26 protein-coding genes and 1 pseudogene (2 of these 27 cut by a window edge) are annotated in these 57,671 nt (G+C 72.7%); 17 read left to right on the plus strand and 10 right to left on the minus strand.

Annotated elements, in window-relative coordinates; all coding sequences use genetic code 11:
* On the minus strand, positions 1–1,384 hold the 5' portion of the coding sequence (locus B7R87_RS00360) for an FAD-binding protein (protein WP_006344655.1). Its footprint begins 110 nt before the window's first position; 1,384 of the gene's 1,494 nt are visible here — the first part of the coding sequence; it begins with the start codon at positions 1,382–1,384; its stop codon lies beyond the left edge, outside the window.
* A 171-nt stretch (positions 1,385–1,555) separates the two neighbouring features.
* Entirely contained in the window at positions 1,556–2,497 is a 942-nt protein-coding gene (locus B7R87_RS00365) for an AraC family transcriptional regulator (protein ID WP_006344656.1), read from the minus strand.
* A gap of 82 nt (positions 2,498–2,579) precedes the next feature.
* On the opposite strand from B7R87_RS00365, the gene B7R87_RS00370 reads away from it, so the two are divergent.
* From B7R87_RS00370 to B7R87_RS00410, 9 genes are all read left to right on the plus strand, one after another.
* Complete coding sequence (locus tag B7R87_RS00370; RefSeq protein WP_040912720.1) at positions 2,580–3,413, plus strand: Rossmann-fold NAD(P)-binding domain-containing protein; 834 nt, start codon at positions 2,580–2,582, stop codon at positions 3,411–3,413.
* 94 nt (positions 3,414–3,507) lie between these two features.
* Positions 3,508–4,989 (plus strand): AMP-binding protein, encoded by a 1,482-nt coding sequence (locus B7R87_RS00375; RefSeq protein WP_006344658.1) that lies wholly within the window; start codon positions 3,508–3,510, stop codon positions 4,987–4,989.
* A gap of 49 nt (positions 4,990–5,038) precedes the next feature.
* Positions 5,039–5,299 (plus strand): phosphopantetheine-binding protein, encoded by a 261-nt coding sequence (locus B7R87_RS00380; protein WP_006344659.1) that lies wholly within the window; start codon positions 5,039–5,041, stop codon positions 5,297–5,299.
* Between the two features lie 5 nt (positions 5,300–5,304).
* A complete protein-coding gene (locus B7R87_RS00385; RefSeq protein ID WP_006344660.1) occupies positions 5,305–6,351 on the plus strand; it encodes an anthranilate phosphoribosyltransferase in 1,047 nt (348 codons plus the stop codon).
* A complete protein-coding gene (gene trpA, locus B7R87_RS00390) occupies positions 6,348–7,148 on the plus strand; it encodes a tryptophan synthase subunit alpha (protein ID WP_006344661.1) in 801 nt (266 codons plus the stop codon). The genes B7R87_RS00385 and trpA overlap by 4 nt, the downstream gene beginning before the upstream one ends.
* A 40-nt stretch (positions 7,149–7,188) precedes the next feature.
* The gene (locus tag B7R87_RS00395) at positions 7,189–7,563 is read left to right on the plus strand and encodes an ectoine synthase (protein WP_006344662.1); all 375 of its coding nucleotides are present in this window, start codon (positions 7,189–7,191) and stop codon (positions 7,561–7,563) included.
* Between the two features lie 19 nt (positions 7,564–7,582).
* Positions 7,583–8,722, plus strand: coding sequence for an acyl-CoA dehydrogenase family protein (locus B7R87_RS00400; RefSeq protein WP_006344663.1), 1,140 nt, complete (start codon positions 7,583–7,585; stop codon positions 8,720–8,722).
* A complete protein-coding gene (locus tag B7R87_RS00405; protein WP_006344664.1) occupies positions 8,719–9,429 on the plus strand; it encodes a phosphoribosylanthranilate isomerase in 711 nt (236 codons plus the stop codon). Before B7R87_RS00400 ends, B7R87_RS00405 begins: the two co-directional genes overlap by 4 nt.
* The gene (locus B7R87_RS00410; RefSeq protein WP_006344665.1) at positions 9,429–10,145 is read left to right on the plus strand and encodes a beta/alpha barrel domain-containing protein; all 717 of its coding nucleotides are present in this window, start codon (positions 9,429–9,431) and stop codon (positions 10,143–10,145) included. The genes B7R87_RS00405 and B7R87_RS00410 overlap by 1 nt, the downstream gene beginning before the upstream one ends.
* A 103-nt stretch (positions 10,146–10,248) precedes the next feature.
* Here the strand turns inward: B7R87_RS00410 and B7R87_RS34350 are convergent.
* A pseudogene (locus B7R87_RS34350) lies at positions 10,249–13,071 on the minus strand (BTAD domain-containing putative transcriptional regulator); the annotation flags it as partial.
* 234 nt (positions 13,072–13,305) lie between these two features.
* Positions 13,306–15,282, minus strand: a complete 1,977-nt coding sequence (locus B7R87_RS34020; RefSeq protein WP_006344667.1) for an AAA family ATPase — start codon at positions 15,280–15,282, stop codon at positions 13,306–13,308.
* Positions 15,283–15,668: 386 nt separating this feature from the next.
* Between B7R87_RS34020 and B7R87_RS00425 the strand changes: the two genes are divergently transcribed.
* The 8 genes from B7R87_RS00425 to B7R87_RS00460 all read left to right on the plus strand — a co-directional run bounded on the left by B7R87_RS00425 (position 15,669) and on the right by B7R87_RS00460 (position 23,824).
* Positions 15,669–15,902 carry a phosphopantetheine-binding protein gene (locus B7R87_RS00425; protein WP_233169007.1) on the plus strand — a complete coding sequence of 78 codons (234 nt, stop codon included), beginning with the start codon at positions 15,669–15,671 and terminating at the stop codon, positions 15,900–15,902.
* Complete coding sequence (locus B7R87_RS00430; RefSeq protein ID WP_006344669.1) at positions 15,899–16,918, plus strand: 3-oxoacyl-ACP synthase III family protein; 1,020 nt, start codon at positions 15,899–15,901, stop codon at positions 16,916–16,918. The genes B7R87_RS00425 and B7R87_RS00430 overlap by 4 nt, the downstream gene beginning before the upstream one ends.
* Positions 16,915–17,682 carry a 3-oxoacyl-ACP reductase family protein gene (locus B7R87_RS00435; RefSeq protein WP_006344670.1) on the plus strand — a complete coding sequence of 256 codons (768 nt, stop codon included), beginning with the start codon at positions 16,915–16,917 and terminating at the stop codon, positions 17,680–17,682. Before B7R87_RS00430 ends, B7R87_RS00435 begins: the two co-directional genes overlap by 4 nt.
* Before the next feature lie 37 nt (positions 17,683–17,719).
* On the plus strand, positions 17,720–18,946 hold the full coding sequence (locus tag B7R87_RS00440) for an acyltransferase domain-containing protein (protein WP_130585371.1): 1,227 nt from the start codon (positions 17,720–17,722) through the stop codon (positions 18,944–18,946).
* Between the two features lie 496 nt (positions 18,947–19,442).
* Positions 19,443–21,842: a penicillin acylase family protein gene (locus tag B7R87_RS00445; protein WP_040912730.1), complete on the plus strand. Its 2,400-nt coding sequence runs from the start codon at positions 19,443–19,445 to the stop codon at positions 21,840–21,842.
* Between the two features lie 12 nt (positions 21,843–21,854).
* Positions 21,855–22,196 carry a hypothetical protein gene (locus tag B7R87_RS00450; protein ID WP_006344673.1) on the plus strand — a complete coding sequence of 114 codons (342 nt, stop codon included), beginning with the start codon at positions 21,855–21,857 and terminating at the stop codon, positions 22,194–22,196.
* Between the two features lie 41 nt (positions 22,197–22,237).
* Positions 22,238–23,017, plus strand: a complete 780-nt coding sequence (locus B7R87_RS00455; protein ID WP_391118517.1) for a class II aldolase/adducin family protein — start codon at positions 22,238–22,240, stop codon at positions 23,015–23,017.
* A 165-nt stretch (positions 23,018–23,182) separates the two neighbouring features.
* Entirely contained in the window at positions 23,183–23,824 is a 642-nt protein-coding gene (locus tag B7R87_RS00460) for a response regulator (protein WP_006344675.1), read from the plus strand.
* Between the two features lie 91 nt (positions 23,825–23,915).
* On the opposite strand, the gene B7R87_RS00465 is transcribed toward B7R87_RS00460, so the two are convergent.
* The 6 genes from B7R87_RS00465 to B7R87_RS00490 all read right to left on the minus strand — a co-directional run.
* Positions 23,916–25,010: an HAD-IIIC family phosphatase gene (locus B7R87_RS00465; protein ID WP_006344676.1), complete on the minus strand. Its 1,095-nt coding sequence runs from the start codon at positions 25,008–25,010 to the stop codon at positions 23,916–23,918.
* A 105-nt stretch (positions 25,011–25,115) separates the two neighbouring features.
* On the minus strand, positions 25,116–26,273 hold the full coding sequence (locus B7R87_RS00470; RefSeq protein ID WP_006344677.1) for an acyl-CoA dehydrogenase family protein: 1,158 nt from the start codon (positions 26,271–26,273) through the stop codon (positions 25,116–25,118).
* Complete coding sequence (locus B7R87_RS00475) at positions 26,270–26,545, minus strand: acyl carrier protein (RefSeq protein WP_006344678.1); 276 nt, start codon at positions 26,543–26,545, stop codon at positions 26,270–26,272. The genes B7R87_RS00470 and B7R87_RS00475 overlap by 4 nt, the downstream gene beginning before the upstream one ends.
* The gene (locus tag B7R87_RS00480) at positions 26,542–27,432 is read right to left on the minus strand and encodes a 3-hydroxyacyl-CoA dehydrogenase family protein (protein WP_006344679.1); all 891 of its coding nucleotides are present in this window, start codon (positions 27,430–27,432) and stop codon (positions 26,542–26,544) included. The genes B7R87_RS00475 and B7R87_RS00480 overlap by 4 nt, the downstream gene beginning before the upstream one ends.
* Positions 27,425–37,699: a type I polyketide synthase gene (locus B7R87_RS00485; RefSeq protein WP_130585372.1), complete on the minus strand. Its 10,275-nt coding sequence runs from the start codon at positions 37,697–37,699 to the stop codon at positions 27,425–27,427. Before B7R87_RS00485 ends, B7R87_RS00480 begins: the two co-directional genes overlap by 8 nt.
* Positions 37,700–37,761: 62 nt before the next feature.
* Positions 37,762–57,671, minus strand: the 3' portion of a protein-coding gene (locus tag B7R87_RS00490; protein WP_233168727.1) for a type I polyketide synthase. Its footprint extends 3,052 nt past the window's final position; the window shows 19,910 of its 22,962 coding nt (coding positions 3,053–22,962); the start codon falls outside the window, past its right edge; it ends in the stop codon at positions 37,762–37,764.

Consider the following 57,671-nt stretch of genomic DNA (forward strand, 5'->3'; position numbering starts at 1 on the left):
GGGTCATCGAGGGGACCGCGCCGACGAGGTAGCGCTTGGCCCCCAGGGATACGGCCCGGTCGTAGAAGCGGCGGTTCTGGGCCAGCAGGCCGGGGGTGTCCGGGTGGTTGGGGGCGGGGATCCGGATGAGGCTGACCTCGAAGAACTCGTTCGTCCTGGACTGGGGCAGCATAAAGTTGGGGCGGGTCAGCGAGCGGGTGTCCATCGGTGAGATACGGACCGGGCCCGGGCCCATCTGGGTGGCCGTCAGTTCCCCGAGGACGGTGTCGAGGTAGGCGGGGGTCTGTTCGGCGCCGACGAACATCATCAGCCACGGCTTCTTGCTGCCCCAGAACCCGGCGGCCTTCAGGGCCGCCCAGTTCGGGTCGAAGCGCAGCAGCCAGTTCTGGAACGGCAGGTCGGCGGTGGGGCCGGCGGTCGCCTGGGGCGAGAGGACGGCCTGCAGGGCGGCGATGTCGGGCTGGGCGGGTGCGGAGTAGAACATGCCGAGCGCGAGCCGGTAGGTCCAGCCGCCGCCGGGCTTGGGTTCGGCGTAGCCGTTCTGGTCGTGGACGACACCGGACCGCATGACGGCCATCGAGTCCCGCAGGAAGGCCGCCCGGTCGGTGTAGGTGAATTCCAGGGACCGGGCGGTGGTGTGGGCGGGGATGAGCTTGACGCCGGCGCGGACGATGATCGCGTACTGGCCGCCGCCGATGAGGACGGCTTCGAACAGGGCGCGGTTGCTGGTGCGGGAGCAGGTGACCTTGTCGCCGGTGCCGGTGACGACCTGGAGCCATTCGACGTTGTCGGCCTGTGAGCCGTGGCGCTGGCTGGTGCCGCCGAGGCCGCCGACGCTGAGGGTGCCGCCGATCGACAGATGGGCGAAGTCGTTGTAGACGGGCAGGGTCTGGCCGGATTCGAGTGCCCGCAGGGCCAGTGCGGACCAGGTGACGCCGGCGTCGACGTCGGCGATGCCGGCGGTGATGCTGTGGATCGTGCCGAGCGGTTTGGGGTCGATGGCTATGCCGCCCTCGACCAGGGCCTGCCCGTAGTGCGAGTGCGATTCGCGGTCGTCGGCGCCGGTCCCGCTCTGGCCGTTGACGGCCACGGGGATGGCGTTGTTGCGGGCGTAGCGGACGACCTTCTGGATGTCGTTCACCGACCCCGGAGTGAGGACGGCCCGGGGCTGCCGGGTGAAGAGGTGGCCGAAGTCCTCGGTGAACGCCGACGGGTCGGCGGGGAGGACGAGCGTGCCGTCGAGGGCGGGGATCTGGCGGATGCCGGCCGTCGGACCGGGGGCGGTGGCCCACGCCCGGGCCTGGGGGTCCCACCCCAGGACCGCCGTCCCCGCTCCGACTGCCAGCCCGGACAGGATCTTCCGGCGTGTGAGGTCGGTATGCATGTCTGGTTTTGTACGCCCGGGGGTGCAAGAAAAACGCAAAGCCCGCGGTACGGCCGGGGGCCGCCGGCCGTACCGCGGGCGGGTGCGGCACCGGGGAGCACCACCCCGGCCGCACCGGAGAGCGCCGGTGCGGTGGCCGGGGGGCTGCCGCGGGCGGGGGGGTGTCCGGGGTCAGTGCGCCATCGCGGCGGTGCGGTGTTCCTGCGGGCTGACGCCGTAGACCCGTTTGAACGCGGAGCTGAGGGCGAATCCGCTGCCGTAGCCGACTTGCCGGGCGACGGTGTTCAAGGTGGCGTCGGACTGGCGCAGCAGATCGGCGGCGAGGGCCAGCCGCCATTCGGTGAGGTAGGTCATCGCCGGTGTGCCGACGGCGCTGCGGAAGCAGCCGGCGAGGGTGGCCCGTGACACTCCGATCTCGGAGGCGACCCGTTCCAGGGTCCAGTCGTTCGCGGGGTCTTCGTGGAACAGGCGCAGGGCTTCGCCCGCGACGGGGTGGGTGTGGGCCCGGTACCAGGCGGGGGCTTCGCTGTCGGGCCGGTCCAGCCATTCCCGCAGTACGGAGATGAGGAGCAGGTCGAGGAGGCGGTCCAGGACGACGCCCTGGGCCGGGCCCTGTTTGGTGATTTCGTGGGCCAGGACCGGGATGAGGGTGGAGTCCCAGCTGTCGCCGGAGACGACGAACAGGGGCGGCAGGACGTCGATGAGGCGCTGGCCGACGGCGCCGACTTCCTCGTACACACCGAGGACCATCTGGACGGGGCCGTCGGGGTTGCTGCCCCAGGTGCGTGCTCCCAGGGCCATCCGCTCGCGCAGGGAGACGCCTTCGGGGGTGACGCACTGCTGGCCGGGGTGGACGATGACCTGAGGCGGGGTCGCCGCCTGGTCGCTCATGACATAGGGGTCCGGTCCGCGGACGATGGCGACGTCGCCGGGGCGCAGCCGTACCGGGTCGCCGTGGTCGGGCTGGACGTGTGCTTCGCCGCTGAGCATGACGGCGAGGCAGAGGGGTGATCCGTCCTGGACCCGGATGGACCAGGGGGGGTCCAGGACGATGCGGAGGAGGAAAGCGCCGCTGGCCCGCGGCCCTTCGAGTAATCCGGCGAGTGCATCCATCCACCAGAGTTTAGACGACGGGACATGCATCCCGGCATCTCGACCATGGACCGTCCAGATCTGTGCCCTTCAGACTGCTTGCATGACGACAAACGAGCACACGACATTGGTTCTCGGCGGAACCGGCCGGGTCGGCCGCCGGGTGGCGAAGAGGCTGGTCGAGCGGGGCGTGAACGTCCGGATCGGCTCCCGCAGCGGTACGCCTCCGTTCGATTGGGAGGACCCCTCGACCTGGGCCGACGCCTTCGTCGGCGTCCAGTCCGCGTACCTGATGTACTACCCCGAGGTCGAGTGGCCCGGTGCGGGCGATGCGATCGGCGCGGTGGCCAAGCTGGCCGTGGACGCCGGGGTCCGGCGCCTGGTGCTGCTGTCGGCCCGTAACCAGGAAGAGGCCGTCCGGTGCGAGGAGGGTGTGACGAGCCTTCCGGTGGAGTGGACCATCGTGGCCCCGGCCTCGTTCAACCAGAACTTCGACGAGGGTGTGTTCCTCGAACCGCTGCGCCAGGGCGTGCTGGCCCTGCCCGCCGGGAACAACTCCGACCCGTTCGTCGACGCCGACGACATCGCCGATGTGGCGGTGGCTGCCCTCACCGAGGACGGCCATGTGGGCGAGCGTTACGAGCTGACGGGCCCGCGGCTGTGGACCTTCGCCGAAGGGGTCGAGGAGATCGCCCGGGCGACGGGGCGCACCCTGCGCTACGAGCCGATCACCCGGGACCAGTTCGCCGACGCGATCGTCGAGGACGGTGCCCCGCGTGACTTCGCCGATCCGCTGGCGACGCTGATCTCCGAGTTCTTCGACGGCCGCAACAGTTCGCTGGCGGACGGCGTCGAGCGGGCCCTGAAGCGCAAGCCGCGGGACTTCGCGGACTGGGTCGCCGAGATCGCCCCCACCGGAGTCTGGGACGCCGCCTAGGCGACGGTCCCGGTGATGCCACCGGGCACAGCACAGCGGGCGGCGGGGACGGGCCTTGCGCTGAAGTTGCGGGATCCCCCGCACGATGCGGGGGATGAAACCTACTCAGCTCTGGACCTCGTTCGCCCGGCAGGCCGATGCCCGCCCCGGCGCCACGGCTCTCGTGGCGCAGGGCCGGCACATCTCCTACGGCGAGCTCGCCGGCCTGGTGGCCGAAGCGTCGGCCCGGCTCGGCCTGCTCGACACGGCAGGCGGCGAGCCGATCGCCGTACCGGCCACGAAGACACCCCGGACCATCGCTCTGGTGCTGGCCTGCCTGCGGGCAGGCCTCCCGGTGGTGCTTCCCTCGGCCACACTGCCCGCCGCCACCCTGCAACGCCTCCTGGCCCGGGCCGGGTGCCGTCACCTCGTCAGTGCCGATGACGATGCCGGCCCCGCCCGGGCCGGCGCCGTACCGGCACCCGCCGCTCCCCCGGCTCCCGGCTCCGTGGCCTTTGTGCTCACGACATCGGGTTCGACGGGTCTGCCGAAGCTGGTGCCGCTCACCGCGGGCGCCGTCGAGCGCTTCGCCGACTGGGCCGCGGCACGGTTCGAACTGGGCCCCGGGGCGTCCGTACTGAACTACGCCCCGCTCAACTTCGACCTCTGCTTCCTCGATGTGTGGGCCACGCTCCACCACGGCGGCCGGGTGATCCTGGTCGATCCGGCGGCCTCCACCAACGGGCGCCGTCTCCTCGACGCCGTCGACGACAACGCCGTGACGGTCGTGCAGGCGGTGCCGATGGCCCATCAGCTGCTGGCCGACGCCGCGGACGAGGCGGGCCGGAAGCTCACGTCGGTCCGCCACACCCTGTTCACCGGCGACCATATGCCGGCCCGGTGCCTGGCCCGGCTGCCCGGGGTGTTCCCCCGCAGCCGCTTCTACAACGTCTACGGCTGCACCGAGACGAACGACAGCTTCCTCCACGAGGTCGACCGCGACGCGCTCCCGGCCGATGCCGTCCCGCTCGGCACCCCGCTGCCCGGCGTCGAGGCCCTGGTCGTCGGCGAGGACGGGGCCGCGGTCACCGGTCCGGGGCGGGGCGAGCTGGTCGTCGCCACACCGTTCCAGACCGCCGGCTACCTCGGCGCCGACCCGGCGGTGCCCGGCCCGTTCACGGACCTGCCCGCCCTCCGGCCCGGCGGCGCCACCCGCTTCTACCGCACCGGCGACCTCGTACGCCGCGACGGTGACGGTGTCCTGCATCTGGAAGGGCGCAACGACTTCCAGGTCAAGGTGCGCGGCACCCGGGTGAACACCGCGGCCGTCGAGCAGGTGCTGCTCGACCACGACGAGGTCACCGAAGCCGCGGTCCTCGCCGTCCCCGACCCGGTCGCCGGGCATCTGCTGCACGCGGTCCTGCGCCGGGTGCCGGGAGCGGCCACCGGGACGCTCGGCCTGCGCCGCCACTGCGCCCTGTATCTGCCCACGGCAGCCATCCCCTCAGCCTTCCGCCTGTCCGAGGCCCCCTTGCCCCGAACGTCCACCGGCAAGGTCGACCGCCTCGTGCTCGGGCGGACCCTGCACACCCTGTGACGTCCCCTCGCCCCGAGGCGGACGCCGTCATCAGAAAGGAACCGAACCGATGAACAACGTGACCCTCGTCAAGAACTTCCTGATCCAGGAGTTCATGCCCGACGTCCAGGCGTCGGAGCTCGCCGGCGACTACGACCTGCTCACCAACGGTGTCGTCGACAGCCTCGGGCTGCTCAAGCTGATCGCGTGGATCGAGACCGAGTTCGGGATCACCGTCGACGACGCGGCCCTGGACCCGGACAACTTCCGCACCGTCGACGCCATCGACGGCTTCGTGGCGCGGGCGTCGGTCCCGGCCGGGGCGAGCTGACCGGCGTGCACGACGCATTCGCCGCCCTGCGGGCCGGCCGCCCGGTCTCCACCGCAGTGTGGTCCTCGTTCTGGGACGAGCTGAGCGCCAACGCCCTGGCACCCGGCGAGCCGGCCGCACTCATGGGGGCGCTCCTGGACCCCCGTACGGTCGACCCGCTGACGCTCACCAACCTGGTGCGGTCGCTGCGCGCGCGCCGCACCGGGCCGGTGACCGCCTTCCCGGGGGCGGTCAACGTGGTCGGCACGGGCGGCGGGATACCGACGTTCAACGTCTCCACCGCCGCCGCTTTCACCGCCGCCGCGCTCGGCGCCCGTATCGTGAAGACCGGGTCACGGGCCCATTCCAGCGCCTACGGTTCGGTCGATCTGCTGGACCGGCTCGGCATCGGGCTCACCAAGTCGTACGGCGAGACGGCGGCGGCGCTGGACCGCCACGGCATCGCCTTCGCCGGCTACTTCGTGTATCCGGTCGAACTGACCGTCCTGGCGCGGCGCATCCTGCCGCTGCCGATGCGGACCTTCGGCCGGGTGCTCAATCTGCTGGGCCCGTTCCTTCCCGTACTGCCGGGAACACGGCAGCTCACGGGCCTGCCCGGACCCGAACTCCTGCCGCTGGCCCGCTCGCTGGCGGCAGCCGTGGACGACCGTGACGTGTGGCTGTGCACCAACGACATCGGTGCCGACGAGCTGATCGGCTTTACGGAGAACACCATCCACCGCGGTGACGGCACCGTGCTCCGGCTGAACCCCGGCGACCTGGGAACGGCGGCCGGAACCGTCGGGGACCTGGCACCGGTGACGGAGCCCGGCCGGGTCGTGGAGCACTTCCTGGACGTCGTGTCCGGGCGGGCGGGCGAGGTGGCCACGCAGACCGTGGCCCTCAACGCCGCCGCCCTGACGATCGCGGCCGGGCAGCAGACGCAGTGGCGCCCGGCCGTGGCGGCGGCGCTGGCGGCACTGCGGGACGGCGCGGTACGCGATCTGGTCGGCGCCGTCGGGGCCGGGAGTGCCGGGCCCGTCACCGCCGGCGGGCGAGGGGGCCGGTCATGACCTTCTTCCCCCGCCCGCCGGGACTTGCGGTGTTCCTCAACGCCGGTGACCCGCCGCTGGACGTCCTCGACGACATCGCCGACATGCTCGACGAATGCGGCGTCGACGTCCTGGAATTGGGGGTGCCGTTCCCCGACTCCGTCAGCGACGGGCCGGTGATCCGCCGGTCCGCCGACCGGGCGCTGGCGGCCGGCACCTCACTGGAGGACGCCCTCGGCTTCGTCGAACGCTCCCGGAGCCGGCACCGCCGGCTGCGGGTGGTCGTCCTCGCCGACTGGGCGCACACGGTACGCCCCCGCTCCATGGACCAGGTCGTCACGGCCGTCGCCGGTTCCGGGGCGGCCGGGGTGCTCCTGCACGGCGCACCGCCCCGGGTCCGCCCGGAGCTGTACGACCGGGCCGGGGCCGCCGGGCTGCCGGTGGTCACCACCTGCTACGCGTCCTCGTCGCCGCAGGCCGTGGCCGAGGCGGCGGCCCATGCCTCGGCCTATGTGTACCTGATCACGCACTACGGCCAGAGCGGGGCCGGACCGGCGCCCGACCCGGCGGTGCTGCGGGCCCCCGTCGACGCCCTGCGGGCCCTGACCGGTGCGCCGGTCGCGGCCGGTTTCGGGGTCCGTACGGCGGCCGACGTCGAGCGGGTCCACGCGGCGGGCGCCGACGCCGCCGTGGTCGGCAGCACCGTCGTCGCCTGTGCCGAGGCGGCGCTGACCGGCGGCCGTGATGTCACCGCCGACCTCGCGGCACTGGTCACCGGTCTCCGTCCGCACCACCACCGCTCTGCCCGGTCCCTGTGACCGGTTCCCCCACCATCACCATCCCGAGAGGAGCGATCCGATGATCGTGCGAAACCTGGACGCCGTTACCACCGTCGACTGGGGCAACGGCCTGAGCCGCCGCTTCCTGCTGGAGGCCGACGGCCTCGGCTACTCCGTCACCGACACCACGGTGCGGGCCGGCACGAAGTCGCTGCTGGAGTACCGCCGCCATCTGGAGGCCTGCTACTGCATCGAGGGCTCCGGAGAAGTCGTCGCCCTGGACGGCACGACCCACCGCATCACCCCGGGCACCCTCTACGCGCTCGACCAGCACGACGCCCACTACCTCGTCGCCGACCCGGACAGCGATCTGCGTCTGGTGTGCGTGTTCTCGCCCGCCCTGCGGGGCGACGAGCGGCACAGCCTCGACGCCGCCACCTGCTCCGCCTACTGAGGACCGAAGGACTGAGTCCATGCGTATCTGGGACGAGGAACAGCTCGCACTGCGCGAGGGAATGGAACGGTGGTGCAGCAGTCTCGGCGCCGCCCCCGCACACGACACGGGCGAGACCGGGTTCCCGTTCGATGCGTGGAAACAGGTCGGCTCGTCGGGGGTGATGGGTCTGCCGTTCGACCCCGCCCACGGCGGTGCCGGCGTCGATCTGCCCACCACCATGTTCGTCCTGGAGGCCCTGGGCAGGGGGTGCCGCGACGGAGGGCTGAGCTTCTCCGTCGCCACCACCCTGTGCAGTACGGGGGTTCCCCTCCAGCACTTCGGGACCGGCGCACAGAAGGACCGCTATCTGACCCGGCTGTGCTCGGGCGATCTGATCGGCGCCCACGCCATCAGCGAGCCCGACACCGGGTCGGACGCCCTGAGCATGCGGACGAGCGCCGTCCGCGACGGGGACCACTATGTCCTCAACGGCAGCAAGAGCTTTGTGACCAACGGGCCGATCGCCGACGTGGTCGTCGTCTACGCCCGGACCCGGCCCCAGGGCGGGCCGCTCGGTATCACCGCCTTCCTGGTCGACACGGACACCCCCGGATTCTCCTCGGGCCGGCCGATCAAGAAGATGGGGCTGACGTCCTCGCCGATGAGCGAGCTGTACTTCGACGACTGCCGGGTGCCCGCCGACCGGGTCATCGGCGGCGCCGGGCGGGGATATCTGCTCCTCGAACACGTGATGAAGTGGGAGATCCTCTGCTCCTTCGTCATCAACGCCGGGGAGATGCAGCACCGGTTCGAGCGCTGCCTCGAATACGCCCGTACCCGGACGCAGTTCGGGAAGCCGATCGGCTCGTTCCAGGCGATCGCGCACAAGCTGGTCGATATGCGCATCCGGCTGGAGACGGCGCGCCGCTGGCTGTACGACACGGGCGAGCGGCTCGCGGCGGGTGAGGACGTCACGATGGACGTGGCCATCAGCAAGCTGCTGACCAGTGAGGCGAATGTGGCCTCGGGGCTGGCTGCCGTGCAGATCTTCGGCGGCAACGGCTATACGTCGGAGTACGGTCTGGACCGGGAGCTGGCCAACGCCGTGGGCAGCACGATCTATTCGGGCACGACGGAGATCCAGTACAACCGGATCTCGTCGCTGCTGGGGTTGTGACCGTGCTGCTCAAGGTGTGCGGCGCCACCAGCCGCCGGGACGTCGCCGTGCTGGGGGCCGCTGGCGCCGACCTGATCGGCCTGTGGCACGGGGTGCCCGGCGGCCCGGCGGAGCTGTCCGCGGGCCGTCTGGCCGCCCTGGCGCAGGCGTGCCGCACGCTGGAGGTGACGGCGGCCCGGCCGGCGCCGGAGCCGGTGCTGGTCACGTTCCTGCCGGATCCGGCGGCCGTGCTGGACGCGGCCCGGGCCGCCGGGGTGCGGTGGCTGCAGCTGCACGGCTACCAGCCCCCGGCGGTGGTGGCGGCCCTCAAACGGGGCTGGCCCGAGGTGACCGTGGTCAAGGTCCTCCACATCAGCGGGGACGCCTGTGCCGAACGCCCGCTGCTGGCCTCCTACGAGCGGGCGGGGACCGATGTGTTCCTGTTCGACGCCGTGAGCGAGGCCGGGCGGGTCGGGAGCACCGGTGTCACCCTCGACCCCGGTGTGGTGCTGGACCTGGCGGAGGCGACGACGCAGCCGTTCCTGCTGGCCGGGGGTATTTCGGCCGCCAACCGGCCGCGGTACGAGAAGGTGACGGCCCATCCCCGTTTCGTCGGTGTCGATGTCGACACGGCGGCGCGGGATGCGGCGGGAGCGTTCTGTGCCGACCGTATCGGCGGTATCCGGCGGCAGTGGCGTGCCGTGCCCGAGGTGGAGGAGGTCGCCTGATGGGATCACCGTTCATCGACGCCCTGCTGGGCGCCGCCCGTCCTGTGATCATGGAGCTGAAGCCGCGGTCGGCCGACGGCGAGGACCTGTTCCGGGGCCGGTCGCCGGCCGAGATCACGGCCCGCTACGAGGCCGCCGGTGCCCCGTGTCTTTCGGTGGTCACCGGCCGGTGGTTCGGGGGCGATACGGAGCTGCTGGCCGAGGTCGTCCGGCGTACCTCGCTGCCGGTGCTGCAGAAGGATTTCATCACCAATCTCGGGCAGCTGCGGACGGCCGCGGGTCTGGGGGCGTCCGCGGTGCTGCTCACGGCCGCGGTGCTGCCCGGGGCCGCGCTGGCGCGGCTGGCCGAACAGGCTCTCGCGCTGGGTCTCACCCCTTTCATCGAGGTGGCGAGCCTCGCCGAGGCCGAGGCCCTCCCGCCGTGCGAGGGGTGTGTGGTGGCCGTCAACAACCGGGACATCCGCAACCGCGAACGGGGGGAGGCCGATACGGACCGCAGCCTGCGGCTGCTGCCGGCCGTCCGGGGCACGGGGACGCCGTGTCCGGTCAGTGCCAGCGGTATCGACGATCCGGAGGTGGCTGCCGGGCTGCTCAGCGCCAGTTATGCCGGACTGCTGGTCGGGACCCACCTGCTGCGGGCAGACCGCCTTGAGTCATGGTGCGAGGCGCTGGACCGGCTGCGCGGCGTGCCGCCCGCGCCCTGTCGAGCGGGCTGAGGGAGAGTTCGTCCCATTCGACGGCGTAGGGGACGCCCAGGTCGTTGGCGGCGGCGATGACCCGGGCGGCCAGGTCGTTGGCTTCGAGGTAGCGCTGGCCCGCGACCAGGGCGCGGGCCACCCGCAGGGGCCGCTCCTGGTCGTAGGGGTCGAGTTCCATGGCGGATTCGAGCCGGTCCGTGGCCTCTTCCATGTCGCCTGATTCCAGGGCGGCGGTCAGGACGACGTCGATGAGGCCGAGGACGCGCTGGCAGACGACCTCGCGGCGCTGGGCGATGCGGTCGTCGTAGAGGTCGTCGGGGAGCAGGGGTCCGGTGAAGGCGGTGACGGCGGTACGGGCGCGCAGGATGCGTTCGTCGTCCTGTGCGGCGGCGACGGCGCGGGCCAGGTCCTCGAATCCGTGCAGGTCGACGGTGCAGGAGGACAGGCAGAGCAGTTGTCCTCTGCGGTTGACGAGGGAGCCGTAGGAGGCGCGGGCCCGGGTCAGGACGTTTTTGAGGCGGCGCTGGCCGACCCCTGACATCTCGTCCGGCCAGAGCATCTCGACCATGGTCTCGACGCGGACCGACCCGCCGGCGAGGACGAGGTGTTTCACGAGCTGGCTGGCGCGGCCGGAGCCGTGGAGGACGGTGTGGCCGCGGCGGACCTCGAATCCGCCCAGGACCCGTACTTCGTAGCTGTCGCCGGTGGCCGGGGTGCCGGTGACGATCGCCGGGGGCAGCCGGATGGCGGAGCGCAGGACGCCGGCCACGTGGTGTTCGCGGCGGTCGAGGAGTTCGGGGTGGCCGATGCTGGCGGCCCGGTCGAGGGTGATCTGCAGGCACTGGGCGGCGGCGTCGATATCGCCGCCCGCGTGGCGGGCGTAGCCCGTGAGGAGTTCGGCTTTCCAGCGCAGGCAGGGGGCGATGTCGCCGTTTTCGAGCATGGCCTGCAGGACGTCGGCGGCTTCGGGTTCGCCTCGGCGGGCTCCGATGAAGGCTTCGGTCAGGGCCAGGGTCCGGGGGTCCTGGACGCAGTGTTCGCGGGCGGCGGCGAGGAGCCGGGCCGAGGCCGCGTCGGCTCCGACCACGGCGCAGGCGTCGGCGGCTTCGCAGAGGAACAGCAGTCCGGCGCTGCCGTGGATGAGCATCTGGCCGAGCCGGGCTTCGGCGCGGGCCAGGTTCTCCAGGACGCCGGGCATGTCGTGGTCGTTGGCGGCGACGATCAGGCGGGTCCAGGCGGCGTGGCCGGCCACCCAGTCGATGCGCAGGAGTTCGGCGAGGCGGATGGCGTCGTCGAGGATGGCGAGTGCGCGTTCGGCCTCGCCGCCGAGGGCGAGCAGCCGGGCTTCCATGACGAGGCAGAGCATGCGGTCGAAGCGGGTGTCGCTGGTGGCTCCGATCCGGCTGAGGAGCAGGGCGCCTTCGCCGGTTTTGCCCATGGCGGACAGGACTTGGGCGGCGAGGCCGCGCTGGACCGCGGCGACGCGGGCGGGTTCGCCGAGTTCGCCCCAGATGATGGCGGCCTGGCGCATGGCGTTCTCGGCCCGGCGCAGGCTCGGGCCGTCGGGGCGGTCGGACAGGGCGACGCCCAGGGCTTCCAGGAGGCTGGCCTGGGCGCGGGTGCCTTCGGCGGTTCCTTCGAGGAGGCGTTCGACGCGGGCGAGTACGTCGGCGTCGTGGTGCAGGGCCCGCTGGATCAGCCATTCGCTTTCGACTTCGATGGCGAGGTCGTCGCCGGTGTTGCGGTCGCGCACGATGCGCAGGGCCCGGCCGATGACTTCGCGTTCTTCGGCGAGCTGGCCGAGGTTGCGGTGGGTGCGGGCCAGGTGGAGCAGTACCTGGGGGGCGGCCTGGGCGGCGGGGCCGAGGCGGGCCATCAGGTGGATGAATTCGACGGGGTCGAGCTGGTTGATGCGTGAGGTGGGGAGTTTGGCGACGAGCCGGGCGGCCTGTTCGGGGTCGCCGCTGTCGACCAGGATGCCGGCGGCGGCCAGTTCGGCGCCCTGGGAGGTGAGCAGGGGGGCGGCTTCGCGGGCGATGGCGGGGTCGAGGGGGGCGAGGGCGGCGAGGGTCTGCCGTGATTCGACGCACAGCCGTGACCAGCCGTCGGCGCCGACGGCGAAGGGGATACCGGCCCGGATGAGGCGGCGCAGCAGTCCGGGCCGGCCCAGTCCTGCGACGAGGATGTCGTTGACGAGCGGGAATGCGGCCAGCTGGATCAGCATATGGCGGTCGGCCGGGTCGAGGGCGTCGGCGTAGTGGTCCATGAGCTGGCGGATCAGGCCGGGGTGGCGGAGCAGGACGGTGGCGGCGGCCATGCGGTCGGAGGCGCGGGCGAGGCGGCGGAGCATCACGAGGAGCAGGGCCACCCAGCCGCCGGAGAGGTCGTGCAGGGTGGCGGCGAGCCGTTCGCCGTCCTCGTCGCCCAGTTCGGTGCGGGCGAGGGCGGTGGCTTCTTCTTCGGTGAGGCGCAGGTCCTGGGTGTTGAGGCGCTCGGCGGTGCCCTGGAATTCCATGGCGGCGAGCGGGGCCGGTAACAGGCGGCTGCTGACGAGGATGCGCAGGGGCGGCCGGCCGTCCTGGGCGAGGCCGGCGAGCCAGGCCGCGGCGTCGTCGGTGAGGGATTCGGCGTTGTCGACGACCAGGAGGCCGGGTGCGGCCGGGGTGGCGAGGAGTTCACCGATCCGGGCGGCGGTGGCGGCCGGGTACGGCCGGCCGGTGGTGCGGGCGGCGGCGTGGTCGAGGATCGCGGTGGTGAGTTCTTCGACGGTGACCGGGTGGTCGCGGGGTAAGCGGAGGTCGAGGCGGCCCGGGGTGCGGGCGCTGACCTGTTCGATCAGGACGCTCTTGCCGAATCCTCCGCCGGCTTCGATGAGGACGGAGCTGCGTGCGTGGAGGATTTCTTCCACCAGCCGCTGACGTGGGACGAAAGGCACGCGTGCCATACGAGGCGGTCCCCTTCTTGTGCCAGCTGAACCGGCGGCCCCGGGCCTCCCGGCGTCATGCCCGGGTGATCGGGCTGCAACGTAACACGAACTGATGACGATGAGAGGTCCTTTTCTTCCATTATTTTATCCCGGAAACAGTTGCTTGGTCCGGCACGGGTGGCTCCGCTTTTCCGGGGGCGGTGTCGGCGGTGGTACGCGGCCTGCCGGCGGGTCCGGCGGCGGGGGGCGGGGTCACGGGCGTTCGCCTCCGGTGCGGGAGAGCTGGTGGCCGGTGCCGGGCACCCGGTGCTGCAGGGAGGTGACGTGGCGGCGGCGGGCGGCGCTGACCTGTTCACCGACGGCCTGGCGCACGACGTCGTGGCGGAACGCGTAGAGGGCCGGCCGGTCGGGGTGGCGGGAGCCCGCGGCGGTCACTTCGGTGAGGATTCCGGTTCTCAGCAGTGATTCGAGGGCGTCCAGGGCGGCGAGGACGTCGAGGCCGGCGGCGCCCGCCATGGTGTCGAAGGCGACGGAGGGGCCGGTGACGGCGGCGACTTGGAGCAGGCGGCCGGCGTCCTGGCCGATGGCGGCCTGTTTGGCGGCCACCAGCCGGGCGACGGCGGGTGGTACCGCGTCCGGGCCGGCCCGGTGCCGCAGCATTTCCAGGAGCATGAACGGGTTTCCGCCGCTGCGGGTGTGGGCGCGGTGGGCGGAATTGTCGGCGGGGCCGTGGGCGGGGCTGCCGGCCGCGGTGGTGATGCCGAGTTCGTCGACGAGGGCGGTGGTGGCGGCGAGGTCGAGGCCGCCGACGGTGATCTCGGTTGCCTCGCCGACGTGTTCGAAGGGGAGCATCGCCTCGTCCAGGCCGGCCCAGGCCCGCTGCCGGTCCGGTACCGGCAGGTCGTTCCTGGCGGCGATGACGATGCACAGCCGGGTGCCGGCGGTGGTGCGCAGCAGGTGCCGCAGGAGCATCACCGTCTGCGGGTCGGCCCAGTGGGCGTCGTCGATCAGGACGGCGCAGGGCCGTTCGCTCGCCGCGGCCCGCAGCAGCTGGGTCAGGGCCGCGAACAGGATGGGCTGTTCGGGCAGCGCGGCGGGCGGGCAGGGGCCGCCGAGGGAGGGGAGCAGCAGGCGCAGGGGGCCGCGGAAGGCGGGGGTGACGGCGGCGAGGACGTCGTCGGGTGCGGCGGCGACGTAGCCGTCGAGTGCTTCGACGAGGGGCTGGTAGGGGGTGACGGCGTCCTGGTCGCAGCGGCCGACGAGGAGCAGTCCGCCTTCGGCGGCGACGGTGGCGCCGGCTTCTCTGAGCAGGCGGGTCTTGCCGATCCCGGTTTCGCCGGTGACCAGGACGAACTGGCGGCGGCCGCGGGCTGCCCGGGCCCAGGCGCCGGCCAGTGCGGTCATTTCGCGGCGGCGTCCGGTGAAGGGGGCCGGGCGGTGGCGGGCGGCGGGGGTGCGGCCGGGCGGGCCGGAGGGTGAGGAGGGGCCGAGGAGGGCCAGGAAGGCGGCTTCGGTCGCGGGTGAGGGGTCGGTGCCCAGTTCTTCGGCGAGGTAGCGGCGCAGTCGCTGGTAGGCGCGCAGGGCTTCGCCGCGGTTGCCCATGGCTTCGCGGACGGCGATGAGGCAGCGGTGGGCGCTTTCGCGGGCGGGGGCGCGGTCGGTGGCTTCTTCGGCGAGGAGGGCGGCGCGGCGGTGGTCTCCGGCGCCCATCGCGGCCCGGGCGGCGATCTCCAGGGCGGTGACGAGGTGTTCGGAGAGGCGTTCGCGCCATCCGGCGACCCAGTCGCCGTCGTGTTCGGACAGGAACGGGGAGCGCAGCCGGTCCGCGGCGCGGGTGGCGAGGCGGGTGGCGGCGGTCATGTTGCCGGCGTCGAGTGCGTCGTGGGCGGCGGCGACCGCACGGGTGGCGTCCTCGACGTCGACGAGGGTGTCCTGGCCCAGGGCGAGGACGTAGCGGCCGCCTCTTTTGACCACCGGGTTGGCCGATTCGGTCTGCATCGGTGCCAGGAAGGCCCGGAGCCGGCTGACCAGGGTCCGCAGGGCGGAGGCCCAGGTGGGCGGGAGTGCTCCGGGCCATATGACGTCGGCGAGTTCTTCGCGGGTGACTCCTTCGGGGCCGGCGAGGACGAGGCGTGCCAGTGCCACCCGGGCCTGTGCGCTCTGGAGGTGGTACACGGTGCCGGCGCGGCGTACGGCCATGGGTCCCAGGATGTCGATCTCTGTGTCCATAAAACCTCTCCCCCTCAAGGTGCTTGTGTGGTGGACAGGTTCCGGCGCGGTGGTACCAGCCGGGTGCCGGGACCGGGCCACGGCCGGTGGGACCGGGGTGGTACGCCGGGCCGTAGCCTTGCGCGCCCGTTGTGCGCCCCCGTCGCGGGCTCGCGCGGACTGCGGGGCGCAGGCGGCGGGGGCGGCGGCTGGGGTGGGTGGGGTGGCTGAGAAGTGCGGGTCGGGGCGGGGGTCGCGAGGGGGGCGGGTCGAGGGGCGGTGGAGGGGCGGTGGACTTGCGAAGCCCTTGCGCCGGGCTTCGTACGGTGCGGCCCACAGGCCGATCACCCATGGACCAGGAGTGCGCCGTGCACCTTCCCACGCTCGAAGTTTCCGTCGACCGTTTGATGGCTGTGAGCCGGATCAACGTCTTCGACCCCGATACCCCGCTGCAGGCTTCGGGGATCGACTCGCTGGACCTGATGGAGTGGGTCTACGACATGCAGGAGCAGTACCCGGATCTGGGGGTGGACGAGTCGATCGTCGAGAGCATCGACGACACCGTCACGTTCCGGGGGATCCACCAGCAGCTGCTGGCCGTTCACCGTGTTGCGGTCGCCCCGGCGACCGGCGGCGCGTGACCGCGGAGCCGGGGGTGCCGGGGATCGGCATCACCGGGTGGGGCAGGTATCTGCCGGAGGGCCGGCTGACCAATGCGGAGCTGGCCGCGCGGTTCGGTGTGGACGAAGAGTGGATCGTGCAGCGGACCGGGATCCGTGAGCGCCGGGTGGTGGGGCCGGGTGAGACCACCGCGTCGCTGGCGGTCGAGGCCGGCCGGCGGGCGCTGGCGAAGGCCGGGCTGCGGCCCGATCAGATCTCGCATCTCATTCTCGCCTCGGGCACGCCCGAGCAGTTGTCGCCGGCCACGTCGGCGTTTGTGCAGCGGGAGCTGGGCACGGCGGGCGGTGCGCACGATGTGAACGCCGAGTGCGCCGGGTTCGCCTACGGTTTCGTGGTCGCGGCCGGGCTGATGGCGATCGACCCCCGTCCGATCCTGCTGATCGGGACCGATACGCACTCTCTGGTGGTCAACCCGGAGGACCGGGACCTGGGGGTTCTGATCGGTGACGGGGCCGGGGCGGTCGTGCTGGAGCCCCATGACCGGAGCTGGCTGCGGTCGTGGGACATGGGGTGCGACGGCAGCAAGGTCGACAGTCTCAGGATCCCCGCCGGGGGCAGCCGGATGCCGGCGAGTGAGACGACGCTGCGGGAGAAGCTGCACTACGCGCAGATCAAGGGCAACGAGATCTATCTGAACGCGGTCCGTTTCACCGTGGGTTCGGTGAAGCGGACGCTGCGGTCGGCGGGGCTCGCACCGCAGGACATCGACCATCTGCTGCCGCATCAGGCGAATATGCGGATCGTCGACTCGATCCTGGAGCACAGCGGCGTGCCCCGGGAGCGGTTGATCACCAATATCGAGTACTACGGCAATACGGGGGCGGCGTCGATGCCGATCGCGCTGGCCGAGGCGCTCGACGCGGGCCGTATCCAGCGGGGCGACCGGGTGCTGTTCGCGGCGTTCGGCGCCGGCATGGTGTGGCTGACCGCGCTGGTCGAGTGGGGTGCGGGCGAGCCGACGGGGTGGGACTCATGACCGCCCCCGCGCCCGTCCGCCCGGTGGCGGCGCAGCGCCCGGAGAAGCCGGTCGCCCTGGTGACCGGCGCGTCCGGGGGGTTCGGTGCGGCTGTGGCCGTGGAGCTGGACCGGCTCGGTTTCCGGGTCGCCCTGCACTACAACAGCGCCGAGGACGGTGCCCGTGAGGTCGCCGGGCGGCTGGTGAACGATGCGGTCGTCGTCCAGGCCGATGTGGGCAGCTGGGAGTCGGTCGGTGCGATGCACCGGCGGGTCGTCGAGGAGCTGGGCGAGGTCGACGTCCTCGTCAGCAACGCGGCGGTGCGCAAGGACGCGCTGATGATGGGTCAGTCGCCCGAGGTGTGGGGCGAGGTGGTCCGGACGAATCTGATGGGCACCTTCCATGTGTGCCGTGCCGTGCTGCCGTCGATGATGAAGCGGCGGTGGGGGCGGATCGTCAATGTGGTGTCGCCGTCGGCGCTGGTCGCCACGTCCGGGCAGACGGCCTATGCCGCGTCCAAAGCCGGGGTGATCGGGCTGACGCGCACCCTGGCCGTCGAGTGCGGGCGGCGCGGGGTGACGGTGAACGCCGTCTCGCCCGGGTTCATGGAGACCCGGATGACGGCGAACGCCACCGAGAAGTTCCGGCAGAACCTGGCCGCGAACCTGCCGGTGCCCCGGCTGACCACGCCCGAGGAGGTGGCGCCCGCCATCGGGGTCTTCCTGGACAACGACTACGTCACCGGCCAGGTGCTCAGTGTCGACGGCGGTATCTCCCTCACCTGAGATACGGCCCCGCCCGATGGGAGGGAGGGAGAACGGTATGACGGTCACCGGCACGGTGCACGGTACGGCCCGGCTGCTGTGCTGGGCGGGGGCGGACCGGGCGGGGGAACGTGCCGCCCGGGCCTCGGTCGCCGGCGCGCTGCGCGCCGGGACCGCCGTGCCCCCTGCGGTTGCGGGGCCGGTGCGCGGGGCGGTGGTCGTCACGGCGCCGGAGCGGGCCCTTGCGGATCTGGCGGCCGCCCCGGTGCGGCAGGTCGCGGCGGGCGGGCCCCGGCCCCTCGCCCTGCTGCTGCCCGGCCAGGGCTCCCAGCACGAGGGGATGGCGGCCGGGCTGTACCGGGCCGAGCCGGTGTTCCGGGCCGCTGTCGACGAGGTCCTGCAGGAGTGGGGGGCCGAGGGTGAGGCGATCCGCGCGGACTGGCTGGGGACCGGGGCGGGCCGGGGGATCCCGGTCGACGACGGGCGCCGCTCCCAGCCGCTGCTGTTCGCCGTCGGCCACGGGCTGGGCCGGCTGCTGCTGAGCTGGGGCGTGGTACCGGCCGAGGTGCTGGGGCACAGTGCGGGGGAGGTCGCGGCGGCGGCGCTGGCCGGGGTGTTCACCCCCGCGCAGGCCGCCGCGCTGGTACGGGACCGGGTGCGGGCGGCGGCCGCGGTGCCGCCCGGCGGGATGCTGGCCGTGGCCGCGTCCCCGGGTGAGCTCGGCCCGTATCTGTCCGGGCAGGTCGCGGTGGCGGCGGTGAACGCCGCGCGGCGGACCATGCTGGCCGGGCCGCGCGCCGAACTCGCCGCCGTGGCGGCCCGGCTCGCCCGTGACGGGCTGCGGGTGCGGCCGGTCGCGGCCACCCTTCCGTTCCACAGCCCGGCGATGGAGCCGGCCGCCGCGGCGGTCGAGCGGTCGTTCGCCGCCCGGCCCGGGCCGGCCCGGTTCCCCGTCCGGTCCGGCTACACCGGGCGGCTGTTGAGCGCCGCGGAGGCGGGTTCGGCGCGGTTCTGGGCCCGTCAGCTGACGGACCCCGTCCGCTTCGGCCCCGCGCTGGCGGCGCTGCTGGAGGGCGGGGACCGGCTGCTGGTGGAGTGCGGGCCCGGCCGGGTGCTGTCGTCCCTCGCCGCCCGGCAGCCCGCGGTGCAGGGCGGCGGCAGCGCGGTGCTGTCCCTGCTGCCGGGCGACCGGCCCGACCGGGTCGCGGTCCTGGAGGCTGCCGCGGCCCTGTGGCTGGAGGGCCACCATCCGGCACCCGGCCGTCTGCCGGGGGCGGTGGCCTGAGGAAGGGCCGCGGGCCCCGGGCGGGGATCCTCCGCGTGCGGATCGTCTACCGGGGGCGGCGGGAGGGCCGGTCCGGCCCGGAGACCGTTCCGTGCGGACAGGCAGGTCGTGTCCGCAAAGTAGCGCCGTCCGCCCGAAGGGCGGGGCCTGCGGCTCCCCCAGCCCTGCGGCTGGGGGGACCCCCAGGTGCGTGCAATCGCAAGGCGGTGGGGGTCCCCCCGGCGAAGCCAGGGGGCGGTTTCCCTCGTACTGGACGTACTCGGGAAATCCCGACAACGCTGGGGGTACCTCCCGTGCCCGAAGGGCACAGGGGGAGAGTGTGCGTGCCGGGCGTCGCGGGCCAGGCGGGACTTTGCGGACACGGCCTAGGAGTTCTTAGGGGTTCCGTCCCCTTGTGTGCCGGCACGACGATCTCTCCATGTGGAACGGTCGTCCCGGGCTCCGTCCGGCCGCGTCCGTTCCGACGGATCCGGCCGACGACCTCGGAGTCCCTCCCGTGCGCCCCACCACTCGCCAAGTCCTCGCCCTGACCTGTCTCGGCGCTCTGCTGGTCGGCGCCGCCGGGCCTGTTCCCGGCAGCCGGCCGGCCCGGGAGGTCGTGGGCCTGCCGGGCCTGGACCGGCCGGTCCGGGTCACCGTCGACACCTGGGGCGTCTCCCATATCCGGGCCGAGAACAGCGACGACCTGTTCTTCGCGCAGGGCTACACCGCGGCCCGCGACCGGCTCTTCCAGATCGACACCTGGCGGCGCGACGGGCTGGGCGAGCTCAGCGAGGTCCTCGGGTCCGCCTATGTCGCCCAGGACACCGCCTCCCGGCTCTTCCTCTACCGGGGCGATATGCAGAAGGAGTGGGAGAGCTACCCGGCCGGGACCCGGGAGATCGCCACCGAGTTCGCCGCCGGTATCAACGCCTATATCGACTGGCTGGCCGACAACCCCGCCGCGATGCCGCAGGAGTTCCAGAAGCTCGGCTACCGGCCGGCCCGCTGGAAACCCGAGGACCTCGTCCGGATCCGTACCCACGCCCTCGGCGACAACCTCCGCAACGAGCTGGCCCGCGCGCAGATCACCTGCGCGGACGGTATCGGTGGCACCAAGGCCTTCCGCAAGCTCGAACCGGCCCGCACGCCCGAGGTGCCCGCCGGGCTCGCGCCCTGCGACCTTCCCGCGGACGTGCTGGCGACCTACGATCTGGCGACCGCCGGTGTCACCTTCCCCACCGGCACCACCACACCCCCCTCCCCCGCGCCTGCGCCTGCGGCGGATCCGTTCGCCGGTGCCGCGGGCGGCAGCAACGCCTGGGCGCTCGCTCCCGGGCGTACCGCGTCGGGGCGGCCCGTCCTGGCCGCCGACCCGCACCGGGCCAGCTCCGGTGCCCCGGCCAACCGGTATCTGGTCCATCTCTCCGCGCCCGGGATCAACGTCATCGGCGCCGGGGAGCCGTGGAACCCCGGTGTGAGCTTCGGGCACAACGGGCACATCGCGTTCGGTCTCACCAACATGCCGGTCGACCAGAACGATCTGTACGTCTACGAGCTGCACCCCGACGATCCCACCCGCTACCGCTACCGCGACGGCTGGGAGTCGTTCCGCACCGTCCAGGAGGACGTCGCGGTCAAGGGCGCGGCCCCGGCGCGGGCCTCGCTGGGCTTCACCCGCCACGGCCCGGTCGTGAAGGTGGACGAGGCGAAGAAGCGGGCCTATGCGGTGCGTTCGGTGTGGACGGAGCCGGGCACCTCCCCCTATCTCGGCAGTCTCGCCTTCCAGCGGGCGAAGAACTTCTCCGAGTTCACCCGGGGTCTCGCGGCCTGGAAGACGCCCGGTTCGCATCTGGTGTACGCCGATGCCCGGGGCGATATCGGCTGGGTGCCGGTCGGCATGGTCCCGCGCCGTACGGGGGCGGGCTACGACGGTCTGCTGCCGGTGCCGGGTGACGGGCGCTACGAGTGGGACGGTTTCCACAGCCAGGACGAGATGCCCCGCACCCTCAACCCGGAGCAGGGCTACTTCGCCACGGCCAACGAGTACAACTTCCCGCCGGGCCATCCGGTGACCCCGGCCTACGAGTGGCATCCGCGGTTCCGCAAGGAGCGCCTGGACGAGGTCCTCTCGGCCACCCGGAACGCAACCGTGCAGGATTCGCTGAATCTGCAGACCGACCAGAAGTCGCTGTTCGCCACCCGGCTGGTGCCGTATCTGCGCACCCTGGCCTCGGACGATCCCGATACCCGCAAGGCGCTGGACGTGCTGCGCGGTTTCGACGGGGTGATTGCCGAGGGGTCCTCGGGTGCCGCACTGTTCGAGATCTGGAGCATGGCCGTCCTGCGGCCGGCGTGGCTGAAGAAGGTCGCGCCCCGCAGTGCGGGCAATCCGTGGTACTTCGCGGTCCCCGAGGCCGGTCTGATGCTGGAGTCGTTCGCCGATCCGGACCGGTGGTTCGGCCCGGGCGGCGCGGCGGTACGGGACAGGCTGCTGCTGGACACCCTGCCGGCCGCGTTCCGGATCCTGGCCGGCGCCCGCGGACCGGACCCCGCGGCCTGGCGCTGGGGCGATCTGCAGACCCATACCTTCCGCCATCCGCTGGGCGGCACCTTCGGCCCGGTACCGCGCGGCGGGTCGTACCAGACGGTGCAGTACTCCGCGTACAACCTGCTCAACCTCCAGCAGATGGTCGGCCCGGTGTTCCGGATGGCCGTGGACGTGGGCGACTGGGACGCCTCACGTGCCGTGAACGCGCCCGGACAGTCCGGCGATCCCACCAGCCCGCACTACGGCGATCTGCACCGGCTGTGGGCGGGCAACGGGACCTTCCCCCTCGTCTACACCCCAAGCGCAGTCGAGCGGAATGCCAGGAAGCACCTCGTGCTCCTGCCCGCCGGACGCCAACCCACCTAAGGAGCAGCAACCATGGGACACCACTTCTCACTGATCCTGGACCGGGAAGTCACCGAGCAGGAGACGGTCGCTCTCAAGGAGAAGAGCGGCGCGAGCATGTCCTTCGCCACGGTGGCCCTGCCCACGGACGCGGAGGTCGCGGTCACCCGCATCACGTTCGAGGACGATGTCACCGCGACTCTGGCCGAGGCCATCGAGGCCGGTTTCGAGGCGGTCAGGGCGATTCCCGGCATCTCCATTCCGGGCCTCAGTGTTCCCGCCCAGCCCGCAGCCGATGCCGACGACACCGCCGATGCCGCCGATGCCGGTGCGGGTGAGGTGGCCGCCGGGGAGAAGACGGAGGCCGCCTCGTGAGCATCGCCCGCGAAGAGCTCTCCCTCGACGGTCTTCAGCCCATTCCGGACGAGGTGCTGGCCGCCAACTACTCCCCCGAGATCCCGGCCGGTTACGAGGATCCCGCGCAGGAGCGCCGCTACCGCAAGGAGCGTCTGGCCGCTGCCCTGCGGCTGTTCGCCCTGTTCGGTTTCGACGAGGGGGTCGCCGGTCACATCAGCGCCCGCGACCCGGAGTACCCGAACCTGTTCTGGGTCAACCCGTTCCTGATCCCCTTCTCGCAGGTGAAGGTCAGCGATCTGTCGCTGGTGGACGAGCACGGCAACGTCCTCAAGGGCAGGTACCCGATCTCCCGGCCGGCGTTCGTCATCCACGCCTGCATCCACCGCCACCGGCCCGATGTCGTGGGGGCCGCGCACGCCCATTCCATCTACGGCAAGGCGCTGTCCGCGACGGACCAGTTCATCGAGCCCCTCACCCAGGACGCGGCCGTCTTCTACCAGGACCAGGCGTCGTTCGACAACTACAGCGGTGTGCTGGAGGACCTCGACGAGGGCAACCGGCTGGCCGCCGCGCTCGGCGACAAGAAGGCCATCATCCTGCGCAACCACGGGCACCTCACGGTCGGCAAGTCCGTGGACTCCGCCGCCTACTGGTACATCACGATGGAGCGTTCCGCGCAGACGCAGCTGGCGGCCAAGGCGGGCGGCCGGACCCGGGAGATCAGCCCGGAGTACGCCAAGCTGACCTATGACCAGACGGGGATGGACGAGGCGGGCTGGATGCAGTTCCAGCCGCTGTACGAGCACATCGTCCGTCTCCAGCCCGATCTCCTGGACTGACCGGGCCGCCCGTGGTGCGCCCCGGGGGGCGGCCAGGCCCGGGGCGGGCACCGGCTGCCGCCCGCGGGCCTGTTCGCCGTACCCGGACGGCGGGCCCGGCGGGCCGGGGGCCGGGGCCTTCGGGGGGCGAGACCGTCCGGCTGTCTCCCGTACTGTGGGTGGGCCATGAATGACATCACGTTGCTGCTGGTAGACGACCATCCCGTCGTACGGGACGGCTTACGCGGCATTTTCGCCGCCGCACCCGGTTTCACGGTCCTCGGAGAGTCTTCGAGCGGCGTCGAGGCCGTGGACATGACGTTCCGGCTGGATCCGGACGTCGTGCTGATGGACCTGCGGATGCCGGGCGGGAACGGCGTCGACGCGATCGCGGAGCTGACGCGGCGCGGCGCGCGCTCCCGGGTCCTGGTGCTCACCACGTTCGACACGGACACCGACACGCTGCCGGCCATCGAGGCGGGCGCGACGGGTTATCTCCTCAAGGACGCTCCCCGGGACGAGTTGCTGGCCGCGGTGCGGGCGGCTGCGGACGGCCGGGCCGTGCTCTCCCCGGCGGTGGCGTCCCGGCTGCTGAGTGCGGTGCGCGGGCCTGCGGTGCCCGCCGACGGGACGCTGTCGGGCCGGGAGCGGGAGGTGCTGTCCCTGGTGGCCCGCGGCACGTCGAACCGCGAGATCGCGGCGAAGCTGTTCATCAGCGAGGCCACGGTGAAGACCCATCTCACCCATATCTACGGCAAGCTGGGTGTGAAGGACCGGGCCGCTGCGGTCGCGGCGGGCTACGACCGGGGCATCCTCGGCAGCCCCTGACCTTCCCCCACTTCACACGGCCGGGCCCGGGGCGATGCCCCGGGCCCGCTGTTGTGCGCGCGCGTTCTGTTCAGGTGTTCTGTGCGGGTGTTCAGGGGCGGGCGCCGGCCGGGCCGAGGACGGGGGCGGCGATGCGCATGGTGGTGGGGGCGGGGCGGGGTCCGGCGACCAGGTGGCGGAACTCGATGCCGGTGCGGTCGCTGCCGGTGTCCGGGAGGCCGTCGAGGCAGTCGCAGGCGTCGCCGGTGAAGCCGGCGAACCGGTAGGCGATCTCCATCATCCGGTTGCGGTCGGTCTGCCGGAAGTCGGCGGCCAGGTGGACACCGGCGCCGGCGGCCGCGTCGGTGAGCCAGTTCAGCAGGACCGAGCCCGCACCGAAGGAGACCACCCGGCACGAGGTGGCCAGCAGTTTCAGATGCCAGACCGGCTCGTGGTAGCCGAGGAGCAGCACGCCGACGGCGCCGTGCGGGCCGAAGCGGTCGGTGAGGGTGACGGTGAGGACGTCGTGCCCGGGGTCGGCGATCAGGGCGCGCAGGTCGGCGTCGGAGTAGTACACGCCGGTGGCGTTCATCTGGCTGGTGCGCAGGGTGAGTTCCTCGACGCGGGAGAGGTCGGCTTCGTCGGCGCGTTTGATCTCCATGACGAGGTCCAGGGAGCGCAGGAACTCTTCGTCGGGGCCGGTGAAGCTCTCGCGTTCGGCGGTGCGCCGGAACCCGGCCCGGTACATGTCGCGGCGGCGGGCGGCGTCGACGGTGACGACGGCGGGGCTGAACTCGGGCAGGCCGGTGAGGTCGGCGGCCCGGGCGGCGTCGTAGCAGCGGACCTGCGGGTGGTGGTAGGCGACTTCGGCGCGTTCGGCGGGCTGGTCGTCGATGAACGCGATCGCCGAGAGGGCGAAGTTCATCTGTTCGGCTATCTCCGCGACGGAGCGGGATTTGGGGTGCCAGCCGATCTGCGGCAGGACGAAGTAGTCGGCGATGCCGAGGGCTTCGAGGCGCTGCCAGGCGTGGTCGTGGTCGTTCTTGCTGGCGACGGACTGGAGGATGCCGCGGGCGTCGAGTTCGGTGATCGTGCGGCGGATCTCGTCCGGCAGGGCGACGTCGGAGTCCTCCAGGAGGGTGCCCCGCCACAGGGTGTTGTCGAGGTCCCAGATCAGACATTTGACGAGGGCGGGTGCTTCGGACACGGGTCGCTCCTTCGGGGCCGGTGCTGATGCGTCGTGGTGGCCGGGCGGCGGGGCCGTCGGTGGGTGTCTGTGGATGTCAGTGGTGTCAGGGGGTGTCAGTGGGTGTCAGTGGATATCAAGGGCATGGCGGGCCAGGATGAGCTGGGAGATCTCGGTGCTGCCTTCGATGAGTTCCATGGCCTTGGCGTCGCGGTAGGCGCGGGCGGTGACGTGGCCGTCGGTGAATCCGCGGGAGGCCAGGACCTGGACGGCGGTGGCGGCGCCGCGGGCGGCGTGGGTGGCGGCGACCTGTTTGGCCAGGACGGCGGCGACGGCCGCGTCGGGGGCGCCGCGGGTCCACTGCTGTGCGGCGTGCCGGCAGGCCTGGGTGGCGATCTGTTCGGAGGTGTAGAGCTCGGCGATGTGACGGGCGACCAGCTGGTGTTCGGCGATGGGGACGCCGCCCTGTTCGCGGGTGCGGGCATCGGCGGTGGCGGCGGTCAGGCAGGCCCGCAGGATGCCGGCGCAGCCCCAGGCCACCGACATGCGGCCGTAGGACAGGGCGGTGGTGAAGAGCAGGGACAGGGGCTGTCCGCCGCCGCCGAGGACGGCGCTCGCGGGGATGCGGACGTCGTCGAGGACGATGCGGCAGTGGGTGGCGGCGCGGCAGCCGAGCGGGTCCTTGACGGGTTCGATGCTGACGCCGGGGGCGTCGGCGGGGACCATGGCCGCGGCCCCGACGGCCCCGCCGGACCCGGCGGGCCCGGCGCCGTACTGTCCGAAGACGAGGACGGTGTCGGCGTAGACGGCTCCGGTGATCCACATTTTCTCGCCGGTGACCAGGAGGTCGCCGCTGCTGTCGCCGGCGGGGCGGATGCGGGTGGTCATACCGCTGAGGTCGGATCCGGCGCCGGGTTCGCTGAAGCCCACGCAGGCGAGCCGGCCGCTGGTGAGCTGTCCGAGGTAGTCGCGGCGCTGGGCCCGGTCGCCGAAGCGGTGCACGGTGGCGGCGGCGATGCCGTGGACGGTCATGATGCTCCGCAGCGAGCTGCACAGGGCGCCGATGTGGGCGGTGAGTTCGCCGTTGGCGAGAGGGTCGGCGCCCGGTCCGCCGAGGGCGGCGGGGACTTCCGCGCACAGGACGCCCGCCGCGCCGAGTTTGCGGAGCAGGGCGACGGGGATGCGGCCGGCCGCGTCCCAGGCGGCCGGGCCGTCGCCGACGAGTGCGTCGATCGCCGCGGTGTCGATCCCGGCACCGGCGGTGGCGGCGGTGGCGGGCGTCATGCGTCCCGGCCGGCGGGGGTGAGGCGCTGGACCAGGGCCGTCATGGTGCGCACGCTGCGGAAGTGGTCCATGGACAGCTCGGGTCCGACGATTTCGATGTCGTACTCGTCTTCCAGGTGCACCACGAGCTGGAGGGCGAACATCGAGGTGATGACGCCGGTGGTGAAGAGGTCCTGGTCGGGGGTGGGTTCGCTGCCGGTCCGCCCGGCGAGGAACACGGTCAGCTCCTTCTCGATGGCGGGGCCGTCGGCGTGGGGGTTCGCTGCGGTCATGGCGTGTTCCTTTTGGTGGCGGTCCGGTAGTCGTAGAACCCGCGGCCGGTCTTGCGGCCGTGGTGCCCGTCGGCGACTTTCTGCAGCATCAGTTCGCAGGGGGCGCATTCGGGGTCGCCGGTGCGTTCGTGGAGCACCTGCAGGGAGTCGACGAGGTTGTCGATGCCGATCAGGTCGGCGGTGCGCAGCGGTCCTGTGGTGTGCCCGAGGCAGCCTTCCAGCAGGCCGTCGACGGTTTCCGCGGTGGCCACGCCTTCCTGGACGAGCAGGGCCGCGCGGTTGATCAGGGGGTGCAGGAGGCGGTTGATGACGAAGCCGGGGGCGTCGTTGACGACGAGGGCTTCGCGGCCGAGGGCGTGGAGCAGGCTGCCGACCGCGTCCATGGTGGTGTCGGCGGTGGCGGTGCCGCGGATGACCTCGACCATTTTGATCAGGTAGGAGGGGTTCATGAAGTGGACCCCGACGAGTTCCTCGCCGCGGACGACCCAGCCGGCCATCTCGTCGACGGGGACGCAGGAGGTGTTGGAGATCAGCAGGGTACCGGGGGCGGTCAGGGCGGAGGCTTCGGCCAGGACCTTCCGTTTGACTTCGGCGATCTCCACGACGGCTTCGATGACGGTGGTGGCGCCGGTGATGCCGTCGAGCCGGGTGGTGGTGGTCACGGTGCCCCGGGGGCGGCCGTCGGGGAGGGCGTTCATGAGCTGGGCGTGCCCCAGTTTGTGCCGGATGGTTCGGCGGGCCGTGGTGAGGGTCTCCTCGTCGACGTCGACGAGGGTGACGTCGAGGCCGTGGCCGGTGGCGAGGGCGGTGATGTTGGTGCCCATGACGCCGGCGCCGATGACGGCGAGACGGTGCTGTGCCGGCTGCTCGTTCGGTGTGTCAGTCATCGTCCCTGTCCCGAGTGGGGTTGAGGTGCGTGGCAAGCCAGGACTCGACGGCCTGCGCGGTGGTCTCGGCCCGGGAGCCGATCATCGTGAAGTGGTCGCCGGGTACGGCCACCGGGGTGACGTCGTCGGAGTAGGCCCACGGGGCCCGGTCGAAGTCGGCCGCCCCGCCCGGACCGCCGGAGCCGCTGTCGGAGGCGCCCGTGTTGTCGGGGGTGTCGGTGTGGCGGATCAGGAGGGTCGGCAGTGTCCCGGCGTGCGGGAGGTGGCCGCGCCAGTCGAAGTCGTAGTAGTGGGCGAAGGCGGTGAGCCAGTCGTCGCCGCCGACTCCGGATGCCGTGGCGCCTTCGGCGTTGTTGGCGAGTACGGCCGCCGGCAGGTCGGCGAGGAGGTCGTCGGGGACGCCGGCCTGCAGGGGGGTGAAGGTGTCGAGGAGGACCAGGCCGGCCGGGGGCCTGCCGCGTTCGGTGAGGCGGGTGGCGAGCGCGTGTGCGGTCAGTCCGCCGGAGGAGTAGCCGATGAGGACGAACGGGCTGGTGTCCGAGGCGAGTTCGGGGGTGTTGAGTACGGTTTCGGCGTAGAGGTCGAGGAGGGCGCCGGGGCCTGCGGCGAGCGGTTCGCCGGGGGTGTAGCCGGGGACGGTGGCGGCGACGATGTGCCGTTCGCCGCCGAAGCCGTGGGCGAGGCGGGCGAACTCCTGGGCGTCGGCGGTCGCGCCGAACGAGGGCAGGCAGATCAGCAGGGGGTGGGCGGCGTCGACGGGGCCCCGGGTGAGGGGGGCCAGGGGCGGCAGGGCCGCCAGTTCGGCGGGGTCGGTGAAGGAGGGGCGGAAGGCGGCCAGGCCGGTGATCATCCGCATGGCGTCGGCGCCCCGGCCGGAGCGGTGGGCTTGCAGATAGAGGGGGGTGAGGGAGTCGGGGGCCGCGGCTTCGGAGCCCGCGGGTGATGTGCCGGGGGTGCCGGGGGTTGCGGTGAGGGCGAAGCGGGGGGCGGGCCGGCCGGTGCCGCCCTGGCCGGGGGTGCCGGTGGCGAGCCGTTCCCGCAGATGGGCGGCCGTTTCTGCCGGGGTGGGGTGGTCGAAGACCAGGGGTCCGGTCAGGCGCAGGCCGGTGACGCGGGCGAGCCGGTTGCGTACGTCCACGGCGGACAGGGAGTTGAAGCCCTGTTCGACGAAGGTGACGTCGGGCTGGACGGCGGACGGTCCGGGGTGGCCGAGGACGGCGGCGGCGTGTTCGCGTACGACGTCGAGGAGGATGGTCTCCTGTTCGAAGGGGGACGGGGCCGAGGCGAGCCGGCCGAGGAGGGCCGCGGTCTCGGGGGTGGTGTGGGTGCCGGTTTCGGTGTCGGGTCCGGTTCCGGTTTCGGCCTGGCGGGCGCGGACGGCTTCGGGGAGGAGCGCGAGCAGGGGGCTGGGGCGGTGCAGGGTGTAGGTCTGCAGGAAGCGGTCCCAGTCGAGGTCCGCGACGACGAGCCGGCCGTGGTCCTCGTCCAGGGCTTCGGCAAGGCCCCGGATGCCGCGGCGGGGTGCCATCGGGCGCATGCCGAGGCTCTCCATCGCCTCGCCGCCTTCACCGGCGCCCATTCCGCCGCCGCCCCACAGGCCCCAGGCCACGGCGGTGCCCGCGAGTCCCGCGGCCCGGCGCTGTTCGACCAGGGCTTCCAGTGCGGCGTTGGCCGCGGCGTAGCCGGCGAGGTAGCCGCTCCCCCACACGGCGGCGACCGAGGAGAACACGACGAAGGCGTCCAGTTCGATGCCGCGTTCGGCGGTGAGTTCGTGCAGATGGACCGCTCCCGCGACCTTCGTCTGCGAGGCGGTCTCCAGTTCCGCCACCGACAGCCCTGTCACCGGGGCTCCGTGTCCGATGCCTGCGGAGTGGACGACGGCCGACAGGCCGGGGCCGGTCCTCTGGGCCCAGTCCAGCAGGCCGGCTACCGCGTCGCGGGCGGTGATGTCGCAGGACACCACCTCCACACCGCAGTTCTGCCCGGCGAGTTCTGCTGCGAGCTGTGCGGCTGCGGCGGCGGAGGGGCCGGAGCGGGACACCAGGACGGTCCGCGCGGCGCCGCGTTCGGCGAACAGCCGTGCCGTATGCCCGCCGATGAGTCCGGTACCGCCCGTGACCAGCAGCGTGCCGCCCGGAACCGTACCGGCCGCGGTGTTCCGGGTGTCCTCGGTGCGGTCGGCGTGGACGAGGCGGCGGGCGCAGGTGCCCGAGGGGCGCAGGGCGACCTGGTCCTCACCGCCCGGGCCCGCGGCCAGGAGGGACACCAGCGCCCCACCGAGACCCTCGTCCAGCACCTCGCAGCCCGCGGGCAGGTCCGCCAGACCGCCCCAGACCCTGGGCAGTTCCAGACCGGCCGTCTGCCCCAGCGCCCACACCTGCGCCTGCGCCGCGCTCGGCACCTCACCCCCGGCCACGGCGACCGCGCCCCGGGTCACCGCCCACACCGGCACCTCCAACCCTGCATCCACCACGGCCTGCACCACACCCGCCGTACCCACCACACCCGCAGGCACCCAGCCCCCCGCACCCGCACCCGACTCGTCCAACCCCAGCAGCGACACCACACCCGCCACACCGCCCAGCACACCGGCGAGCACCTCACGGCCGGACCCACCGGCCACCTCCACCACCCGCGCCCGCGCACCGGCACCGTCCAAAACCCGCGCCACCTCGGCCGCAAGGCCCGCTTCCCCGGGCGGCGCCACCACCAGCCAGACACCCGACAGACCCCCGCCCGACAGCGGCGCGTCCAGCGCCTCCCACCGGATCCGGTAGCGCCAGCCCTCCACCCCGTACGCCGAAACCGGGTACTGGGGCCAGTAACGCCGGTGCTGGAAGGCATACGTCGGCAACTCCACCGCACCCCCACCCGCACCCGTGCCCGTGCTGTCGCCGGTGGGCAGGACCGTGCCCCAGTCCACCGGCAGACCCCGCACCCACGCCTCACCCAGCGACCGCAGAAGACGGTCCGCACCACCGTCCTCACGCCGCAGCGTGTCGATGAGGACGGGGTCGGGGAGGTCGGCGCGGGGCACCAGTACTTCTTCGACGGCGGTCAGCAGTACGGGGTGGGCGGAGACTTCGACGAAGGTGCGGTGTCCGGTGGCGGCGAGGGTTTCGACGGCGTCGGCGAACCGTACGCCGCGCCGTACGTTGGCGTACCAGTAGTCGGGGCCGAGCCGGGGGCCGTCGAGGAGGCGTCCTTCGACGGTGGAGAAGAAGGGGACGGTGCCGGTGCGGGGGCGGATGCCGGCCAGGGCTGCGGGGAGTTTGTCGGCCAGGGGCTCGCAGAGCCGCGAGTGGGCGACGAATCCGTTGACCGGGACGCGCCAGCGCATGATCCGCCGGGCCCGCAGTTCGCGTTCGAAGGCGGTGAGGGCTTCGGGTTCGCCGGAGACGACGGTGGCCCGGGGGGAGTTCACCGCGGCGATCGCCAGCCGGTCGCCCCACTGCTGCAGGAGTCCGGCGACCTCGCCGACGGGCAGGACGACGGAGACCATGGCGCCTTCGGTGTCGAGGCCGGCGAGCATCCGTGCGCGTACGGCCACGACGCGTGCCGCGTCTTCGAGGGTGAGGATGCCGGCCACGGTGGCTGCCGCCACCTCGCCCTGGGAGTGGCCCGTCACCACGTCGGGGTGGACGCCCGCGGCCCGCCACACGGCGGCCAGAGACACCATCACGGCCCACAGCAGTGGCTGCAGCACCTCGGTCTCCTCGACGGAGGGGGCGTTGTCGTCCTGTCTCAGTACCGCGTAGGGGTCCCATTCGGTGTGCGGTGCCAGTGCGGCGGCGCAGCGGGCGAATTCCGCGGCGAACACCGGTGACTCCGCCAGCAGCCGGCGGCCCATGCCGTCCCACTGGGAGCCCTGGCCGGGGAAGACGAACACGGTGCGGCCGGGGCCGCCGGAGGGGACGTCGCCGACGGCGACCGCGCTGTCCGGGCGGCCTGCGGTGAGGGCGGAGAGCCGTGCGGCGAGTTCCGTACGGTCCGAGCCGACGGCGACGGCCCGGTGCCGGAACCGGCTGCGGCCGGTGACCAGGGCGCGGGCGACGGCAGCCGGTGCGGCGGGCTCGGTGTCGCGGGTGAAGGGGAGCATGCGGCCGGCCTGTGCGGCGAGGGCTTCGGGTCCGCGTGCGGACAGCGGCCAGGCGGTGACGCCGGGGCCGGGGGCCAGCAGCGCCGGCCCGGCCGCGGCCGTACCGCTCCCGCCGCCATCGCCGGTGCCGGTGCCGGTTTCGGTTTCGGTGGGTTCGGCGGCGGGGGTTTCGGCGGGCGGCTCCTCCACGATGACGTGGGCGTTGGTGCCGCTGATGCCGAAGCCGGAGATCCCGGCCCGGCGCGGTCCGCGGTCGGAGGCGGGCCAGGGCTGCTCGCGGGTCAGCAGCCGGACGTGGCCCGACTCCCAGTCGATCTCCTGGGAGGGTTCGTCGGCGTGCAGGGTCCGCGGCAGCATGCCGTGGCGCATCGCCAGCACCATCTTCATGATCCCGGCGACTCCGGCGGCGCCCTGCGCGTGGCCGATGTTCGATTTGATCGAGCCGAGCCACAGCGGCCGTTCGGCGGGGCGCTGTTGGCCGTAGGTGGCGAGCAGCGCGCCGGCTTCGATGGGGTCGCCGAGGACGGTGCCGGTGCCGTGGGCTTCGACCACGTCGATCTGGTCGGGGGTCAGTCCGCCGGAGTGGAGGGCGGCGCGGATGACGCGCTGCTGGGAGAGGCCGTTGGGGGCGGTGAAGCCGTTGGAGGCGCCGTCCTGGTTGATGGCGGTGCCGCGGACGACGGCGAGTACGGGGTGTCCCAGGCGGCGGGCGTCGGAGAGCCGTTCCACGGCGAGCATGCCGACGCCTTCTCCCATGCCCATGCCGTCGGCGGATGCGGAGAACGCTTTGCTGCGGCCGTTGGGGGACAGGCCGAGGGCGGAGCCGAAGGAGAAGGCGCCGGGGACGGCCATGACGGTGGCACCGCCGGCCAGGGCGAGGTCGCATTCGCCGGCGCGCAGTGCCTGGCAGGCCAGGTGGAGTGCGGCCAGTGAGGCGGAGCAGGCGGTGTCGATGGTGAGGGAGGGGCCTTCCAGGCCGAGGACGTAGGAGACGCGGCCGGACAGGACGGAGCCGCCGTCGCTGACGGGGGTGCTGGTGTCGGTGCTTGCGGTGCTGCCGACGAGGGTCTGGCTGTAGAACTGCATCCAGCCGCCGACGAACACTCCGGTGCGGGAGCCGCGGAGGGCGACGGGGTCGATGCCGGCGCGTTCGAGGGCTTCCCAGGAGGTTTCCAGCAGGAGGCGCTGCTGGGGGTCCATGGCGAGGGCTTCGTGGGGTCCGATGCCGAAGAAGGAGGGGTCGAAGTCGGCTGCTTCGTGGAGGAAGCCGCCTTCCTGGCCGAAGGCGGAGTGCAGGTCCCAGCCGCGGTAGTCGGGGAAGGTGCTGATGGCGTCGGTGCCGTCGGCGAGGAGTTGCCAGAGTTGTTCGGGGGTGCCGGCGCCGCCGGGGAAGCGGCAGCCCATGCCGACGATGACGATGGGGTCGTCGGTGCCGTCGGGGGCGGGGGCCGGGCGGGCAGGGATGGCGGGGGCGGGTTCGGGGGTGCCGAAGAGGGTGCCGTGCAGCAGGTCGGACAGGACGGTGACGGAGGGGTAGTCGAAGACCAGGGTGGAGGGCAGCCGCAGGGCGGTGATCTCGCCGAGGCGGTTGCGCAGGGCGACGGCCATGACGGAGTCGAAGCCCATATCGCGGAAGGCCTGGTGGGGGTCGATTTCCTCGGGGTCGGTGTGGCCGAGTGCGGCGGCGGCTTCGGCGCGTACGGCGTCTTCGAGCGCGGTCCTGCGGTCGGCGGGCGGGAGCGCGGTCAGACGGCGGACGAGCGGGGTGCTGTCCCGGGGGTCCGGCCGGCCGGTGCCGGTTTCGGTGTCGAGTCCGGTTTCGGTTTCGGCCTGGCGGGCGCGGACGGCTTCGGGGAGGAGGGCGAGCAGGGGGCTGGGGCGGTGCAGGGTGTAGGTCTGCAGGAAGCGGTCCCAGTCGATGTCCGCGACGGCGAGCCGGCTGTGGTCCTCGTCGAGGGCTTCGGCAAGTCCTCTGATGCCGCGGCGGGGTGCCATCGGGCGCATGCCGAGGCTTTCCATCGCGTCGCCGCCTTGGCCTGCGCCCATGCCGCCGCCGCCCCACAGGCCCCAGGCCACGGCGGTGCCCGCGAGTCCCGCGGCCCGGCGCTGTTCGACCAGGGCTTCGAGTGCGGCGTTGGCCGCGGCGTAGGCGGCGAGGTAGCCGCTGCCCCATACGGCGGCGCCGGAGGAGTAGACGACGAAGGCGTCGAGTTCGATGCCGCGTGCGGTGGTGAGTTCGTGGAGGTGTGCCGCTCCGGCGATCTTGACCTGTGAGGCTGCGGCGAGTTCTGCGGGCTGCAGTCCGGTCAGGGGGGCTCCGTGTCCGATGCCTGCGGAGTGGACGACGGCCGACAGGCCGGGGCCGGTGTTCCGGACCCAGTCCAGCAGGTGGGCTACCGCGTCGCGGGCGGTGATGTCGCAGGACACCACCTCCGCACTGCAGCCTTGTTGGGCGAGTTCTGCTGCGAGCTGTGCGGTTCCGGCGGCGGAGGGGCCGGAGCGGGACACCAGGACGGTCCGCGCGGCGCCGCGTTCGGCGAACAGCCGTGCCGTGTGCCCGCCGATGAGTCCGGTGCCGCCCGTGACGAGTACCGTGCCGCCGGTGGTGAAGTGTGCCCGGGGGGTGTTTTCTTCGTGGGTACGGGTGTCCTCGCCCCGGTCGGTACGGTCGGTGCGGTCGGCGTGGACGAGGCGGCGGGCGTAGCTGCCCGAGGGGCGCAGGGCGACCTGGTCCTCACCGCCCGGGCCCGCGGCCAGGAGGGACACCAGCGCCCCGCCCAGACCCTCGTCCAGCACCTCGCAGCCCGCGGGCAGGTCCGCCAGACCGCCCCAGACCCTGGGCAGTTCCAGACCGGCCGTCTGCCCCAGCGCCCACACCTGCGCCTGCGCCGCGCTCGGCACCTCACCCCCGGCCACGGCGACCGCGCCCCGGGTCACCGCCCACACCGGCACCTCCAACCCCGCATCCACCACGGCCTGCACCACACCCGCCGTACCCACCACACCCGCAGGCACCCAGCCCCCCGCACCCGCACCCGACTCGTCCAACCCCAGCAGCGACACCACACCCGCCACACCCTCCAGCACACCGGCGAGCGCCTCACGGCCGGACCCGCCGGCCACCTCCACCACCCGCGCCCGCGCACCGGCACCGTCCAAAACCCGCGCCACCTCGGCCGCAAGGCCCGCTTCCCCGGGCGGCGCCACCACCAGCCAGACACCCGACAGACCCCCGCCCGCCGGCGGCGCGTCCAGCGCCTCCCACCGGATCCGGTAGCGCCAGCCCTCCACCCCGTACGCCGAAACCGGGTACTCGGGCCAGTAACGCCGGTGCTGGAAGGCATACGTCGGCAACTCCACCGCACCCCCACCCGCACCCGTGCCCGTGCTGTCGCCGGTGGGCAGGACCGTGCCCCAGTCCACCGGCAGACCCCGCACCCACGCCTCACCCAGCGACCGCAACAACCGGTCCGCACCACCGTCCTCACGCCGCAGCGTGTCGACGGTGACGAGGGGCTGTGCCCCGTCTGGGGTGTCGGCGACGGCCGGGGTCAGGACGGGGTGCGGGGAGATCTCGACGAAGGTGCTGTGGCCGGTGGCGGCGAGGGTGCGCACGGCGCGGTCGAACTCGACGGGCTCGCGCAGGCTGGCGTACCAGTAGCCGGGGTCGAGTTCGGGGCCGGAGATCATGTCACCGCTCATGGCGGAGATCATCGGGATGGCCGCCGGCTGGGGGGTGATGCCGGTGAGGGCGGTGAGGATGTCGGTCCGCAGGGCGTCGACCTGCGGGCCGTGGGAGGCGTAGTCGACGGGGATCATCCGGGTCCGTACGGCTTCACCGCAGGCGTCCTGCAGCTCCTGCAGGGCGTCGGGTTCGCCGGAGACCACTGTTGCGGAGGGGCCGTTGACCGCGGCGACCGACAGCCGGTCACCGAAGCCGACGATCCGGTCCCGTACCGTGTCGGCGGGTTCGGCTATCGACAGCATGCCGCCCCGCCCGGCCAGCGCCTTCAGTGTGCGGCTGCGCAGCGCGACGACCTTCGCCGCATCGTCCAGGGACAGGATCCCGGCGACGGCTGCGGCGGCGATCTCGCCCTGGGAGTGGCCGACGACGGCGCCGGGCCGGACACCGGCGGCCTGCCAGACGGCGGCCAGGGAGACCATGACGGCCCACAGGGCGGGCTGCACCACGTCGGCGGCTTCGAAGCCGTGGTGTCCGGCGAGGACGTCGTCCAGCTCCCAGTCCACGTACGGGGCGAGGGCTGCCGCGCACTCGGCCAGCCTGGCGGCGAACACCGGTGACTGGGAGGCGAGTTCGCGGCCCATGCCGATCCACTGGCTGCCCTGGCCGGGGAAGACGAACACCGTCTCGCCCTCGCCGGGCGCCGCCGTCCCCGTCACCACACCGGGCACGGGCCGGTCTGCCGCCACCGCGGCGAGCCCCGCCAGCAGTTCGTCCCGGGTCCCGCCCAGCACCACCGCACGGTGCTCGAACGCGGTACGGGTGGTGACGAGCGCCCGGCCCACCTCGGCGGATACCAGTTCCGGGCGGTTCAGCAGATGTGCCTTCAGCCGCTCCGCCTGGCCGGCGAGGGCGGCGGCGGACCGTCCGGAGACGGCGAAGGTCACGGCCTCGATGTCCGGGCCCAGCAGCCGCGGCCGGTGCGGTCCCGGGGCGGGGCCGGTGTCCTGTGCCGTGCGCGGTTCCCCGCCGCGGGGATCGTCCGCGGGCGCTTCCCCGGAGGCGGCGGGCTCGTGGGCGGCCGGGTCGTGGGCGGCGGGCTCGTGGGCGGGGGCCTCTTCGAGGATGAGGTGCGCGTTGGTGCCGCTGATCCCGAAGGCCGATACGCCGGCGCGGCGCGGCCGGTCGCCCGCGGGCCAGGCCACGGGTTCCTGAAGCAGGCTCACGTGCCCGGCGGACCAGTCGACGTGCGGGGTGGGCTGTGCGGCGTGCAGGGTGGCCGGGAGCGTTCCGTGCTGGAGGGCCAGCACCATTTTGATGATGCCGGCGACACCCGCGGCCTGCTGGGCGTGTCCGATGTTCGACTTGACCGAGCCCAGCCACAGCGGCCGGTCGGCCGGATGCCCCTGCCCGTAGGTCGCCAGCAGGGCCTGCGCTTCGATGGGGTCGCCCAGGGTGGTGCCGGTGCCGTGGGCCTCGACGACGTCCACGTCGGCCGTGGTGAGACGGGCGTTGGCCAGGGCGGCGCGGATGACGCGCCGCTGCGAGGGGCCGTTGGGGGCGGACAGGCCGTTGGAGGCGCCGTCCTGGTTGTAGGCGCTGCCGCGGATGACGGCGAGGATCCGGTGGTTGTTGCGGCGGGCGTCGGAGAGGCGTTCCAGGACGAGCACGCCGACGCCTTCGGCGATGCCCATGCCGTCGGCGTCCGCGCCGAACGCCTTGCACCGGCCGTCCGCCGCCAGCGCGTTCTGTGCCGAGAAGCCCACGAACTCGCCCGGGCCGACGATCACCGTCACCCCGCCGGCCAGGGCCATCGAGCACTCCCCCGAGCGCAGCGCCTGGGTCGCGAGGTGGACGGCGACCAGGGAGGAGGAGCAGGCGGTGTCCACCGAGACGGCCGGCCCCACCAGCCCCAGCGCGTAGGAGATCCGTCCGGACAGCACGCTCATCGCCGTACCGGTGATCAGGTGTGCCTCGGAGCCGGATATGTCGCCGTCGCCGGGGTATCCGGAGGGCGCTGCGCCCGCGAACACGCCGGTGCCGGATCCCTTCAGCGACGCCGGGTCGATACCGGCGCGTTCGACGGCCTCCCAGGCGGTTTCCAGCAGCAGGCGCTGCTGGGGGTCCATCGCGAGGGCTTCGCGCGGGCTGATCCCGAAGAAGCCGGCGTCGAAGTCCGCCGCTCCGGCCACGAAGCCGGCCCGGGCGACGTCGCTGGTGTACGGCGCCGCCGGGTCGGGGTCGAAGAGGGCGTCGAGGTCCCAGCCGCGGTCGGTGGGGAAGTCACCGACCGCGTCCCCGCCGGAGGCCAGCAGCTCCCACAGCCCCTCGGGGTCGCGGACGCCCCCGGGGTAGCGGCAGGCCATCCCGACGATCGCGACCGGCTCCCGCTCCCGCTCCGTCGCCTCGCGCAGCCGGGCCCGCGTGGTCCGGAGCTTCGCGGTGGTCTGCTTGAGGTAGTCGAGGAGTTTGTCGTCGTTCTGCATGTGTTCTGCCCTTCGGCCTGCTTCGGGAGTGGTGGCGGCGCCGGACCGCCGACTGGCGGGGGTCAGTCGAAGTCGGGATCGTCGAGTTCGTCCTCCAGAAGGGCGAACAGCTCGTCCGCGGTGGCCTCCTCAAGTGCGCGCTGCTGCTCGGCTTCGTTCACTGCGGCTCCCGCGGGGCCCCGGTCGGACCTCAGGGCGCGGAATCGCTGGGTCAGGGCTTCCAGACGGGCGACGATCTCGGTGCGGGCCGTCTCGTCCGGCGGGGTGAGCCCGGCCGCCAGGCGTTCGAACTCGTCCAGCACGGCGGTGTGGCCCACCGGTTCGTGCTCGTACAGTTCGCTGAGGATCTCCTCGGCCAGGGCGGTGGGGTTGGGGTGGTCGAAGACGACCGTGGACGGCAGCCGTACCCCGGTGGCGGCGTTGAGCCGGTTGCGCAGCTCGACCGCGGTCAGCGAGTCGAAGCCGACGTCGCGGAAGGCGCGGGTCGCGTCGATCTCGTCGGCCGAGTCGTGGCCCAGGACGGCCGTGGCGTGGGAGCGGACCAGTTCGATGACGGTACGGCGCCGCTCGCTCTCCGACATGGCGGCGAGGAGGGTCGCGTACGCACCGCGGCCGGCTGCTTCCGCGTCGGCAGGGTGGGCGGGTTCGGTGTCTTCCCGGGCTTCGGGGATGGTGTCCAGCAGGGGACGCGGGCGGGCCATCCGGAAGACCGGGGCGAACTTCTCCCACTCCACGTCCGCGATGGCGACGAACGTCTCGTCCTCGGTGAGGATCTCCCCCAGCGCGGTCAGGGCCCGGTCGGTGTCGAGGAAATTCATGCCCTGGCGGCGCAGACGGCTGGGGGTGACGGCTCCGGCGCCCTGTTCCATGACGGCGTCGACCGCGTCCCAGTCCCGCGTGTCCCACACACCCCAGGCAATGGAGGTGGCCGGGAGGCCGCGGGAGCGGCGGGCTTCGGCGAATCCGTCGAGGAAGGAGTTTCCTGCGGCGTAGGCGCCGTGGTCGTTGCTGCCCCAGGTCGCGGAGATCGACGAGAAGAGGACGAACTCGTCGATGTCGAGACCGGTGGTGGCCTGGTCGAGGTGGACGGCACCAGCCGCCTTCGCGCCCAGCGCGGCCGCCAGGCCTTCACGTTCGGTGTCCTCGACCCAGGCGAGGTAGGGCAGGTTGGCGGTGTGCAGGACGGTGGAGAGGCCGGGGCCGGTCTCCTGTATCCAGCCGACCATGCCGTTGACCTGCTCCGGTGTACCGAGGTCGCAACCGAGTACGTCGACATCGGCGCCGCCGTTGGCGACGGATGCGGCCAGCGCGGGCAGGCCGGGAGCCAGGGGGCCGGAGCGGGAGGTCAGGACGACGCGCTGGGCGTTCTGCTCCGCGAGCCAGACACCCACGGTGACGCCGATCGAACCGGTGCCACCGGTCAGCAGGACCGTCCCGCGCGGAGTCCACTTCCCCGTCTCGGCGCGGCGCGGCTCTGCATGGACGAGGCGGCGCAGGAGGATGCCGTCGGGCCGCAGAGCGACCTGGTCCTCGGTGCCGTTGGTGAGGACGGTGGCGAGGTGGGTGCCTGCTTCGGCGGTGAAGTCGGCCGGGAGGTCGACGAGTCCGCCCCACAGTTCGGGGCGTTCCAGGCCGACGGCTCGGCACAGGCCCCAGACCGCGGTCTGGGCCGGGCTGGTGGTGGCCTCGCCCGGGCCGGTCTGGACGGCGCCGCGGGTCAGGACCCATACGGGAACGGCGGCTCCGGCGCGGTGGACGGCCTGGATGAGTTCGACCGTCGCGGCCGTGCCGGAGGGCACCCAGGGGAACTCCGCATCCGGGGTCTCGTCGAGGGCGAGGAGCGACACGATGCCGGTGACTTCCGCGACCGTGCCCGGGTCGAGGTCCCCGGCGCTTGTGGCGGTGAGGACGTCGGCGCCGTGGCGGGTCAGCGCTTCAGCAATCGCGGGCGCGTCCGGGTCGTCCCCGACGAGCAGCCAGATGCCGGAGAGCGCAGGCCCGGTGGTGCCGGGGTGGGTGTCGGAGAGCTGCCAGGTGATGCGGTAGCGCCAGTCGTCGGCCGGCCGGCCGGAGCGCTTGACCTCGGGGGTCTCGGGCCAGAACCGGCGCCGCTGGAAGGCGTACGTCGGCAGGTCCACCGTGGCGCCACGGCCGAGCACCGCGGACCACTCCACGGGAATGCCCCGCACATGGGCTTCAGCGAGGGAGGTGAGCAGCCTTTCGGCGCCGCCGTCCTCGCGCCGCAGGGTTCCGACGGTGACCGGGTCGCTCTCTTCGAGGGTGGAGGCGATGGCCTGGATGACGACCGGGTGCGGGGAGGCTTCGACGAACACGCCGTGACCCGCCTCGCCCAGGACGCGGATGGCGCGGTCGAACTCCACCGGCTCACGCAGCGATGCGTACCAGTAGGAGGGGTCCATTTCGGGGCCGGTGAGCCACTGCCCGCTCATCGCGGACACCATCGGGATGGTCGCCGGCTGGGGGGTGATGCCGGTGAGGGCGGTGAGGATGTCCTCGCGCAGGGCATCGACCTGCGGACCGTGCGAGGCGTAGTCCACCGGGATCATCCGGGTCCGTACCGCTTCACCACAGGCGTCCTGCAGCTCCCGCAGGGCGTCGGGCTCACCGGAGACGACGGTCGCGGAGGGGCCGTTGACCGCGGCAACCGACAACCGGTGACCGAAGGAAGCGATCCGGGCCCGGACGGTGTCGGCCGGTTCGGCTATGGAGAGCATGCCGCCGCGGCCTGCGAGGGCGGACAGGGTACGGCTCCGCAAAGCGACGACCTTCGCCGCATCGTCCAGGGACAGGATCCCGGCGACGGCGGCGGCGGCTATCTCACCCTGGGAGTGACCCACGACCGCGTCCGGCTGGACACCGGCGGCCTGCCACACGGCGGCCAGGGACACCATCACCGCCCAGAGCGCGGGCTGCACCACACCGGCAGCCTCGAAGCCGTGGTGTCCGGCGAGGACGTCGTCCAGCTCCCACTCCACGTACGGGGCGAGGGCGGCCGCACACTCGGCCAGCCTGGCGGCGAACACCGGGGATGCCTCGGCCAGTTCGCGGCCCATGCCGACCCACTGACTGCCCTGGCCCGGGAAGACGAACACCGTGCGGCCGATACCGCCGGGGGCGACCTTGCCCGTCACCACACCGGGCACAGCCTGGCCTGTGGCGGCCGATACCAGGCCGGTGAGGAGTTCCTCGCGGCCCGCGCCGAGGACGACGGCGCGGTGCTCGAACACCGACCGGCTCGTGGCCAGCGACCACGCCACATCACCCACCGGCAGTGAGGGGCGGGCCACGAGGTGCTCGCGCAGACGGCCCGCCTGACCGGCCAGCGCGGCCGGGCTGTGGCCGGAGACCAGCCACGCCGGAAGACGCGAGGCAAGGACGGGCAGCCCCGGCCGGTCCCCGGGATCGGGCGCGGACTCCGGGGCCTCAGCAGCCGCCGGGGTCTCTTCGAGGATGACGTGCACGTTCGTGCCGCTCACGCCGAACGCGGACACTCCTGCCCGGCGCGGCCGGTCACCGGCGGGCCAGTCGCGGGCCTCCTGGAGCAGGCGTACGTTCCCCGCCGACCAGTCCACATGGGTGGAAGGGATGTCGGCGTGCAGCGTGCGGGGCAGCTGCCCGTGCTGCAGGGACAGGACCATCTTGATGACACCGGCGACACCGGCCGCGGTCTGGAGATGCCCGATGTTCGACTTCACCGACCCGAGCCACAGCGGCCGGTCCCCCGCCGGACGCTCCTGGCCGTAGGTGGCCAGCAGGGCCTGGGCCTCGATGGGGTCGCCCAGCGAGGTGCCGGTGCCGTGGGCTTCGACGACGTCGACATCGGCCGCGGTGACCTGGGCGTTGGCCAGCGCGGCGCGGATCACGCGCTGCTGGGAGGGTCCGTTCGGGGCGGACAGGCCGTTGGAGGCACCGTCCTGGTTGACCGCGCTGCCGCGGATCACAGCCAGGACCTGGTGCCCGTTGCGGCGGGCGTCGGACAGACGCTCCAGCAGGACCACACCGGCGCCCTCGCCCCAGCCGATACCGTCGGCGTCGTCGGAGAACGCCTTGGAGCGGCCGCTGGACGCCATGCCGCCCTGCTCGGAGAACTCCAAGAACGCACCCGGCGACGTCATGATCGTGACACCGCCGGCCAGGGCCATCGTGCACTCGCCGCCGCGCAGCGCGGTCACCGCCTGGTGGAGGGCGACCAGCGAGGAGGAGCAGGCGGTGTCCACCGTGACCGCGGGACCGGTCAGGCCCAGGACGTAGGAGATACGGCCGGAAACGACTGCGGAGACGCTACCGGTGAGGCGGTAGCCGTCCAGGCTCTGGTCGTCGGGGGGCAGGGTGCTCTCGTAGCCGGAGCTGCTGGCGCCGATGAACACGCCGGTGGCCGAGCCGTGGAGGGAGGAGGGGGCGAGGCCGGCGCGTTCGATGGCCTCCCAGGAGGTTTCCAGCAGCAGGCGCTGCTGCGGGTCCATGGCGAGGGCTTCACGCGGGTTGATGCCGAAGAAGCCGGGGTCGAAGTCGGCCACGTCGTAGACGAAGCCGCCCTCCCGGACGTAGGAACGGCGGGACCGGGCCTTCTTGCCGTCGACCTCTGCTTCGAAGGCTTCCCAGCCGCGGTCGGTGGGGAAGCCGGAGATGGCGTCCGTGCCGTTGGTCAGCAGCTCCCAGAACTGCTCGGGCCCGCGGACGTCGCCCGGGTAGCGGCAGCCCATGCCGACGATCGCGATCGGCTCACCACCGGCCGCCGCCACCACCCGTACCGTGCTGTCGGCTTCGGCCGAGCCGAGGAGTTCACCGCGGATGAAGTCCGCCAGGGCAGCGGAGTTGGGGTAGTCGAAGACCAGGGTCGAGGGCAGGCGGACCCCGGCGGCGGCAGAGAGGCGGTTGCGCAGTTCGACCGCGCCGACCGAGTCGAAGCCCAGGTCCTTGAACGCCCGCTGCGGCAGAACGGCCTCGGCCGACTCGTGCCCCAGGACCGCGGCCGCGTGCGCCCGGACCATGTCCGTGAGCTGCCGGCGCTGGTCGCCGGGCGACATGCCCTGGAGGCGGACCGCCAGTTCGGATGCGCTGGGACCGGCTTCGGTGCCGCTGCCCGCTCCGGCTTCGGCGGCGAGGACGGCGCGGACTTCGGGCAGGGCGGACAGGAAGGGGCTGGGGCGGCGGAGGGTGTAGGTGGGAACGAACTGGGGCCAGTCGAATCCGGCGACGGCGAGTACGCCCTCGTCGGCGTCGAGGACCTGACCCAGGGCACGCATGCCCCGCTCCGGGTCGATGCCCTCCATACCGAAGTCCAGCAGCCGGTCGCCGTCGTTTCCGGCAGCCATGCCGACCCCGGCCCACAGACCCCAGGCAATCGAGCTCGCCGGGAGACCGCGGGAACGGCGCTGGTCGCACAGGGCGTCCAGGTAGGCGTTGGCCGCCCCGTAGGCACTCAGCCGGCCACTCCCCCAGGTGCCCGCGCCGGAAGAGAAGAGAACGAAGGCGTCGAGTGGGCGGTCTGCGGTCAGCTCGTCCAGGAGCATCGCGCCGCCGGCCTTCGCCGACAGAAGGTACGACAGATCCTCCGCGCCGACTTCCTCAACCGGGATCCGGCCACCGACACCGGCCGCGTGGAACACCGACGACAGCACCGGCCCACTGGCATCAATCCAGTCCAGGAGGGTGCTTGTTGCGGTGCGGGCGGCGATATCGGCGGCGATGACGTCGACGGCCGTTCCGGCCGTGGCAATCGACGCCGCGAGAGCCGCGACGTTCTCGGCCCGGGGGCCCGAACGGCTCGTCAGCACCACCCGCTCAGCATCGCGTTCGGCCACCCAGCGGGCGGTGATCGCACCGACCCCGCTGGTGCCACCCGTGACGAGCACCGCGCCGGAGGGGCTCCAGTCCCGGCCCGCAGTCGGGCGGGGGGCATGCTCCAGACGACGGCCGAGGATCCCGCGGGCGCGCAAGGCAACCTGATCCTCAGCACCATCGGCCAGAACCGACACCAGGCGGGCGCCAGTCCGTGCGTCCCAGACGGCGGGGAGGTCGATCAGACCACCCCAGCGCCCCGCCAGCTCAAGACCGGCGACGACACCCAGGCCCCAGACCTGCGCCTGCACCGCACTGGTAACCGGCTCAGCCGTACTGGTACCCACGGCGCCCCGGGTGACGACCCACAGCGGAGCCGTCACCCCGGCATCGCCCAGAGCCCGTACCAGCTCCACCGTCGCCATCAGGCCGGCGGGGACGACGGGGTGCTCGGGGTGGGTTCCCCCGGACAGGGCCAGGGTCGAGACGACACCGGCCACCTCGGTGACATCGGTGACCTCGGTGGAGGCGAGCTGGTCCGGGGCGGTGACGGTCACCGTACGGGCGCCGCGTCCGGCCAGTGCTCCCGCGACGACTTCGGCATCCGTACCGCCACCGACGACCAGCCACGTCCCCGACAGGGAGGTGTCGGAATCGGGAATGGCCGTCCATGCGATGCGGTAGCGCCAGTCGGTGAGTGTCGCGTCGGCCTGGGTGCGCCGCCGGTAGTCGGCCAGCGCGGGCAGCATCTCCCCCAGCGCACCGCCGTCGACCTTCAGCGCAGCGGCGAGCTCGTCCAGATCACCACCCTCAACAGCGGCCCAGAACTCTGCATCACTTTCGGTGACGTCCCGCGCCTCGGAAGGCTGTGCATCGGGCCAGTAGTGCCGGTGCTGGAACGCGTACGTCGGCAGATCGACGGTGTTCCCGTTGCCCAGGACGGTGGTCCAGTCGACGGCCACACCCCGCACGTGGGCTTCAGCGAGGGACGTGAGCAGCCTTTCGGCACCGCCGTCCTCCCGGCGCAGGGTGCCTACGGTGACCGGGTCGCTCTCGTCGAGGGTGTCGGCAATCGCGTGGATGACGACCGGGTGCGGGGAGGCTTCGACGAACACACCATGGCCCGCCTCGCCCAGGACGCGGATGGCGCGGTCGAACTCGACCGGCTCACGGAGGGATGCGTACCAGTAGGAGGGGTCCATTTCGGGGCCGGTGAGCCACTGCCCGCTCATCGCGGACACCATCGGGATGGTCGCCTCGTGCGGGGTGATGCCGGTGAGAGTGGTGAGGATGTCCTCGCGCAGGGCATCGACCTGCGGACCGTGCGAGGCGTAATCCACCGGGATCATCCGGGTCCGCACCGCTTCACCGCAGGCGTCCTGCAGCTCCCGCAGGGCATCCGGTTCGCCGGAGACCACCGTCGCGGAGGGGCCGTTGACCGCGGCAACCGACAGCCTGTCACCGAAGCCCGCAATCCTGCGCCGTACCGCATCGGCAGGCTCGGCTATCGACAGCATCCCGCCACGCCCGGCGAGGGCGGACAGAGTACGGCTCCGCAAAGCGACGACCTTCGCCGCATCGTCCAGGGAGAGGATCCCGGCGACGGCGGCGGCGGCTATCTCGCCCTGGGAATGGCCGACGACCGCGTCGGGGGTGACTCCGGCGGCCTGCCAGACGGCGGCCAGGGACACCATGACCGCCCACAGGGCGGGCTGGACCACGTCGGCGGCTTCGAAGCCGTGGTGTCCGGCGAGGACGTCGTCCAGCTCCCAGTCGACATACGGGGCGAGAGCCGCCGCGCACTCGGCCAGCCTGGCAGCGAACACCGGCGACTGGGAGGCCAGTTCGCGGCCCATGCCGACCCACTGGCTGCCCTGGCCCGGGAAGACGAACACGGTCCGGCCGGTGCCGCCGGGGTCGACCTCGCCGGTCACCGCACCCGCAGACGCCTGCCCGGTGGCGACCGACACCAGGCCCGTAAGCAGTTCCTCGCGGCCGGTGCCGAGGACGACGGCGCGGTGCTCGAACACCGACCGGCTCGTGGCCAGCGACCACGCCACATCATCCACCAGCAGGCCGGGGTGGGCCAGGAGGTGTTCCCGCAGGCGGCCGGCCTGGCCCGCCAGCGCAGCGGTGCTCCGGCCCGATACCAGCCAGGCCGGGAGGCCGGATGCCGGGGCGAGGACGGGCAGCGCCGGGGAGGCGTCGGTCTCGGGACCGGTTTCGGGCTCGGGCTGCTCGGTGTCGGCAGGGGTCTCTTCCAGGATGACGTGCGCGTTGGTGCCGCTGATCCCGAACGCCGACACACCCGCCCGGCGGGGCTGGTCGCCCGCAGGCCAGTCGCGGGCCTCGTCCAGCAGGCGTACGTTCCCCGCCGACCAGTCCACATGCGACGACGGCGTCTGCGCATACAGGGTCTGCGGCAACTGCCCGTGCTGCAGGGCCATCACCATCTTGATGACACCGGCGACACCGGCCGCCTGCTGGGCGTGCCCGATGTTGGACTTCACCGACCCGAGCCACAGCGGCCGGTCCCCGGCGGGACGCTCCTGGCCGTAGGTGGCCAGCAGCGCCTGCGCTTCGATGGGGTCGCCGAGTTCGGTGCCGGTGCCGTGGGCCTCGACGACGTCGACGTCGGCGGCTGACACCTGGGCGTTGGCCAGCGCGGCGCGGATGACGCGGCGCTGGGAGGGTCCGTTGGGGGCGGACAGGCCGTTGGAGGCGCCGTCCTGGTTGACCGCGCTGCCGCGGATGACGGCGAGGACGCGGTGGCCGTTGCGGCGGGCGTCGGAGAGGCGTTCCAGCAAGATCATGCCGGCGCCTTCGGCCATGCCCATACCGTCGGCGCCGTCTCCGAAGGCCTTGCAGCGGCCGTCCGAAGACAGGGCTCTCATCCGGGAGAAGCCGACGAACTCGCTGGGGTCGGCCATGACCATCACGCCGCCGGCCAGGGCCATGGTGCATTCGCCGGAGCGCAGGGCCTGAACGGCCTGGTGCAGTGCGACCAGCGACGACGAACAGGCGGTGTCGACGGAGACCGCGGGGCCGACCAGGCCGAGGGTGTAGGAGATGCGGCCCGACAGGACGCTCAGGGCGTTGCCGGTGATCAGATGGGCTTCGGAACCGGCGGTGTCCATGGTCGCACCGAGGTAGCCGGAGGTGGTTGCTCCGACGAAGACGCCGGTGCCGGTGCCGTGCAGTGAGGCCGGGGTGATGCCGGCGCGTTCGATGGCTTCCCAGGAGGTCTCCAGGAGCAGGCGCTGCTGGGGGTCCATGGCGAAGGCTTCGCGGGGGCTGATGCCGAAGAAGTCGGCGTCGAAGTTCCCGGCGGCGGTGATGAAGCCGCCCTCGGTGACGTAGGTGGAGCCTTCGGCGTCGGGGTCGGGGTTGAACAGGGCTTCGGCGTCCCAGCCGCGGTCGGCGGGGAATCCGGAGATCGCGTCGCCGCCGGTGGCCAGGAGGTCCCACAGTTCTTCGGGGCTGCGGACCCCGCCGGGATAGCGGCAGCCCATGCCGACGATCGCGATCGGCTCGGACGGCGCTGCGGCGGCCACCATCACGACCGGGGCCGTGCCTGCTGTGTCCGTGCCGAAGAGTTCACCGAGGATCTCCTCGGCCAGGGCGGTGGGGTTGGGGTGGTCGAAGACGACCGTGGACGGCAGCCGTGTCCCGGTGACGGCGTTGAGCTGGTTGCGCAGCTCGACCGCGGTCAGCGAGTCGAAGCCGACGTCGCGGAAGGCCCGGGTGGCGTCGATCTCGGCGGCCGAGTCCCGGCCGAGTACGGCGGTGGCGTGGGAGCGGACCAGTTCGATGACGGTACGGCGCCGTTCGCTCTCCGGCATGGCGGCGAGCTGGGTCGCGTACTCACTGCGGTCTGCTGTCCGGGCACCGGTCGATGGGGTGGCCGGGAGTTCTTCCTGGGCTTCGGGGATGGTGTCGAGGAGGGGGCGGGGGCGGGAGGCGCGGAAGACGGGGGCGAACTTTTCCCATTCCACGTCGGCTACGGCGATGAATGTCTCGTCGTGGGTGAGGATTTCGCCCAGGGCGGTGAGTGCGCGTTCGGTGTTGAGGGCGTTCATGCCCTGGCGGCGCAGGCGGCTGGGGGTGACGGCTCCGGCGCCCTGTTCCATGACGGCGTCGACCGCGTCCCAGTCCCGGTTGTCCCATACGCCCCAGGCGATGGAGGTGGCGGGCAGGCCGCGGGAGCGGCGGGTCTCGGCGAATCCGTCGAGGAAGGAGTTTCCTGCGGCGTAGGCGCCGTGGTCGTTGCTGCCCCAGGTCGCGGAGATCGACGAGAAGAGGACGAACTCGTCGATGTCGAGGCCGGTGGTGGCCTGGTCGAGGTGGACGGCGCCGGTTGCTTTCGCGCCCAGTGCGGCGGCCAGGCCTTCGCGTTCGGTGTTCTCCACCCAGGCGAGGTAGGGGAGGTTGGCGGTGTGGAGGATGGTGGAGAGGCCGGGGCCGGTCTCCTGGATCCAGCCGATCATGCCGTTGACCTGCTCGGGTGCGCCGAGGTCGCAGCCGAGTACGTCGACGTGGGCGCCGGAGTTGGCGACGGATGCGGCCAGCGCGGGGAGGTCTGGGGCGGAGGGGCCGGAGCGGGAGGTCAGGACGATGCGTTGGGCGTTCTGCTCGGCGAGCCAGACGCCGACGCTGACGCCGATGGCCCCGGTGCCGCCGGTCAGCAGGACCGTACCGCGGGGGGTCCACTTCTTCGCCTCGGCGCGGCGCGGCTCTGCGTGGACGAGGCGGCGCAGGAGGATGCCGTCGGGCCGGAGAGCGACCTGGTCTTCGGTGCCGTTGGTGAGGACGGTGGCGAGGTGGGTGCCGGTTTCGGCGGTGAAGTCGGCCGGGAGGTCGACGAGTCCGCCCCACAGTTCGGGGCGTTCCAGGCCGACGGCTCGGCCGAGGCCCCAGACGGCGGTCTGGGCCGGGCTGGTGGTGGTGTCGGCTGCACCGGTCTGGACGGCGCCGCGGGTCAGGACCCATACGGGGACGGCGGCTCCGGCGCGGTGGACGGCCTGGATGAGTTCGACCGTCGTGGCGGTGCCGGAGGGCACCCAGGGGAACTCCGTATCCGGGGTTTCGTCGAGGGCGAGGAGCGACACGATGCCGGTGGCGTTCGCCAGCGCGGAGGGGTCGAGGTCTCCGGCGCTTGTGGCGGTGAGGACGTCGGCGCCGTGGCGGGTCAGCGCTTCGGCCATCGCGGGCGCGTCCGGGTCGTCTCCGACGAGCAGCCAGGTCCCGGAGAGCGCCGGAGCGGTGTGCTGGGGGTCGGACGGCTGCCAGGTGATGTGGTAGCGCCAGTCGTCGACGGACCAGGCGGGTCGCTTGGCTTCCGGGGTTTCGGGCCAGAAGCGGCGCCGCTGGAAGGCGTAGGTCGGGAGCTCCACTGTCGTGCCGGTGCCCAGGACGGTGGTCCAGTCGAGGGCCACCCCTCGCACGTGGGCTTCAGCGAGGGACGTCAGCAGCCTTTCGGCGCCGCCGTCCTCCCGGCGCAGGGTGCCTACGGTGACCGGGTCGCTCTCGTCGAGGGTGTCGGTGATCGCGTGGATGACGACCGGGTGCGGGGAGGCTTCGACGAACACACCGTGACCCGCCTCGCCCAGGACGCGGATGGCGCGGTCGAACTCGACCGGCTCGCGCAGGGACGCGTACCAGTAGGAGGGGTCCATTTCGGGGCCGGTGAGCCACTGCCCGCTCATCGCGGACACCATCGGAATGGTCGCCGGCTGGGGGGTGATGCCGGTGAGGGCGGTCAGGATGTCCTCGCGCAGGGCATCGACCTGCGGACCGTGAGAGGCATAGTCCACCGGGATCATCCGGGTCCGTACCGCTTCACCGCAGGCGTCCTGCAGTTCGCGCAGGGCGTCGGGTTCGCCGGAGACCACCGTTGCGGAGGGGCCGTTGACCGCGGCGACCGACAGCCGGTCGCCGTAGCTGGCGATCCTGCGCCGTACCGCATCGGCAGGTTCGGCTATGGAGAGCATGCCGCCGCGGCCGGCGAGGGCGGCCAGCGTACGGCTGCGCAGCGCGACGACCTTCGCCGCATCCTCCAGCGACAGGATCCCGGCGACGGCTGCGGCGGCGATCTCACCCTGGGAATGGCCCACGACCGCGTCGGGGATGACACCGGCGGCCTGCCAGACCGCGGCCAGCGACACCATGACCGCCCACAGGGCGGGCTGCACCACACCAGCAGCCTCGAAGCCGTGATGTCCGGCGAGGACATCGTCCAGCTCCCACTCCACATACGGAGCGAGAGCCGCCGCACACTCCGCCAGCCTGGCGGCAAACACCGGCGATGCCTCGGCCAGTTCGCGGCCCATGCCGACCCACTGACTGCCCTGGCCCGGGAACACGAACACCGTCCGGCCGATACCGCCGGGAGCGACCTTGCCCGTCACCACACCGGGCACAGCCTGGCCTGTGGCGACCGATACCAGTCCGGTGAGGAGTTCCTCGCGGCCGGTGCCCAGGACGACGGCGCGGTGCTCGAACACCGACCGGCCCGTGGCCAGCGACCACGCCACATCACCCACCGGCAACTCGGGCCGGGCCACGAGGTGCTCGCGCAGACGGCCCGCCTGGCCTGCCAGCGCGGCCGGGCTGTGGCCGGAGACCAGCCACGCCGGAAGACGCGAGGCAAGGACGGGCAGCGCCGGGGATGTGTCGGCCTCGGGGGCGGGTTCGGGCTGTTCGGCGTCGGCCGGGGTCTCTTCCAGGATCACGTGGACGTTCGTGCCGCTGATCCCGAACGCGGACACACCCGCACGGCGCGGCCGGTCACCGGCAGGCCAGTCACGGGCCTCGTCCAGCAGCCGTACGTTGCCTGCCGACCAGTCCACATGGGTGGAGGGGGTCTCGGCGTGCAGGGTGCGGGGCAGGACGCCGTGCCGCATGGCCAGGACCATCTTGATGACACCGGCGACTCCGGCCGCCTGCTGCGTGTGTCCGATGTTGGTCTTGACCGAGCCGAGCCACAGCGGCCGGTCCCCCGCCGGACGTTCCTGGCCGTAGGTGGCCAGCAGGGCCTGGGCCTCGATGGGGTCGCCCAGGGACGTACCCGTGCCGTGGGCTTCGACGACGTCGACGTCGGCGGCCGACACCTGGGCGTTGGCCAGGGCCGCGCGGATCACGCGGCGCTGGGAGGGGCCGTTGGGGGCGGACAGGCCGTTGGAGGCGCCGTCCTGGTTGACCGCGCTGCCGCGGATCACAGCCAGGACCTGGTGGCCGTTGCGGCGGGCGTCGGACAGGCGCTCCAGCAGGACCACACCGGCGCCTTCGCCCCAGACGATGCCGTCGGCGTCGTCGGAGAAGGCCTTGCAGCGTGCGCTGGAGGCCATGCCGCCCTGCTTGGAGAACTCCATGAAGGCGCCCGGTGAGGTCATGACCGCGACGCCGCCGGCGAGGGCCATGGTGCATTCGCCGCCGCGCAGTGCGGTGACGGCCTGGTGGAGGGCGACCAGGGAGGAGGAGCAGGCGGTGTCGACGGTCAGGGCGGGGCCGGTGAGGCCGAGGACGTAGGAGATGCGTCCGGAGGCGACGGAGGAGACCGTACCGGTGAGGCGGTAGCCGTCCAGGCTCTGGTCGTCGATGGGGAGGGTGTTCTCGTAGCCGGAGCCGCTGGCGCCGATGAACACGCCGGTGGCCGAGCCGTGGAGGGCGGAGGGGGCGATACCGGCGCGTTCGATGGCTTCCCAGGAGGTTTCCAGGAGCAGGCGCTGCTGGGGGTCCATGGCGAGGGCTTCGCGGGGGCTGATGCCGAAGAAGTCGGCGTCGAACCGGGGTGCGTCGTAGACGAAGCCGCCTTCGCGTGCGTAGGTGCGGCCGGACTGGGCTGCTTTGCCTCCGAATTCTGCTTCGAAGGCTTCCCAGCCGCGGTCGGTGGGGAAGGGCGAGATGGCGTCGGTGCCGCCGGTGAGCAGTTCCCAGAGCTGTTCGGGTCCGCGGACGTCGCCGGGGTAGCGGCAGCCCATGCCGACGATGGCGATGGGTTCGCCGCCGGCGGCGGCCACGACCTGCACGGTGGGGTCGGTGTCGGGTGTGCCGACGAGTTCGGCGCGGATGTGGTCGGCGAGGGCGGCGGCGTTGGGGTAGTCGAAGACGAGGGTCGAGGGGAGGCGGATTCCGGCGGCGGTGGAGAGGCGGTTGCGGAGCTCGACCGCGCCGACGGAGTCGAAGCCCAGGTCCTTGAACGCCCGCTGGGGCGGGACGTCTTCGGCTGATTCGTGTCCGAGTACGGCGGCTGCGTGGCCGCGGACCAGGTGGGTCAGGGTCTGCCGCTGTTCGCCTTCCGGCATGCCCCGCAGGCGGGCCGCGAGTTCGGAGTCGTGGGCTTCGGCTCCGGTTTCCGCCCGGGCTTCGGCGGCGAGGACGGCGCGGACTTCGGGCAGGGCGGACAGGAAGGGGCTGGGGCGGTAGAGGGTGTAGGTGGGGACGAACTTCTCCCAGTCGAAGCCGGCGATCGCCAGTGAGCTTTCGTCGGCGTCGAGTGCCTGGCCGAGGATGCGCATGCCGCGTTCGGCGTCGATGCCTTCCATGCCGTAGGCCAGGAGTCGTTCGCCGCCTTCGCTGGCGGCCATGCCGACGCCGGCCCATACGCCCCAGGCGATGGAGGTGGCGGCAAGGCCGCGGGAGCGGCGCTGGTCGCACAGGGCGTCCAGGTAGGCGTTGGCTGCCGCGTAGGCGCTCAGGCCGCCGCTGCCCCAGGCGGCTGCGCCGGAGGAGAAGAAGACGAAGGCGTCGAGTTCGCGGTCGGCGGTCGCCTCGTCGAGGAGGGCTGCGCCGCCGGCCTTCGCCGACAGCATGCGGGCCAGGACCTCTGCCTGGATGTCCTCGACCGGGCCTCCGTCGCCGAGTCCGGCGGCGTGGAAGACCGAGGAGAGGGGGGTGCCGGTGGTGTCGGTCCACTCCAGCAGGCCGGTGACGGCGTCGCGGTCGGCGACGTCGCATGCGATGACCTCGACCAGGGCGCCGGAGCGGGCCATGGCGGCGGCGAGCTCGGGCACCCCGGCGGCGGACGGGCCCGACCTGCTGGTCAGTACGGTGCGGGTGGCGCCGCGGTCGACCGTCCAGTGGGCGGTGATCGCGCCGACGCCGCTGGTGCCGCCGGTCACCAGGACGGTGCCGGACGGGGTCCAGGCCTGGCCGGTGGCGGGGCGGCCGGCGCGTTCGAGGCGGCGGCCGAGGATGCCGCGGGCACGCAGGGCGACCTGGTCCTCGCCGCCGTCGGCGAGGACGGACACGAGGCGGGCGGCGGTACGGGGGTCCCAGTCGGCGGGGAGGTCGATCAGGCCGCCCCAGCGTCCGGCGAGTTCGAGTCCGGCGGTCACGCCCAGGCCCCAGACTTCGGCCTGGGTCGGGTTGACGGCCGGTTCGCCCGCGCCGGTGCCCATCGCGCCCCGGGTGATGACCCACAGCGGAGCCGTTGCCCCGTTGTCGCGCAGGGCGCGGATCAGGTCGACCGTGGCCATCAGGCCGGCGGGGACGACGGGGTGTTCGGGGTGGGGTTCCTCGTTCAGGGCCAGGGTCGAGACGACACCGGCCACCTCGGTGATGTCGGTGGAGGTGAGCTGGTCCGGGGTGGTGACGGTGACGGTGCGGGCGCCGCGTGCGGCGAGCGCTGCGGTGACGGTGTCCGTGTCGGGTCCGTCGCCGACGATCAGCCACGTGCCGGACAGGGGGGTGTCGGAGTCGGGGACGGCCGTCCATGTGACGCGGTAGCGCCAGTCGGCGACCGTTGCGTCGGCGCGTTCCCGCAGGCGCCAGTCGGTCAGCGCACCGAGGGTGGACTCGGCTGCGTCGACACCCAGAAGCCGGGCCAGGGTGTCCGCGTCGCCCTGCTCGACGGCCGCCCAGAAACCGGCCTCCGCGGGCGTGCTTCCCGCCTGCGGAAGGGCGGGCGGTTCCACCGGCTGCGGCCAGTAGTGCCGGTGCTGGAAGGCGTAGGTCGGCAGGTCGACGGTGTTCCCGCCGCCCAGGACCGCCGTCCAGTCGACGGGGACGCCGCGGACATGGGCTTCGGCGAGGGAGGTGAGGAGTTTCTCGGCGCCGCCGTTGTCGCGGCGCAGGGTTGCGACGGTGACCGGGTCGCGGTCTTCGAGGGTGGAGGCGATGGCCTGGATCAGGGCGGGGTGGGCGGAGGATTCCACGAAGACGCCGTGGCCCGCGTCGCCCAGGACGCGGATCGCGCGGTCGAACTCGACCGGCTCGCGCAGGGACGCGTACCAGTAGGAGGCGTCCATCTCGGGGCCGGTGAGCCACTGCCCGCTCATCGCGGACACCATCGGAACGGCCGCCGGCCGGGGGGTGATGCCGGTGAGGGCGGTGAGGATCTCCTCGCGCAGTTCCTCCACCTGGGCGCTGTGGGAGGCGTAGTCGATGGGGATCCGTGAGGTGCGGACGTTCTTCGGGCAGGCGGCGGCGTACTCGTCCAGTGCGTCGGTGTCACCGGAGAGGACGGTCGACGAGGGGCCGTTGACCGCGGCGACCGAGAGCCGGTCACCGAAGCCGGCGATCCGTTCCCGTACCGTGTCGGCGGGTTCGGCGACGGACAGCATGCCGCCGCGGCCGTCCAGGGTCCGCAGTGCTCTGGCCCGCAGGCCGGCGACCTTGGCGCCGTCCGCGAGGGACAGTGCTCCGGCGACGGTCGCTGCGGCGATCTCTCCGAGGGAGTGGCCGACGACCGCGTCGGGCTGCACGCCTGCGGCCTGCCAGACGGCGGCCAGGGACACGGTCACGGCCCATACGGCGGGCTGCAGTACGTCGGCGGCAGCGAAGTCGTGGCGTCCGGCGAGGACGTCGTCCAGTTCCCAGTCCACGTACGGGGCGAGGGCTGCCGCGCACTCGGCCAGGCGGGCGGCGAACACCGGCGACTGGGAGGCGAGTTCGCGGCCCATGCCGACCCACTGGCTGCCGTGCCCGGGGAACACGAACACGGTCCGGCCGGTCCCGGCGGGGGCGACTTCGCCGGTCACGACACCGGTGGCGGGTTCTCCGGTGGTAAGGGCGGCCAGGGCGGCCAGCAGTTTCGCGCCCCCGCCATCAGTGGTCTCGCCGCCGGCGCCGTCCCGGCCGGTGGTCTCGCCGCCGGCACTGTCGGGGCCGGTGGTCTTGTGGCCGGTGCCGATGACGACGGCGCGGTGGTCGAAGACCGACCGGCCGGTCGCCAGCGACCACGCCACATCACCCACCGGAAGCGAGGGGCGGGCCACCATGTGCTCGCGCAGACGGCCCGCCTGCCCGGCCAGCGCGGCCGCGGTCCGGCCGGACACCAGCCACGCCGGAACGGCGGGCGCGAGGACCGGCAGGGCTGCCGGCTGCCCGTCAGGCGTGCCGGCGGGGGCGGGCTCGGGGATCTCGGTGTCGGCCGGGGCCTCTTCGAGGATGACGTGCGCGTTGGTGCCGCTGATGCCGAACGCGGACACACCGGCACGCCGGGGCTGGTCACCGGCGGACCACTGGCGGGGCTCCTGGAGCAGTCGTACGTTCCCGGTCGACCAGTCCACGTGCGGCGACGGCGTCTGCGCATACAGGGTCTGCGGCAGCTGCCCGTGCTGCAGGGCCATCACCATCTTGATGACACCGGCGACACCGGCCGCCTGCTGCGCGTGCCCGATGTTCGATTTGACGGAGCCGATCCACAGGGGCCGGTCCTGGGCGGGGCGTTCCTCGCCGTAGGTGGCGAGCAGGGCTCCGGCTTCGATGGGGTCGCCGAGTTCGGTGCCGGTGCCGTGGGCTTCGACGACGTCGACGTCGGCCGCGGAGAGCCGGGCGTTGGCCAGCGCGGCGCGGATGACGCGCTGCTGGGAGGGTCCGTTCGGGGCGGACAGGCCGTTGGAGGCACCGTCCTGGTTGACCGCGCTGCCCCGGATGACGCCCAGGACGCGGTGGCCGTTGCGGCGGGCGTCGGAGAGGCGTTCCAGCATCAGCATGCCGGCGCCTTCGGCGATGCCCATACCGTCGGCGCCGTCGGCGAAGGCCTTGCACCGGCCGTCCGAGGCCAGCACCCGCATCCGGGAGAAGCCGACGAACTCCATGGGGTCGGCCATCACCATCACACCGCCGGCCAGCGCCATCGTGCACTCGCCGCCGCGCAGCGCGGTGACCGCCTGGTGGAGGGCGACCAGCGACGACGAGCAGGCGGTGTCGACGGAGACGGCGGGGCCGACCAGGCCGAGGGTGTAGGAGATGCGGCCCGACAGGACGCTCAGGGCGTTGCCGGTGATCAGGTGTGCTTCGGCCTCCGGGTCGGTGGCGGCGACCGCGATGTAGCCGGATGCCGCCGCGCCGATGAAGACGCCGGTGCCGGAGCCCTTCAGCGAGGCCGGGTCGATTCCGGCGCGTTCGATGGCTTCCCAGGAGGTTTCCAGCAGCAGGCGCTGCTGGGGGTCCATGGCGAGGGCTTCGCGGGGGCTGATGCCGAAGAAGTCGGCGTCGAAGTCGGCCGCGCCGGTGACGAACCCGCCTTCGGTGACGTAGGTGGAGCCTTCGGCGTCGGGGTCGGGGTTGAACAGGGCTTCGGCGTCCCAGCCGCGGTCGGCGGGGAATCCGGAGATCGCGTCGCCGCCGGTGGCCAGGAGGTCCCAGAGTTCCTCGGGGCTGCGGACGCCGCCGGGGTAGCGGCAGCCCATGCCGACGATCGCGATCGGCTCGGTCGGAGCCTGGACGACGACGGAGGTGACCTGCTGGGAGGCGGTGCCCAGGAGCCGGGTGAGGATTTCCTCGGCCAGGGCGGTGGGGTTGGGGTGGTCGAAGACGACGGTGGACGGCAGCCGTACTCCGGCGGCGGTGTTGAGCCGGTTGCGGAGTTCGACCGCGGTCAGGGAGTCGTATCCGACGTCGCGGAACGCGCGCTCGGCGGGAATCTCGTCCGTCGAGTCGTGACCCAGGACGGCGGTGGCGTGGGAGCGGACCAGGTCGATGACGGTACGGCGGCGTTCGGCCACGGACATGGCGGCGAGGAAGGATGCGTACTCGCCGCGGCCGGCTGCTTCGGCGTCGGCGGGGCGGGTGGGTTCGGTGTCTTCCCGGGCTTCGGGAATGGTGTCCAGCAGGGGGCGGGGGCGGGCGACCCGGAAGACGGGTGCGAACCGGTCCCACTCCACGTCCGCGACGGCGACGAACGTCTCGTCCTGGGTGAGGATTTCGCCCAGCGCGGTCAGGGCCCGGTCGGTGTCGAGGAAGTTCATGCCCTGGCGGCGCAGGCGGCTGGGGGTGACGGCTCCGGCGCCCTGTTCCATCGCGGCGTCGACCGCGTCCCAGTCCCGGGTGTCCCATACGCCCCAGGCAATGGAGGTGGCGGGCAGGCCGCGGGCGCGGCGGGTCTCGGCGAATCCGTCGAGGAAGGAGTTTCCTGCGGCGTAGGCGCCGTGGTCGTTGCTGCCCCAGGTCGCGGAGATCGACGAGAAGAGGACGAACTCGTCGATGTCGAGACCGGTGGTGGCTTCGTCGAGGTGGACGGCGCCGGCCGCCTTCGCGCCCAGCGCGGCCGCCAGGCCTTCGCGTTCGGTGTCCTCGACCCGGGCCAGGTAGGGCAGGTTCGCGGAGTGCAGCACCGTCGACAGACCCGGCCCGGACCCCTCGATCCAGCCGACCATGCCGTTGACCTGCTCCGGCACACCCAGATCACAGCTCACGACCTCAACAGCCGTACCGCCCCCGGCCACCGACGCAGCCAGGCCCGCCACACCCGGCGCAGACGGGCCCGAACGCGACGTCAGCACCACACGCCGTGTCCCGCGCTCAGCCAGCCAGTCACCGATACACACACCGATCGAACCGGTACCACCCGTCAGCAGGACCGTCCCGCGCGGAGTCCACTTCTTCACCTCGGCGCGGCGTGCCTCCGCGCGCACCAGGCGGCGCAGGAGGATGCCGTCAGGCCGCAGAGCGACCTGGTCCTCACTGCCCTGAGTCAGAACGGTAGCGAGGTGAGTGCCGGAATCGGCCGTGAACTCGGCCGGGAGATCGACCAGTCCGCCCCACAGCTCCGGACGCTCCAGGCCAACAGCACGTCCCAGGCCCCAGACCGCCGTCTGGGCCGGGCTGGTGGTGACCTCACCCGGACCGGTCTGCACCGCACCACGGGTCAGCACCCATACGGGGACGGCGGCTCCGGCGCGGTGGACGGCCTGCACCAGCTCGACCGTCGCGGCCGTACCGGACG

Origin of the sequence: Streptomyces tsukubensis, assembly GCF_003932715.1 — a bacterium.
Taxonomy (GTDB): Bacteria; Actinomycetota; Actinomycetes; order Streptomycetales; family Streptomycetaceae; genus Streptomyces; species Streptomyces tsukubensis.

Bases quoted from the DNA above. Each gene is read 5' to 3' on its own strand.
- B7R87_RS00460 (WP_006344675.1), top strand. From the start codon at position 23,183: ATGAATGACATCACGTTGCTGCTGGTAGACGACCATCCCGTCGTACGG.
- B7R87_RS00375 (WP_006344658.1), top strand. From the start codon at position 3,508: ATGAAACCTACTCAGCTCTGGACCTCGTTCGCCCGGCAGGCCGATGCC.
- B7R87_RS00485 (WP_130585372.1), bottom strand. From the start codon at position 37,699: ATGCAGAACGACGACAAACTCCTCGACTACCTCAAGCAGACCACCGCG.
- B7R87_RS00450 (WP_006344673.1), top strand. From the start codon at position 21,855: ATGGGACACCACTTCTCACTGATCCTGGACCGGGAAGTCACCGAGCAG.
- B7R87_RS00365 (WP_006344656.1), bottom strand. From the start codon at position 2,497: ATGGATGCACTCGCCGGATTACTCGAAGGGCCGCGGGCCAGCGGCGCT.
- B7R87_RS00395 (WP_006344662.1), top strand. From the start codon at position 7,189: ATGATCGTGCGAAACCTGGACGCCGTTACCACCGTCGACTGGGGCAAC.
- B7R87_RS00480 (WP_006344679.1), bottom strand. From the start codon at position 27,432: ATGACTGACACACCGAACGAGCAGCCGGCACAGCACCGTCTCGCCGTC.
- B7R87_RS00400 (WP_006344663.1), top strand. From the start codon at position 7,583: ATGCGTATCTGGGACGAGGAACAGCTCGCACTGCGCGAGGGAATGGAA.
- B7R87_RS00410 (WP_006344665.1), top strand. From the start codon at position 9,429: ATGGGATCACCGTTCATCGACGCCCTGCTGGGCGCCGCCCGTCCTGTG.
- B7R87_RS00440 (WP_130585371.1), top strand. From the start codon at position 17,720: ATGACGGTCACCGGCACGGTGCACGGTACGGCCCGGCTGCTGTGCTGG.
- B7R87_RS00475 (WP_006344678.1), bottom strand. From the start codon at position 26,545: ATGACCGCAGCGAACCCCCACGCCGACGGCCCCGCCATCGAGAAGGAG.
- B7R87_RS00380 (WP_006344659.1), top strand. From the start codon at position 5,039: ATGAACAACGTGACCCTCGTCAAGAACTTCCTGATCCAGGAGTTCATG.
- B7R87_RS00425 (WP_233169007.1), top strand. From the start codon at position 15,669: ATGGCTGTGAGCCGGATCAACGTCTTCGACCCCGATACCCCGCTGCAG.
- B7R87_RS00470 (WP_006344677.1), bottom strand. From the start codon at position 26,273: ATGACGCCCGCCACCGCCGCCACCGCCGGTGCCGGGATCGACACCGCG.
- B7R87_RS00370 (WP_040912720.1), top strand. From the start codon at position 2,580: ATGACGACAAACGAGCACACGACATTGGTTCTCGGCGGAACCGGCCGG.
- B7R87_RS00435 (WP_006344670.1), top strand. From the start codon at position 16,915: ATGACCGCCCCCGCGCCCGTCCGCCCGGTGGCGGCGCAGCGCCCGGAG.
- B7R87_RS34020 (WP_006344667.1), bottom strand. From the start codon at position 15,282: ATGGACACAGAGATCGACATCCTGGGACCCATGGCCGTACGCCGCGCC.
- trpA (WP_006344661.1), top strand. From the start codon at position 6,348: ATGACCTTCTTCCCCCGCCCGCCGGGACTTGCGGTGTTCCTCAACGCC.